The following is a 55976-nucleotide window of genomic DNA, read 5'->3' on the forward strand; positions in this document are numbered from 1 at the left end:
CAATTGCATGGCAGGGCATCTGACCCCCGATGCGGGACAGGTGGTGTTCGACACCCGTACCGACGGCCCGCGCGACACAATTACCATGTCAGAGCCGGAGCGGCGGATGCTCGGTCGAACCGATTGGGCCTTTGTCCACCAACACGCCCGTGACGGGCTGCGCATGGGCGTGAGTGCCGGTGGCAATGTGGGCGAGCGGTTGATGGCAGTGGGCGAGCGCAACTACGGCGACATCCGCGACATGGCCACGGACTGGCTGGGCCGAGTCGAGATTGATGCGTCCCGTGTAGATGATAGACCCACAACCTTCTCTGGCGGGATGCAGCAGCGCTTGCAGATAGCGCGCAACCTCGTGACGGGCCCGCGTCTTGTGTTCATGGATGAACCCACAGGCGGTCTTGATGTGTCGGTTCAAGCGCGACTGCTGGATCTGCTGCGCGGTCTGGTGCGTGACATGGGGCTGTCAGCGATCATCGTAACCCATGACCTGGCTGTGGTGCGCCTGCTGGCGGACCGCCTAATGGTCATGAAATCAGGCCGCGTGGTCGAGTCGGGCCTAACAGATCAGGTACTGGACGATCCGCAGCATGCCTATAGCCAGCTTCTTGTCAGTTCCGTTTTACAGGTATGAGCCATGATTGAACTCAAAGACGTCTCCAAAATCTTTACCCTGCACAATCAGGGAAGTGCCGTGATCGAAGTGATCAGCGATGTGTCCCTCGCGGTTGCTCCCGGTGAATGCGTAGCGCTCACTGGGGCCTCTGGTGCTGGTAAATCCACGCTGATGCGGATGATCTACGGCAATTACCTGACGCAGGCAGGTGAAATTCGCATCGGCGATTTGGACATCGTGCGGTCTGAGCCGCGCGACATCATCAAATTGCGCCGTGATGTGCTGGGCTATGTTAGCCAGTTCCTGCGTGTGGTCCCGCGCGTGCCAACGCTCGATGTGGTTGCAGAGCCTCTGCGCGCTTTGGGAGTGCCGGCAGACGAAGCGCAGGACCGCGCATCGGCGCTTCTGACCCAATTAAACATCCCCGAAAGGCTGTGGTCCTTGTCCCCCACAACCTTCTCGGGCGGCGAGCAACAGCGCGTGAACATTGCCCGTGGTTTTGCCCATTCCTACCCTGCGATGTTGCTTGATGAACCTACCGCGAGCCTGGACGCTGCGAACCGCGAGGTGGTGCTCTCCTTGATCGAGGACGCCAAAGCGCGCGGCGCGGCCATCATCGGTATTTTCCATGATGCGGCAGCCCGTACCCGAGTCTGTGATCGTGAAATTGATGTAGGTCGGTTTACGCCCGGAATGGCCGCATGACACTTGCTTCAAAGTCCGGCGGACGCCTCATCGCGGTGGTTGGTCCATCAGGTGTGGGTAAGGACAGCGTGATGGCAGGGCTATACGGCGCGATACCCGATTTGCATCTGGTGCGCCGTGTCATAACACGGGCGCCTGACTTGGGCGGCGAGGATTACGATGCGGTGTCTGTACCACGATTTGAAGCTATGGTGCAGGATGGGGCGTTTGCCGTGCATTGGCGCGCGCATGGGCTGCACTACGGCATTCCGATCACCGTCAAACACCAACTTGGCAAGGGCACCGATTGCCTTGTCAATTTCTCTCGCAAGGCTTTGACCCAAGCCGCCGGGATTTTTCCACGCCTCGTCGTTCTCAACATTACCGCGAGACCGGAAACGCTTGCGCACCGTCTGGCCGCGCGGGCCCGTGAGACGGAAGAAGAGATCAGCAAACGCCTTGCCCAGGCTGACAAGCCCCTGCCGGCTGGGCTCAAGGTGATCAACCTCGCAAACGATGGTCCGCTGTCCCAGACCATCGCCCGGGGCGCGGCACTGCTTCAGCCGGTGAGTTTATAGCGATGGATCACCTCAAACCGGCCATCTTCCCCCTCACCGCACAAAGCAATCTGATCCAACACAAAAAGGCGAGGCAGGTCCGGCAAATGACGCCGCACAGCAGCCGACCATACGGCGATGTCATCCTGCGGCAGCCGCGCCGTCAGGGTCATGTGGAACCGAAATTCCTCCATCACGTAAGGATAGCCCCATTGCGCGAGCAGCGCCTCTTGCGACGGGCTCAGACCGGCTTTGCAGCGGCGCGCGCGTTCTGCCTCGGAAGCTGGGGCGCGAAACTGATCAAGCTCTCGCACACAGACCCCAGCAACCCGGCGCACAGCGTGCATATCGCCTTGCGGGGTCAGCGCCAGAAAACCGCCCAAGGTCGTCAATTCCAAGCCGTCACATATGGCCGGCGCGAGGTCGACAGCAAGGTCAGATGCGGCAGCTTCCAGAGCCGGCACATTTTGCCCTTCTGCCAGACGAAATGGCGGTTTCAAAGTCGCATGAAACCCGTATTTGCGCGGTGTCATCGTGATGTCATCCAAACCCGGCATATCTGGCTGGGGTGTCTCACGGCCATGCAACACATCCCAACCAAGCCAAGATGCACCGAAATCGGCCAAGGGCCCTACCGGCGGCACATAGTAAATTGCAAATCGAGAGTATGACATGAATTCCCCTTTTCCCACGTCCTCTTTGACAAAGGCTTGTGACAACGATGTGTTAAGCGACCTATGTCTCGCCAATGCGCAGCTTGTGTTGGAAGATCAGGTACTCACTGGTGCGGTGACGATCGAACAAGGCGTCATTTGTGACATTACTGAAGGGGATCATGTCCCAACCGGAGCCCTGGATTGTGCCGGTGACCTTGTTCTTCCCGGTCTTGTCGAACTGCATACAGACAATGTCGAACGCCATATCGAACCGCGCCCAGAGGTGGACTGGCCACATTTGCCTGCCCTGATCGCGCACGATGCAGAGTTGGCGTCCACTGGCATCACGACGGTGTTTGACGCCATGCGGGTGGGGTCCATCCACAGCGGCAAGGGACGCTACATCGACTACGCCCGAAAGCTGGCGGATGAACTCTTGGCAGCGCGCGCACAAGGGTATTTCAAGATCAGTCATTTCCTCCATCTGCGGGCCGAAATCTGTTCAGAGACGCTGCTTGAGGAATTGGCGGCGTTCGGATCGTCAGACAGGGTCGGCATCGTCAGCCTGATGGATCACACCCCGGGCCAGCGCCAGTTCCGTGACCTAACCGCGCTGAAAACCTACGTCGCTAAGAAACGCGGGATGAACGACGCAGAGTTTGCCGAACATGTTGAGACCCTGTTGGGTCTGCAAAAACGCCTCGGGGCAAAGCACGAGGGGGGTGCAGTGAAAGAGGCCCGCCGCCTGGGTGCAGTTCTGGCCAGCCATGATGATACCACGGCGGATCATGTCGGAACCTCTGCGGTGAACGGCGTGGGGTTTGCCGAGTTTCCCACAACGGTTGAGGCCGCAGCCGCCTGTCGCATGCACGGCATTGCCGTGATGATGGGCGCACCCAACCTTATCCGCGGCGGATCCCACTCCGGCAATGTTGCGGCAGAGGCCCTCGCAAAAGCCGATCTTCTCGATATTGTCTCGTCGGACTACGTGCCCTCAGCGCTGCTTTTGTCGGCCTTCCGCCTTGCTGATATCTGGAGTGATTTGCCCCGCGCTATTGCCACCGTGACCAGCACCCCCGCGAGTACCGTGCGGTTGCATGACCGTGGTGCTTTGAAAACAGGATTGCGCGGTGATGTTCTGCGTGTGCGCCAAATCGGCGAAACACCTCTTCTCCGCGGTGTCTGGAGCCAAGGCAATAAAGTTGGCTGAGGCTTTTGGAGTCTCGGCCGCACAGGACCCAAAGATTTCATGAAACTGCCACATCATTGATACGCACACCCATCATTCATCCAGCTGATAGCGGACAGACCATTCTTACTCGCTCAAACGAGCCGCAGTTGAATCAAGTCAATTGTCCGGCCAAACACCCTGCAGGGCGCACCAGAAGGCAATTTCAAGTTGCACATACAGTGCACAAAGCATGAGATCGGTTATTGAATTTCAATTGAAGCCCGCCCAATCCATCACCGGACAGACGCACTAAATCATCCTCGAATGACCGCATCGCACCTGTTTTCAGACCTTGGTGCGAATTGCAGCATGCTGTATTTTTGGGCTCTTCTGGCACCTTCGCCGCGACTGCTCTAACGGCTGCATTCGGAAAATTGCTCCGGTCAAGCTTCACCGTTGACTACTGGTCTCATAAGGCTTTGGATGACGATTTCCGCTGCCTGCTCATGAACTTTACTTCGGTTCACGCTCTTATGATCTGAAAAGATAGCTACTTTTCCAATGAGCGACTTGTCTGATGGAAACTCCAGAAATGTGTAGTGTCCTACATGTCTGCCGAGTTCATGGTGCTGAAACCTGTCGTTGAGCGAAACAAGCCAATCGGCACAATGCTCAGATGGCGCTTCCTCGTCTGCTCCGCCGGAGAGAATTATTACAGGCAGCTGAAGTTCAGCGATTGACCGGGGAACAAAGGAACGGATTGGCGGTGCAGGAGCAATCGCGACAACCGACTTGATCCGAACGTCTGAGTAACCATGCCCGTGGCGCGCCCAAGATGCGCGGAAAGCCTCCGAGGTCTCCATCAGAGTTGGAATGCTGTCCGCTGCATCTGGGAATTCTTTTGGACCACCTGCTGTAATCTCGTTTTCTCTGCGCCAAATTTCAAACTCATCCAAAGAGGTTTGAGCGCCCAACAGGGCCATAACCGTATACCCGCCAAGAGAAAACCCGACCGCAGATACTTTACCAAAATCTAATTTGTTGGCAAAGAAGCCGCGCGTTCCAATTGATGAAAGTAGTACAGATAGGTCCTTTGCCCGTTCCCACCAGCAAAGAAAGCCCTCGGCGAGGTGAGGTTCCAAGCCAGTGTTGCCATGGTGATTTGCGCCCAAGACCACATAGCCTTCACCTGCGAGCGTGCGCGCAAGCCAACCAAGACTCTCGGCTGTTCCGCCAGTGCCATGTGATAGCAATACGACCGGCAACCTCTTCTTGAGGGCCAGTGCCGCATTCCAGATCACTTCTCCGGGCTCAAAGAATTGACCTGAAAACCGTTTGCCTTCGTCAATATCTTCCGTTGGATACCACGCTGACCACGCGATTGGCCGCTCCGCATTGTTTTGCCAGTTAGAGCGCGACGCGTCTTGGATCACGCCGGTTCGATACCCACAAATAGCCATTTTTTCTCCTTCAACCACAAAGGTCCGGAAATTTTTGAGAATTTTCAACACCTTTTCGCGCGATTGGGTATTCAGAAAAAGCCGACACTCATGCAGTGTGCAGCATCATGCACTTTGGGCTCTGACCAGACCTCGGATGCACCGCAGCATCTTACCAGAGTGCTGAAATTTGCTCTACGCGGACGGCCCATTCCTACAATTCATCGGGCCTACCGACGCGGCAGCGCAGCTTTGCGCAGATGTTCGGGAGTTTATAAAGCACCTTTGATCAGCATTCTCTCGCTATCCGCCGTGGTGGCGTAGACGATCAGCGGAACAATCAGAAGGCTGAACGCAATCGTCACAATCACCTTGGTGCCCACTGCGTGCGTCGGGGTGAGTATGCCATCGCCGAACAATGGCAATAATTGCGACAACGGTATTGCGAACACCACCGCGCATAGGATCGCGACAACAGTCGCCCGCATTATGATTGAACGTGGCAGTTTCCGAAAGACTGCTGGCGGCTTGATCCTGGCCTTGCGCAACATGGTCCGATCCGCGAACGCTTTACGAATAAAGTACGTCCCAAGCAATACAGATAGCAGGCCGACCCAGATCGGGGTCATGGCAATATCGACCCCAATTGCGCTAAGCGGCAGCTGCGTCTTGTCGTTCCAAAGGAACCATGTATAGCCCCCGTTGATTGCGGTATTTAACAGCGCGACACCAATGGCGTTCGCGATTACATAGCTGCGGAAAGTCATTTTAAGTCCTTTCTAATTGGATGATTGTGGATTTGGCAGTGGCGGATGGTGTCAGGCCACAACCGGTACGGATGTTTCCGGGGGTTTCGGCAGGCACCCCATGTCGATTAGTGTTCGCTTGATCGCCGCATCAATCGGGGTCCGTGGCTCTTCGTCCAGCAGTGTGATCAATCGTTTATTGTCGAGCCGCATGGGGTGGCGCCAGACAGGTTCAATCTCGATCGCCTCTTTTGGGAAACCGCCAAACGGGGCAAGAATACGCATGAGCCACCATGGAAACGCTTTTTTTGGCACATCTTGGCCGATGACCCTGCGGATCGCATCCAACATCATCCGTCCGTCGGCGTCCCAGGTTCCGTCAAACTGGAGCCTTTCAAAAGGTTGCAAGCGATCGGAGATGTCGAGTAGCTGCGCAAATGTTTCGGCAAGGTCCGGCAAATAGGCGTAGGCATGCGGCACCCCAGGCGCCATGCTGGTGACCTTGCGCACCGGCTTGCCTGCGGTGATCATGCCTTGACCAAACCAGCTTGCCCGCGCACCGGGCCCAAAGAAATCCCCCGCCCGCAGGATCAGGCTGGGAACATCCGGTGCAGCATCGGCCAACCGCTGCTCAAGTGCGATGCGGATCTGCCCTTTGCGGGTGATTGCATTTTGCGGAGTTGTTTCGGTGATGATTGATGTTGTCGCTGGATTGTAATTGTAGACCGTGCCCGGCAGGACAACACGGGCGCCATTGGCGGCGCGTGCCGCGGCGATGGTATTGTGTATCATCGGCAGCACAACCTTGTCCCAGTTGCGGTACCCGGGTGGGTTCACGGCATGGATAATCGCATGGACCGCGTCGCCTTTGGTCGCGGCTTGGATGACGTCGTCCGGGATCATCGCATCGCCAACTACAAAATGTGGAACACGATCTGTCGATGCCCAACGCGCCTTGGCGTGATCAGGATTTCGCACCATTGCGCGAACGGTCCATCCGTGTTGGCCAAGTGCGCGCGCGATTGCGCCGCCGATGCCCCCGGTTGCGCCCAAGACAAGTGCTGTGCGGGACTGGTTTGATATATCGGGCATATCTGTCTCCTTGGTGTGCTCGTTGGGACAAAGATGGCGCGACAAGGGCTGGAAAGGAATTGCCGTAATGTTGTGACCAGCCTATAAAAAAGTTATGAGTACGTCGCCACAACACGAGGCTGAATGGGACGACCAACGCGCCTTTTTAGCAGTCATAGAAGAAGGCAGCCTTTCAGCGGCCGCCCGCAGGCTGTCTTTGTCGCAACCCACGGTCAGGGCACGGATTGCAGCACTTGAGCATGTTCTGGGCTTTGCCCTGTTTGTGCGTTCGGTAAACGGCATGGTCCCGACACATCAGGCTTTGATGCTCGCCGATCATGTGCGTGCGATGCAGCGGGCGTCCGACGCTATGGTACGCGCGGCCTCATCCCAACCAGACCAGATCGCGGGCGTTGTGCGCCTGAGCGTGTCGGAGTTTGTGGGCATCGAAGTGCTGCCGCCAATGCTGACATCCCTACGTCAGCGTCATCCAGCGCTGTGCATCGAACTTGTCCTGTCGAATGTCACCGCGAACTTGCTGGAGCATGAAGTGGATGTGGCGTTGCGCATGACGGACCCCAAGCAGCAGGCACTGGTGGCACGAAAGGTGGCCAAGATCCCGTTGGGCTTGTTCGCGCATCGGGATTATCTTGCACAACGCGGCACGCCCGAAACGACAGCGGATCTTTCCGGTCACGATGTCATCGGCTCAGATCGGGCGCAGGCGGACCTACGGCTCGCGGCGGATGTTATCCCCGATGTGCCGCACGCGCATTTCGTTTTGCGAACGGACAGTCACCCTGCACAATTTGCCGCCGTCCGGGCGGGCGTAGGGATTGGCGTGGTGCAGGTCCCGGTGGCGGTCGGCCACGCCGACCTTGTGCGCGTATTGCCCGACCTGCAGGTTGGCCTGTTGGAAACGTGGATCGTCACGCACGAAGACCTGCGCCACGTCCCCAAAGTGCGTGCCGTGATTGATCATCTGGCAGAGGCGTTTCAGGGTTAAAGTGGCTGCATGCGCCTAGGCACTTAGCCGTGCCACTTCATCTTGCCGCAGTGTCAGGACTTCGACGCCGGTCTTTGTGACCGCGGCCGTATGCTCGAACTGGGCTGATAGCTTGCCATCTTGCGTGACCACGGTCCATCCGTCACTTTTGGTTGCGACTTTGCGCGACCCCTGATTGATCATCGGCTCAATGGTGAAAACCATGCCTTCGCGCAGTTTCAAGCCTTGTCCCGATCGTCCAAAGTTCAGCACCTGTGGCTCTTCGTGCATTTTGCGCCCGATGCCATGCCCACAATATTCGCGTACAACTGAACAGCCGTTTTTCTTGGCATGTCGTTCGATTGCAAAACCGATGTTGCCCAGATGCGCACCGGGTCGGACTTGTTTTATGCCCTGCCACAGCGCACCTTGCGCAATCCCAACCAATCGCTTGGCAGCCGGCGGGGCATTTCCAATCACATAAGTCTTGCTCGAGTCAGCGATGTAGCCGTTCTTTTCCAGCGTAATATCGAAGTTGACGATATCGCCATCCTGAATGATCTCTTCTGGGTTGGGCACGCCATGGCAGACCACATCATTCATTGAACAGTTCAAGACATACTCGAAGCCGTATTGGCCCTTGCTCGCAGGTCGGGCTGCCAAGTCGACGGTGATGAACCTATCAACCAGATCGTTGACCTGGAGTGTCGACATGCCAAGGAAGTTTTGCGCGTCCAACCTCTCGAAGACCGATGCAAGCAGTCTGCCCGATGTCCGCATCAGCTCCAACTCGTCTCGGGTCTTTACTACGTCACGCCGCCACGACATCCACGGACCCGACCTGTGCTGCCTCCAACTGCATTTTTACGATGTCGTTAAAGGACAGGGTCGGGTTGGCCTCAGCAAGCATGCCGATTTTCATCCAGAACTCGGCTTGTGCATTGATGGATCGACACATCACGGTGCTGGCCCGACGGATTTCTTCGTGCAGCTCATCGCCGATTTTGACAATGCCCATGCGAGTCTCCTCAAGTTATGACTATACGATTCGTATATATAACGTATATTATGATTGACCCGCTTTTCAACAACTCATTGTGACCAGGTGCAAGTGTTCTGCATGAGGTGCCCCTAGTTTCCTAGACGCCCGCCTTGTTCATTTTTCTTTGTTCTGTTTCATAGTCAACTGGCGACAGCATGCCGTTGTTGGTGTGCTTGCGGGTCGGGTTGTAGAACATCTCGATGTAGTCGAACACGTCCTGCCTTGCAGCATCGCGTGTGACATATGTCCGCCGCCTGACGCGTTCCCGTTTCAAAAGCTGGAAGAAGCTTTCAGCCACCGCATTGTCATGGCAGTTCCCACGTCTGCTCATGCTGGCATCCAGATTGTGTTTGTCCAGGAACGATTGCCACTCTTTGCCCGTGAACTGCGATCCTTGATCAGAATGGATCATCACCTTGGTCTTTGGTTTGCGCCGCCAAACAGCAGCTAACAGTGCTTGCAAAGCAAGATCAGTTGTCATGCGCGACTGCATTGACCAGCCAACGACACGCCGCGAGAACAGATCAATGACCACAGCGAGATACGACCAGCCCTCATGCGTTCTGATGTAGGTAATGTCTGTCACCCATACCGTATCGGGCGCATCAACTTCGAAATGACGGTCCAAGGTGTTGTCGGCAACAACAGCAGGCTTGCCGCCATAGCGCCCAGAAGGTACAATAGGTATAATATATTGCTAATATCAATAACTTAGGTAAATTTTTGGTATTTGTTCATTTTTTTCATCTAGTGTTTTCAATGGATTGCAAGCTAAGGTTTTTGTTTTCACTATTTCGATAACATAGGTTCAATCGGTTACAAGTAGCCTCCAACAATGAAGATCATTGTCTAACGCTTTTACGCACGCGCTAGGATAGAAGCAGACGCCTTGAGCAGAAATTTCCGTTTGATCAAATCTTGCAGGTTGATATGCCCAAAAGCCGGTAAAGCGGGCAAAAACGGAAGAATGCCGTGACAACCAGAACCACGCCTACGGCCATGCTGACATAGGCCAGCGTTGCACTGGACCACATCGCCGGCACATTTAAAAGCGGCGCAAGGAATAGGGCGAGGCCAAGAAATATCCTCAGCACACGATCAAATTTTCCAAGATTGGCAGTCATGTCGTTGTCCTTTCATTGGTGGTTTCACGCGGTGTTTTGCGTGTTATGAGACCCGAAATCCCTGCGTGCAATTGCAGGTATTCACGGTCCGTCCTTGCCCCCTTTTAGAACAAGTCCGCCAGTTTCGTTTTGATCTAAGTCAACGCAGGATCTGTGGCAGAATTTCGGGGATGTCTTCGGCGATTAACCCGGGGCCGAATTGCTCGGCGCAGCGCAGATGCAGGTCAGCGGCAAGTGCGGCGGCCTCAAAAGCGTCAAAGCCACGCGCCAACATCCCCGTGACAAACCCGGACAAAACGTCCCCCGATCCCGCAGTGGCAAGGGCACTCGCGTTTTTGTAGTGCTTTGAACTGACAATCAGGGGCGCGCGGTCAGGGGCCGCGATAATGGTGTCGGACCCCTTGAACAAAACCACACATCCGGCTTTGGCAGCAGCACTTTGCGCAAGCGATACGCGGCAGGATGTCGTGGCAAAAGCCTGCGGAATGTAGCGGCGCAGCTCGCCTTCATGGGGTGTCAAAACGCTTTGCGGGTGCAAAATCGTGGGCAAAGTGATCGAGGTATCGGCCAAAAGCGTGATGGCATCGGCATCGATGCACATTGGTATCCCAAGCATCAAAGTTTGCGACAGCAACACTTGGCTGGGCAGCGCCAAACCTAAATTCGGGCCAATGCAGACAGCCTGCGGTCTGATCGCGCGGAAACAGGCCAAAATATCGTTTTGGGTGGAATACGGTTTGATCATGATCGCATTCAACTGGGCGGCGTGCTCGGGAACGGCGGCCTTGTTGCAGACCACGCTCACCACCCCTGCCCCGATGCGCAGCGCGCCACGGGCTGCCAATCGTGCAGCGCCGCCTTGGCCCGCGGGGCCAGAAACGATTACAGCGTGACCATAGCAATGTTTGTGCGCATCCCCTGATTTTCTTAGCGAATTCCAGCGCGCATCGGTCATTTCAAAGGGTGTTGTGCCGGTCACGCGAAGATCAGGTTATCCTTTACCATCCCCACCGGTACCATCCCCACCGGCGACAGACGCTTTCGAACTGGTCATTTCAACCAGCTTGCCAGTTTCGACACGATATTGGTCCATCGCTTTTTGAAAGAACTGGGCCTGAACATGCTGAAGGTCAGCGACGTTGCGACATTGCAGAATCTCGTGCTGGGTTTTCACGTCTTCTTTGATGCGTTCCGCGACAAAGCCAACGACTTCTGCACTCATGTCGCCAACGGCTTCCAGCCATGCCGTGCTCATCCCCATCAAATTGCCAAATCCGGCACTCTGCAATTGCGTCAGCTTGTCCTGAGTATCCTTGGATGTTGCGGCGATCGGGTCTTGTGGTTGTGGTTTGTTTGCCATCTGGGGGCCTCCGGTTTGTGACGGTACAGGCGCGATTGTAGTACGATTATGCAGCCCTGATTTGATCTCGCTCAATCGCTTGGCCACATATCCGCCAGATACCGGATCCAACGTCATTGATGATTGAGGTCCCCCTTTGCCCAGAACCACGCGACACACCGGATTGACGGCACCAGAGGTTCTGGCCGCCCGTCAAGTCCATGGCTGGAACGAATTACCAACGGTCACGCAGGCCGGACCACTGCGCGTGTTGTTGCGCCAGTTTTCCGATTTTCTGGTCTTGATCCTGTGCGTTGCGGCGGCTGTCGCAATCACCTTGGGCCAGACGATGGACGCGCTGACCATTGGCCTTGTTTTGTTCTTGAACGCCGGTTTGGGGTTCGTTCAGGAATGGAAGGCCGAAACGGCGCTGGCGTCCCTGCGCAAGATGCTGTCACCGCAAGCGATGGTGCTGCGCGACGGGCGCGAACAGTTGATCCCGGCAAAAGAAATCGTACCCGGCGACATCCTGATCCTTGCGCCCGGTGGCAAAATCGCAGCCGATTGCACAGTGATCCACGCCTCGAACCTTGCCGTCGACGAGAGCGTTCTGACCGGCGAATCCGTGCCCGTCGCAAAGGACGAAACCAACCCGAATGCCTGTTTGTTTGCCGGCACGTCCGTGATGGCCGGGCGCGCAGAGGCACGGGTTAGCGCCACAGGGACCATCACTGAATTTGGCAAGATCGCCCTGCTGACCGGATCGGTCGGGCCAAAAACAACCAACCTGCAAAACAAACTGGGCCTTTTGGCCCGCCAACTGGGAACGGCCGCAATTGTGGTCGCAGGCGGTGTGACCAGTCTTGGGCTCTTTTTTGGGCGCGATCTGACTGAAATGCTGATGACGGGGTTGTCGCTGGCCGTCGCCATGGTGCCCGAAGGATTACCGGCGGTTGTGACGATCACCTTGGCGCTCGGCGCGACAGCGATGGTACGCCAGAACGCTCTGGTCCGTCGCCTGCAAGCGGTTGAAACCCTTGGTGCTGCGTCGGTGATTTGCACGGATAAAACCGGAACACTGACCGAGAACAAAATGACGGCAACGCAGATTTGGACGCTTGATCGCCGCTATGACGTGACCGGAACCGGGTATGACCCAACGGGGCAAATCGAAAGCGGCGGGGCGCTGTGTCTGGCGGCCGATGATCCGGTTCTAACGGCCCTGTTGCAGGTCGGGTTGTATTGCAGCCACGCGCGCCTGCACCGCGATGGCGACGATTGGCAGATGGTCGGCGAACCGACCGAAGGCGCGCTGGTAACCCTTGGTCACAAAGGACAAATCGCGCCGCCGCAACCATCTGACGTGTTGGCAGAAATCCCGTTCAGCAGTGCGCGAAAACGGATGAGCGTTCTGTACCAATCCGGTAAGGACACGGATGTTTTGACCAAAGGCGCGCCCGAACATGTTCTGGAAATTTGTACGCAGATCATGACCGACGATGGCATCCGTGCTCTGACAAACAAGGATCAAAACAGTGTTTTGCAAGCCTACGACGATCTGGCGAAACAGGGGCTACGGGTGATTGCGCTGGCCCGCCGCCCTGCCCCCAATCAACAGATCAGCGAAGACAGTTTGATCTTTCTAGGCTTGGTCGGCTTGATCGACCCCCCGCGGGCAGAGGTGCGCGCCGCAATTGCCCAAGCACGGGGCGCGGGCATTCGGGTGGTCATGATCACCGGTGACAGCCCGATCACCGCCACGGCCATTGCGCAACAACTGGCGCTTAAGGTTACGCAGCGCCTGACGGGCAGCGATCTGGATCGCTTGGACGACGCAGCGCTTAGGGACGTGTTGCAGGACAATGTTTTGTTCGCGCGCACCAAGCCAGAGCAGAAAATGCGCATCGTTTCTGCGCTGCAAACCCAAGGTCAGATCGTCGCGATGACAGGCGACGGCGTTAACGACGCCCCTGCCCTGAAACAGGCAGACATCGGCGTCGCGATGGGCATCCGGGGCACCGATGTTGCCCGTGATGCCGCTGATCTGGTCCTGCTGGACGACAATTTCGCAACCATTGTGCGCGCCATCGCCGAAGGCCGCCGTCAGTTCGCCAACGTCCAGAAATTCGTACGCTACCTGTTGTCCTCAAATGCGGGCGAAGTGATCGCGCTGGTGGTCAACATTGCCGTTGGCGGCCCGCTGGTGTTTCTCGCCACTCAGATTTTGTGGATGAACCTTGTGACGGATGGGGTCACTGCCGTCGCATTGGGATTGGAAAAATCAGAGCCCGACCAAATGAAGCACCGCCCGCGCGGCAAAGACACCGCAATCTTGGGGCTCAGCGGCGTTGTCACGATCATAATGCTTGGCACGTACACCGGATTATCAAGCCTGTGGATTTTCTTTCACATGATAGATCAAGGGGTCGAGTTGGCGCGTACAACCGCGTTCACAGCCATGGTTGTCTTTGAAAAGGCCAGCGTTTTTGCCTTTCGATCCCTGCGCCTGAGCTGCTGGAAAATCGGCTGGTTCAGCAATCCGTTTTTGCTATTGGCGTTGATTGTAACGCTTGGGGCGCAAGTGCTGGCGGTGTACTGGTCACCCTTGCAAAGTCTGTTGCACACGGTGCCGATCGGCGTTGACGAATGGGTTTGGATCGGGGGTTTTGCCCTGCCGATCATAGTCGGTCCGGAGCTCTACAAAGCGATGCGGTCGCGGGTTCAGCGCGCGTAATAATACGCAACCAAGCTGCCTAGAAAGGTCAGTAGCACCAGAATTGAATCCAGCCCGAATACCCCGACTTTTGGTTTGCGCCGTACAATTAGACCCGTCAAAAAGATCGCTGTCACCACCAGGCCAAAGGCCAGTGCCAGGCTGACTGTGCGCGATGTGTTTTGCAAAATCGGGCCTGTACGGAACAGAACGTCAGCCGGAAACACCAACACCAGCATGATCAGATTACTGCCAAAGATGTTGGAAATCGCCATTGTGTAGGCCCCGATCCGCACAGCTGCGATGCTGGTCGTCAATTCCGGCAATGACGTGGCCGCAGCCAGCAAGGTCACCCCGACAAAGCCAGCCCCAAGACCGGATTGATCGGCGATACGCTCGGCAAACAGTACCAGTAACAAACCAAAGACCAGAATGGCGACACAGGCCGCTATCGCCTGCCAAATCAGGCTGCGGTTCGTGGCCTGACTTAGGCCAGTGGGCGCAGGAAAGGGCAGCGGATCCGGATCAGGCAAATCCACCGGCACCCAGTCACTGCTATCGTCGTACCGGCGCAGCAACCAGATCGCGCCGCCATACACAAACGCAATGCAAACGCTGCCCAAACCAACACCCGCGAACACGGCTGTCTCGCCCAGATTGGTCACGACCAAAGCCACCGCGAGCAACAAAACAAGCAACGTCGCCTCAAGCGCGTGATTGGCCTTGCGCGGATAATTGGTAATCGGGCCACGCGCCCAAAAATCAGCCATCGCCAAAATCGCCGTTTGCAATGCGATGCCGCCAAACAGGTTGTTCAACACCAGATCGCGCGCCTGTTGCACAGCCGCTGTTAACGTCGTGGCGACCTCTGGCAACGAGGTGGCCAAGGACAAAACCAACAGGCCCACCAATGATTTGGCAAGCCGGAAGCGATCTGAAAGTGCATCAGCCAAATACGCCAGCCTCGCCCCTGCGATCCAAACGCAAGCGGCGCAAAGGGCAAACACAAAGACGCTCTGGCTTAGGGGTGTTGCGGGGATCTGCATCGCTTTGGCATAACAATCCCCAGCCGCCGTGGTTTTGACATCGCTCAAATTCCGCGCCGCGTTTTTCAATCACTTTGGCGACGTGGCCGCCGTTATGAAAGCATTCGCACGGATTTCAGCGGTGATTGAACTGCCTTGAGGAAAATCAATTCCACTCGTTTCACACGCAGTATGCTGGTCCCAAGGGTGGAGCCGGGGTATGTTCTCGAATGCGGTAAAACTATTTACGTTCAACGGGTTTGACATCAAAGTTGATCCCAGTTGGTTGGTGATTGCATCCCTTGTCACGTGGACATTGTCGCAAGAATATTTCCCGAGCGTTTTGCCCGCCGCCTCTGATGCGACCTACCTGACCATGGCGTTGATTGCGATGTTCGGGTTGTTTGCCTCGCTGTTGCTGCATGAATGGGCACACTCCATCGTGGCACGGAAATCAGGCGTTCCCATCCACAATATCACGCTGTTTTTATTCGGGGGCGTCGCCGAGCTTGAGGCAGAACCGGCATCCGCACAGGTTGAATTCTGGATTGCGCTGGCAGGCCCGCTTATGTCCGTCTTTTTGGCGTTCGGGTTCTGGATAGTTAGCGATATATTCATGCTGGGCGCGATGCACGCAGTGCTGTCGTATCTTGCGTTGATCAATCTGATATTGGCGCTATTCAACCTGATCCCCGCCTTTCCACTGGATGGCGGACGGGTGCTGCGCGCCTATTTGTGGCACACCAGCGGCAATGTTTTGCGAGCCACCCGGATCGCGACCCGTGCGGGGGCGGTCTTTGCATATGTCGTGATGGCCTTGGGCATAATAGCGCTGTTTCAGGGCGCGTTGATTGCGGGACTTTGGCAACTGATGATCGGGGGATTTGTGCTGATCGCAGCGCGCTCCAGCTACCAAATGCAACTGGCAAAAACGGTTTTCGCAGGCAAGACGGTCGATGCGCTGATGACACGCGACCCCGTCACCGTTGGCCCTGACATGACGCTGGCAGAATTCATCAATCACACGATGCTACACCACGGCGTCAGCTTTGTTCCCGTCCTCGAAGGCACGGTGCTGCTGGGTTATATGGATCAGTCGGTTCTCGGCGCGATTGACCGCGAAAACTGGGCGAATACGCGAATTGGCGATGTGTTTGCAGGGCTCGACCACAGCGCTGTTATCAGGCCGGATATGACAGTGATGGACCTGTTCGAACACATCCAGAAAACGCACCGGCGAAAGTTTATGGTGATGCGGGATCACGCCCTGCTTGGGGTCATAACGCTGGCGGATTTGACCCGGTATCTGACCCTCAAGAACCTCGCGCTTCACACCCCGTAAGGTGAGCCGTGTACAGGATCAAAACAGTGATCCGTCGCGGGGGCAGATCCGCCATTCCCGCCTTTGACCCATGTCAATTGGGACTTGCCCCCGTAGTGAGACCTTTGGCAGGCTGGTTATGAAGGGACATCACACATGGGCAAAATCCAACACGACAGCGCTGTTTTGGACGCCATTCTAGACGCGGCGGCGGATGCAATCATTGTGTCTGACCAGCACGGGATGATCTTGCGCGCCAATGCGGCCGCCGCCAGCCTGTTTCTTTATGACGTCCCGGAGATGACCGGCCAAAGCGTCAACATGCTGATGCCCAAGGCGCTGGCCACCTTGCATGATGGTTTCATGCGTCATCACATCGAAACTGGCGAAAAACGGATCATCGGATTAGGCCGCGATGTCGAAGGGCAGCGCAAGGACAAATCGGTTTTCCCACTGCACCTGTCAGTGGGTCATGCCGAGGCTGATGGCCAGCGTATCTTTGTCGGAATCCTGCATGATTTGACCAATCGCAAAGCCACCGAAGACGCGCTGGCCCGATCACAGCGTCTGGATGCGATTGGCCAGATGACGGGTGGAATTGCCCATGATTTCAACAACCTGTTGACCGTGATCATCGGCAATCTGGAATTGATGGACATGCGCGGTGCAACCGATCGCCAAGTGCCATTGATCAAGGACGCGTTGGATGCGGCTGAATTAGGCAGTGACCTGACATCGCGGTTGATGATGTTTGCGCGCCGTGGGAATCTGAAGCCGCAAAAGGCCGACTTGCGCACGGTGTGTGCCGAGACACTGGCGCTACTCAAGCGGACTTTGGGTGTCAGTTACCGCATCAAAACCGATTTTGCCGATGAGGTTGATCTGGTGTTGATCGACCCCACGCAACTGCAATCAGCGCTGATGAATTTGGCGCTGAATGCGCGCGATGCGATGGGCACGGGGGGCGAAATTCTGGTGTCCATCGAGAATGTGACGATCGACGACACGTACATGGCGCAGGAAACCGACATCGAGCCGGGAAATTATGTACGCCTGTCCGTCAGCGACAATGGTGCCGGCATGAGCATCGAGGCCCAGCGCCGTGCGTTCGAACCTTTTTTCACCACCAAATCCGACAGCGGCGGCACCGGTCTGGGGCTGGCAATGGTTTACGGGTTTGTGCGCCAGTCGGGCGGGCATGTGACGCTGTACAGCGAGCAGGACCTTGGGACCAGTTTTGGGTTGTATTTTCCGGCCTTGGCGCGCCCCGCCCCCAAACACAACGACGCCGACTTTGCGGATAAAAAAGCAAACCCGTCAACGCGCGGTCAAGGCGAGACAATTCTGGTTGTTGAAGACAATCCAAAGGTGCGCAAACTGTCGTTAGAACGCATCCGCGACCTTGGGTTTAGGGTATTGCCCGCAGACAGCGGCGATCACGCGTACCGGATGCTAAGGGATGGCGTACAGGTGGACCTCGTGTTTTCTGATCTGGTGATGCCGGGGGCGTTAAACGGATACGATCTGGCTGCAAAAATTACCGCTGAATTCCCTAACCTCAAGGTGCTGCTGACGTCCGGGTATGCCAGTGATGTCATCACCGGTGCGATGGCCCACAACCGGCTGTACGACATTTTGCACAAACCCTACCGCCAATCCGACCTTGCCCGCCGTCTTCAGGCGCTTTTGGCCGAAGACCCTGACGCCGGAACGATCTGAACGTCACAGGCAAACGTGTAGCCGACGCCGCGCACGGTCTTGATCAACTTGGGTTTTGAGGGGTCGCGCTCGATCTTTTTGCGCAGGCGAGCGACCTGATTGTCGATGGCGCGGTCCAGTGGGCTCCACCCGATACCGCCAGTCAAATCCATCAACTGATCGCGCGATAATACGCGTTTGGGTTTGTTCAGAAACACGGTCAGTAATTTGAAATCGCCGCTGGTCAAACCGCACTCTGATCCGTCGCGGTCCAACAGTTCCATCCGGTCGGGGATCGCCGTCATGCTGTCAAAGCAAAACCGCGCACTCGCGATGTCGTTTGCGTGCACAGGTACCGCGTTGCGCCCTTGTGGCACCGGCATGGATTGTGCGGTTCTGCGCAGGACGCTTCTGATGCGGGCCACCACTTCGCGCACGTGAAACGGCTTGGTGATGTAATCATCTGCGCCAACCTCAAGCCCGACCACACGGTCGATAACATCGTCTTTGCCCGTCACCATTATGATCGGCACCAAAGAATCCTGTCTGATTTGACGCGCCAGATCGATACCGTTTTTTGATCCCAAATGAATATCCAGCGTGATCAGATCTATCTGCGCGCTGTTCAAAGCCTGCAACGCCTCAGAGCAGTTTTTCGCCTCGCGCACAGTAAATCCGTCATCCTCAAGCACGTTACGCAAAAGGTTCCTGATTTTTAGATCATCATCGACAACAAGGATCATTTGATCCGACATATCGCACCTTTGCTGCCTTTTCGGGCCAATGAACCGCTACAGAACGAAGTTAAACAAAAAGGTAAAAACGCCAGCGCGGGCAAGCCTGATACAAAACGATACAATTTCCCGCTAATTTAGAATACGCCGGATTACATTCACTATTCAAGGTGGCCTCACATCCCTCAGGAGGTCCCAAAAATGTATGTCACCATCCCGAATGACTTTGCCGAGAAATCCTGCGCCGTTGCGCTGCACAGCACAGGCCCGCTGACGGCCCAAACCCGTTTAAAAACAGGCACGTATCTGTTTTACGAGGGCGACGAAGTTGACTGGCTGTATCAGGTAAACAGTGGTGTTTTGCGCCTGACCCGTCTGCTTGTCGATGGACGCCGGCAGGTTATCGCATTCGGGTATCCCGGTGATATTGTTGGTTTTCCAGCGGATGGCCTGCACCATACCGATTGTGATGCGCTCAGCGACGTTCGCCTGCAACCCATTCGCAGCGCCTGTCTGGAAAACGGTCAATGCGATCCGCAATTGTACCACTCGCTAATGCAGGCGGCCCTGCGCGAAATCAGCGCGATGCAAGATCATTTTATGATGCTCGGGCGGAAATCAGCGGTCGAAAAGCTCGCCTCGTTTCTGTGTGTTCTGACGGAGCGTGTCGGACAGGATTTGGGGGGATTTCGGCAAATCACTCTCCCGATGAGCCGGTCTGACATTGCCGATTTTCTGGGTCTAACCACCGAGACAGTCAGCCGAACGCTAACCCAATTGCGCAAAAGCAAGATCATCGCGATCGACAACATACACTCGATCATCATCCAACGCCCCGAGGCCTTGTTAGGACTGTCACAGGGGGATCGCGACTGACCCTTTTGGATTGCCCCTTCGGATTGCCCCTTTGAATTGACCGGGATCAATCGCGCTTGCGTGCAGCTTGCTAGATATTTTGGGGCAAAAGCATCTGGTCGGGGCACTTGCGCAGGGCATTTGCCGTCCGCCGTATTCAAAGGAGTTATCCCATGGGTCTCAAAACAATTCTAGTCTGCTTGACCACCCCCGAGCACGCCGAAACACTGATGAAAACTGCGGTTCCGATGGCGCGCAAACATGGCGCACATTTGATCTGCCTGCACACCGTCGAGGCGCTGCTAGTCTACCCCGGCATCGCCATGCACATTCCCGAACCCGCCTTTGCGGCCTTTAATGCCAGTCAAAAAAAACAGGCCGAAGACATCAAATCCGTATTCACCACCCACACAACCAACGAGGATTTTGTCAGTGAATTCCGTCTGGTACATGCCGAAGCTGTATCAGCCACAGACCGGATGGTCGAAAGTGCGCGCGCGGCGGACGTGGTGATCATGGCCCAAGAAGACAAAGAGCATGCCCGCTTTGACCAGCGCCGCGCCCAAATCCAAGTGATCAAGGAAAGCGGGCGACCCGTCATTGTCGTGCCACTGGGGTATGACGGTCCTGTTATCGGCGCGAACCTGCTGCTGGGCTGGAGCGACACCAAAGAAGCGACGCGTGCCGCCCACGATCTGCTCGGCCTTGCGGATACCGGGGCCAAGCTGACGCTGCTGCGGGTTGGCAAGTCGCCGCACGATGCGCTGACGGACGCAGATGCCATCGACATGGTCGAAATGTTCGCGCGCCACGATCTGGATGCCACGCTGCTGCACCGCGAAAAGATGGGCGACAGCATCGCCGACGTGCTCAACAAAGTGGCCTTTGAAACCGGTGCCGATCTGATCGCGACAGGTGCTCTTGGTCATTCGCGCACCTACGACTTTGTGCTTGGGGCCACGACACATGCGTTGCTGCGCAATCAAAAACTGCCGGTCATGTTCAGCAAGTAGTGGCCCCATCAGCAAGTAGTGGCCCCAATCGCAATGTCGGACCAAATCGGCAGGTGATCTGATGCCCGCCGCGCCAACGGCCCCTGTTCGACACCGCCGTCACGCAGTTCTAGCCCGCGCGACAGGGCAAACCGGTCAAGTGCTGCGACAGGGCGTCTGGCATGAAACGACAGGCCCGGACTGTGGATTTCAAAATGCGGGGTCAATGGTTCCAGCCCCGAGCAAGAGGACCATTCATTGAAATCCCCTGCAATCACGGTATGCGGATCGGCGGTGGCGGTTTCGATCAAGCTGGCAAGCTGGGCACGCCGATCACGACGACGCAAACCCAAGTGCGCAGCAAGCACCGTCAGTCCGGTGCGCGCGCCATTATCCCCCGCCCCGATGTCCAAAGTCAGGCGCACGGCACCGCGTGGTTCAAGCCCCGGCAGATCCAGTCGCTGGCGGTCGCGCACATGCAGCCCTTTGCGCACCAAAACGGCGTTGCCGTGCCATCCGATGCTGATGCCATTGGCGCTGATCTCGACCAGATCGAAATCGGTGTGCGTCTCGATCAATGCCCGTGGCAGCGCGGGTTTCCGCCGCCCCATCCGCATATCCGCTTCTTGCAACACTACAATATCAGCGCACAAATCGTTGATAACATGTAATATTCTCTCGGGTCGGCGTTGTTGGTCCAACCCACGGGCTTTGCGAATATTATAGCTGGCGATGCGTATTTTCGGGCTTTGCATTTCTGTTATATAGGCTGCGTTGCACCAAAATTTAACAGCTAAGGGGTTAAACATTGATGGGTTGGATTAGAAAAAGCAGCCGACCTGTCCTTGTTATTTGGGCACTGTTGTTGGTGGCCGCGATGATTGCGCTGGGGTTGGGGCGATGGTCGCTGGCCTTTGTCAGCATCGCAACCTTGACGCTGTCGTTGGTTCCGCCCTTGTTGGCTGCGCGGTGGTCATTGACCCTGCCCTTGCCCTTTTTGGTTGCAACGACGTTGTTCTTTTTTGCCTCGATTTTTCTGGGGGAAGCCTTTGATTTTTACGAGCGGCTTTGGTGGTGGGATCTGGGTTTGCACGGATCATCCGCCTTGGGTTTCGGACTGACCGGATTTCTGTTTGTGTTCATGCTGTTTGACGGGGATCGGCTGGCGGCACCACCTTCGGCCATTGCATTCATCACGTTTTGCGTGGCCATGACTGTCGGTGCAATCTGGGAGATTTTTGAATTCACGATGGATTTGTTTTTTGGCCTAAACATGCAAAAATCAGGGCTGGATGACACGATGGGCGATCTGATTATCAATGCGGTGGGCGGGCTGATCGCCAGCCTGACAGGATACTTTTATCTGGTGCGCAATTCAGCGGGTCTGTTGGGCAGAGCCTTGGGGCAATTCATTCAGATGAACCAGCGGCTGTATCAAAAGTACAAACATCGCCTGACAAAATAGGGTCGTTTCACCCCGATTGAGCAATCTCAATCCATGCCTGTCGCCCTGCCCCATACTCCTGCTCAGACTTCACCTACAGGGGCGTTTGATATGGGTACGGCACCGAACAAGGGCGCAACGACGCAACCACCGCAGGGACGGTTTCCCACGGCTTACACGATCTTGTTCGCGCTTATTATCGCGATGGCTGCCCTGACGTGGATCATTCCGGCAGGCACCTACCAGCGCGTGCCCAATGCGGCCTTGGGCAGGGATGTCCCTGTTGCAGGCACCTATGCGCAGATCGAGGCCGCGCCCCAAGGGCTGTTTGACGTGCTGATGGCCCCCATCGCCGGGTTCTACGATCCTGCTAATTACACCGCCAACGCCATCGATGTGTCGTTGTTTGTTCTTATCGCGGGCGGGTTTCTGGGCGTTGTGACCGCCACAGGTGCGATCAACACGGGCGTGACCCAAGCCATGCGCCGTCTGAAAGGGCGCGAGAAATGGATGATTCCGATCATGATGGCGCTGTTCGCCGCGGGTGGCACCACCTACGGCATGGCCGAAGAAACGCTGGCGTTTTATGTGCTGCTGATCCCGATTATGATTGCCGCTGGCTATGACGCGCTGACAGGTGTCGCGATCATCATGCTGGGTGCGGGTGTGGGGGTGATCGGATCGACTATCAACCCGTTTTCCACCGCCATTGCCTCCAACGCGGCCGGCATCGCCTTTACTGACGGAATGACGTTGCGCCTGATCATTCTTGGGCTGTCTTGGTTGGCCGCCGTCATGTTTGTGATGCGCTATGCAGAACGGGTGCGCCGCGATCCCGAGCAGTCTTTGGTTGCCCATTTGAAAGACGCAAACGAAGCGCATTTTCTGCAAAACCATAGCGCGCATGAGGGCACGCATCTGAGCGCAATGCAGATCGTGATCCTGATCCTGTTTGCCGCCACATTTGTTGCCATGGTCTGGGGCGTGTCCTCGCAAGGGTGGTGGATGGCCGAAATGTCAGCGCTGTTTCTGGGGGCATCGATTGTGATCGGCATTCTGGGGTGGCTGGGTGAAAAGGCATTCACGGATGCGTTTGTGACCGGCGCACGGGATCTGTTGGGCGTCGCACTGGTGATTGGTCTGGCGCGCGGCATTGTCATCATCATGGATCAAGGCCGGATCACCGATACGTTTTTGCACACCTTTGAAGGCTGGATCTCGGGCATGTCGCAGGTGGCCTTTGTCAACGCCCTGTTCGGGATCGAAGCATTAATGAGCTTTCTGGTGCCCTCGACCTCGGGCCTTGCGGTTTTGTCGATGCCGATCATGGCACCGCTGTCGGATTTTGCAGGGGTCAGTCGCGAACTAGCGGTGACCGCATTTCAAAGCGCCATTGGCATCACCAACCTGGTCGCTCCGACCTACGCGGTTGTCGTCGGTGGGCTGGCCATCGGACGCGTACCCTACAACACGTGGCTGCGATTTGTCTGGCCGCTGTTGGTGATCTTGTCCCTGATGTCGATGGCCCTGCTGAGCGCGGCGGTGATGCTATGACCCCCAAACCCGGTGTGTTTTCCGAGGTCGGTCAATTGCGCACGGTGATGGTGTCGCGCCCTGGTCTTGCCCACGAACGGCTGACGCCCAGCAACTGCAAGGCCTTGCTGTTTGACGACGTGTTTTGGGTCGACGAGGCCCGCAAGGATCACTTTGCCTTTTGCGACAAAATGCGGGATCGCGGCGTCGAGGTGCTGGACCAGCATGATTTGCTGACGGATGTGCTTGAGATACCGCAGGCCCGCCAATGGCTGTTGGATCGCAAGATCACCGAGGACCACATCGGCGTCGGCATGCTGCATGAATTGCGCAGCTGGTTGGATGCAATGCCAGCCTTGGCCTTGACCCGCTTCCTGACCGGCGGGATCACGGTGCACGATCTGCCGTTTGCCCCGACCAGCATGTTCGGGCGGTTTCTGGGGCACGACGGGTTCGTGCTGCCGCCACTGCCAAACCTGATGTTCACACGCGATACCAGCAGTTGGATTTACGGTGGTGTCACCTTGAACCCGATGCACATGCCTGCGCGGCACCAAGAAACACTGATCGCTGCGGCAATTTACAAATTCCACCCGCGTTTTTTGGCTGACACCACTGTTTGGTGGGGCAATCCGGATCAGGATTTTGGGCCAGCGACGCTAGAGGGGGGTGATGTCATGCCCATCGGCAATGGCTGCGTTTTGATCGGTATGGGCGAACGCACGACCCCTCAAGCGGTTGGGCAATTGGCCATCGCGCTTTTTCAACAGGGCGCTGCAGACCGGGTCATTGCCTGTCAATTGCCCCCGTCTCGCGCTGCTATGCATCTGGATACGGTGTTTTCGTTTTGTGACCGCGATGTGGTGACCAGCTTTACCCAAATCGCTGACAAAATCCGCTGTTTCAAGCTGTATCCGGATGACAAAAACGGGCTGCGTGTCAGCGAGGACCCCGGGACTATTTTTGACGCGGTCCAAGAGGTGCTTGGCATCAAATCTTTGCGCATCATTGCCACCGGCGGTGATCGCTTTGAGCGCGCACGCGAACAATGGGACGACGGCAACAACGTGGTGGCTTTGGAACCCGGCGTCGTGCTGGCCTATGACCGCAACGTCCACACCAACACGCAACTGCGCAAAGCCGGTGTCGAAGTCATCACCATTCGCGGCGCCGAATTGGGCCGTGGGCGTGGTGGTGGGCATTGCATGACCTGCCCGATTTCCCGTGATCCGTTGGAGTAACCCCATGGCCTACAACCTGAAAAACCGCTCGTTCCTGAGCCTGCGTGATTTTACCGGTTCTGAAATCCGGTTTCTGCTGAAATTGGCCGCTGATCTGAAAGCAGCGAAATACGCAGGCACCGAACAGCCGACCCTCAAAGGGCGCGACATCGCCTTGATATTCGAGAAAAATTCGACCCGCACCCGCGTCGGTTTTGAGGTCGCAGCCCACGATCAAGGCGCGCATGTCACCTATCTGGGGCCCTCCGGCAGCCACATCGGCAAAAAAGAAAGCATCAAGGACACAGCCCGCGTTTTGGGCCGCGTGTACGATGCCATCGAATACCGCGGCTTTGGCCAGAACGTGGTCGAGACGTTGGCAAAATGGTCCGGCGTGCCGGTCTACAACGGGCTGACGGACGAATTTCACCCGACCCAGATCCTGGCCGATGTTTTGACCATGACGGAACATGTGGACAAACCGCTGGGCCAGATTGCCTTTTGTTTTTTGGGGGATGTGGGCAACAACATGGGTGACAGCCTGCTGATTGGCGCGGCCAAGCTGGGCATGGATGTGCGCCTGTGTGGTCCAAAATCGCTCTGGCCTGACGAGGCTATCGTGAACGCCGCACTGTCAGAGGCCGAAATCAGCGGCGCGCGCATTTTGCTGACCGAGGACGTGCAGCAAGGCGTCAGCGAATGTGACGTGATTTACACGGACGTCTGGGTGTCGATGGGCGAACCCGACGCCGTCTGGGCCGAACGGATCAAGCTGCTGATGCCCTATCAGGTCACCGCAGAGGCCATGCTCATGACCGGGAATCCTCATGCCAAATTCATGCACTGCCTGCCGGCATTTCATAATACCGAAACCGAAATCGGCAAACACATCCGCGACACCTTTGGGTTAGACGCGATGGAAGTGACAGATGAGGTGTTCGAAAGCCCGGCCTCCATCATTTTTGATCAAGCTGAAAACCGGATGCACACCATCAAGGCCGTGCTGGTCGCAACGTTGGGGGCCTAGATGCGTATCGTCGTAGCCTTGGGTGGAAATGCCCTATCCAAACGTGGTGAAACGCTGACGGCGCGTTCTCAGCGCGCCAGTATTCGTATCGCTGCAAAATCACTCGCGACCCTGCTAGAGACCGGTCACGAGCTGATCATCACCCATGGCAACGGGCCACAAGTCGGCTATCTAGCCTTGCAAGGCGGGCCCTTTCCACTGGATGTTTTGGGCGCTGAAACCGACGGCATGATCGGCTACGTGTTGCAACAAGAGTTGGACAATGCCTATGCGTCGGATGCGCGGTTTGCGACCCTGTTAACCCAGATCGAAGTTGACCCGAACGACCCCGCATTCCAGACGCCAAGCAAATTCATCGGGGCGGTGTATTCCGAAAATGATGCGGCCAAGCTGAGTGTAGACCGTGGCTGGACCATCGGCGCGGATGGCACCGGTTTCCGGCGCACTGTCCCGTCCCCGCGCCCAAAACGGATTCTCGAACTTGAGGTCATTCAGCTGCTTTTAGATCAGAAGGTGATTGTGATTTGTGCGGGCGGCGGCGGTATTCCGGTTGTGCAAAAGCCCGACGGCACGATGATCGGGATCGAGGCGGTGATCGACAAGGATCATGCCAGCGGACTATTGGCGCGTGCCTTAAATGCCGATGCGTTTTTGATGCTCACGGACGTCAAGGGGGTCTTTGATCACTGGGGCACGCCTGATCAAACCTTGATCCGCCAGACCTCGCCCGATGCACTGTCCAAGAAGTCGTTTCCGGCGGGGTCCATGGGACCAAAGGTCGAGGCGGCTTGTGACTTTGTCCGTGGCACCGGCGGGTTTTCAGCCATCGGAAAGCTGGCGGATTGCGCGGATTTGGTGTCAGGAACCAGCGGCACGCGGATCAGATCGCCTCATAGCGCGAAAGGCGGCGCCTGACGGCGTCACGTTCCTCCAACAGTTCCAGAACCAGCGCAACGCCTTGAACATTGATGCCAAGATCACGGTTCAAACGATGCGCTTTTTTGGCCCGCGCGATGTTTGTGCCGACAAATCGCCAGTTCTCGATTGTGCTGCCTTTGGGGTCCAGCACGCCATAATCGACCAATTCGATGACCCATGCTGCTTCTGCGTGACAAAAGCGACAGAGGTCCTGCAATGACAGTGCTTCAACGATGTCGCTGTGTGATTTTGCCTTTTTCATAGTGCTATCCTCCGAGGTGGGCGCGGGGATCAAATGGCAGATCCTTGGCCATCTGTTCGAAAAACGCGCGCGCTTGTTTTGTTTCGATTTTCGGATTTACGATGACCAAAGTGGCATAGATATTGCCTGCGGGACTGCCGGGCAGGCCTTTGCCCTTAAGCCGCAATTTCTGACCTGTGCGGGCATTCTTGGGGATGCGCAGATCAACCTTGCCTGCTGGGGTCGGCATCACAACATGTCCACCCAGTGCGGCCTCCCATGGTGTGACCGGCAGATCCAGATACAAATCTTTGCCATCGGGGCGATAGACCGGGTGCGGGGCAAAGACGACCTCGAGAAACAAATCCCCGGCCGCATTGCCCCCCATCGCAAGCCCCCCCTGTCCGGCAAGACGAATGTGCTGTCCTTCGGAAATGCCCTTTGGGACACGCACGGAAATCGCACGCTCTTGCATGCGAACCGCCCCGTCAGGCCCAACCACTGGCACTGTCAATGTCAGCGCCCGTTGCGCGCCGCGATAGGCGTCCTCAATGGCGATTTCGATGCGGCCATGACTGTCGCCACCTTGCCCCATGTGCGAACCAGCCCGCTGGCGAAACAACGTTTCAAAGAAGTCACCGAAGGCCGCGTCACCTTGGGGCCCCTCCGAGAATGAAAAATCACCGTTCCAGTCGGGCGGTGGTTCGGAACGGCCCCGCCCCGTTGACGGGCCTTGGCCCAATTGGTCATACACAGCGCGGCGTTCGGGATCTTTCAAAACCTCGTAGGCTTCGTTCACATCCTTGAATTCCGCCTCGGCCTCGGCACCTGAATTGATATCCGGGTGATACTTGCGTGCAGCCTTGCGAAAGGCCTTTTTGATCTCGTCCCCGGTGGCATCCCGGGTGATACCAAGCACGTTGTAGTAGTCTTTGAAATCCATCTGCTGCGCACCTGATGATAAGTCTGGCACCAGTTTGGCATCCAAATCGGCGCGTGGGTTGATCTGTGTCAGTTTGCCCGCGCTGCGCCTGTGGCAACCTGTATGCAACGCGCGCTTATGAAATGGAGAACGATATGAACCGCAGAACGCTTTTGTTTGTGATGGACGTGAATACGCCGGACGATCAAATCATCGGCGCTGCCAACCGGGCGCAACTGTCTCTGGATCACCTGAGTTGCCTCATTTTAGGGGCGGCCCCGACCTTGCCGATGTACGCCTATGGCGTCACCCCGTACGGATCCCTGAACATTCCAGACAATTGGCCCGACTTGCTGCAAGACGCCAAACATGCGCTCGAAACCAGAGTACAAGAGGTCGAAACGCTGCTGGCCCAAAGTGGCGCGTCCGGCGATGTTCAATCGATGTTGGGGGCGACGGTTGACTTCAAACATCATGTCGCCCGCCGCGCTCGTGTATGTGACGAAGTCTATATCGCCGCCAGTCTGCGCGACACGCCACAAATAATGCGCGAGGCTGCCTTTGGTGTGCTGTTCCATTCGCCTGTCGGTTTGCGCCTGAACGGGGACGCCGCGTTGGACGCGCCCCGAGTTTTGGTCGCCTGGGACAGCAGCGAGGCCGCGGCACGCTCTGTTCACGCAGCCCTGCCCTATCTGAAAACCGCCAAAGACGTGATCATCATGTGTATCGACCCGATTGTAACTGACGAACGCGACGGTCAAGACCCCGGGGCAGACCTTGCGACCTGGCTATCGCATCACGGCTGTCACGTGACTGTTTCGCAGTTGCCAAGTGGCGGGCTAGACATAGCTGAATGCCTTCAAATTCGCGCCAAAGAGATCGGCTCCGACCTGATCGTCATGGGGGCGTACGGGCATGCGCGCATGATTGAAATTGTGTTCGGGGGCACCACGCGGACGATGTCTGACCAGACTGAACTGCCGGTGTTTTTGGCGCATTAAGCGGGAAAAATTCGCATCAACTGCGTCTTGGACAACTGCAATTGCTAGGGGGCAATTTGCAGATGTTCGGCAAGGTGTCGCCAGATCTTGTCGTTGTTGTCCGTTCGTGCCCCACGCAATCGCACCATTTTGATGTTTAGAACTTGCGCGGGCAACACATCGTCAACACGGATCAGATCGCCATGGTCTAGCGCATCGGCGACCAACGACAAAGGCAACCATGCGATCCCGATTCCACTCAGCGCCAATTGCACCATCGCCAGCGTCAGGGCGGTCTCGGCGATCGGCAGTGTCGTCGCAGCGCCCGGCAATCGTGGTCGGATCATCCGCGCAAAAACCTGTCCCAGAAACACGTCGGCGGGATAGGCAATCGTCGGGATGACCGCGTTGGACGCGTCGGCGCGCAAACTTGGGGCGCAGACCGGAACCAGCAGATCATCCCCAAGATTAACCGTTTCAAACGCACTGCTGATGTCCGATGTCGCGTCTTTGGGCAGCGCGTACATGATCGCAAGGTCGACCTCTTTGGACAGCAGTTGCAGTATGCATTCGTCCTGATTGCCAGAGCGCACCCGCACCGACGTCTCGCCGTCTTGTGTCGCGGCGCGAACAATCCGCGGCGAAATAGTGGTCGTCAAAGCGTGTTGGCACACAAACGTCAGTGGTTTGCCTGACGTGTTGCTGGCGGTTCTAAGCGTATGGCGCAGCTTGTGCATTCGTGTGCTTAGCTCGCGCAGCTCTGGTTCCAGCATTTGCACAGCAGGCATCAACGTCACTGGCTTGCGACGGCGATCAAACAAGGTCGTGCCGATGCTGTCCTCGATGGTGCGGGCGCGACGGGTAAAGGCGGACTGCGTCAGCATCCGCTTTTCTGCAGCCTGCGCCAAGGATCCGCAGTCAAGAACTGCCAGAATATCATCTATCCATTCCAGTCGCATCGTATCCCGATCTGTTTTTAACGCGCCGTCTCGCATTGCCATAACTTATAGTTTTCGCATTTTACAACACCTAATTCGCATTAGTCTCGGCGTAAATATGCAGATAAGTTGATCAAAACACATACAGGAGACTAATCATGCACCTCGCACGTTTTCCCCGCGTCCATCTGGCCCATCTGTCCACACCACTGGAACCCATGGAGCGATTGTCGAAAGAGTTGGGTGTCGAGATCTGGATCAAACGTGATGATTGCACCGGCATGTCGACCGGTGGCAACAAAACCCGCAAGCTGGAATTCCTGATGGCCGAAGCCATTGAACAGGGTGCGGACATGGTCATGACCCAAGGCGCGACCCAAACAAACCACGGGCGCCAAACAGCCGCTTTTGCCGCCAAGCTGGGCCTGAAATGCCATATCCTGCTCGAGGATCGCACCGGTTATCAGGACGGAAATTACAACACCAACGGCAACGTTTTGCTGGATCATTTGCATGGTGCCACCACAGAGAAATTCCCCAATGGCCACGACATGCCCGGTGAAATGGAAAGTGCTGCGAATAAGATGCGGACCAAGGGCCACAACGTCTATATCATTCCCGGTGGTGGTTCGAACCCGACGGGCGCGCTGGGCTACGTGAATGCCGCATTCGAACTGGTGTCACAGGTCAACGACATGGGGCTGAAGATCGACAGGTTGGTCCACGCAACAGGATCGTCGGGCACGCAGGCGGGTCTGGTGACGGGCATGTGCGCGATGAATGCACAGATCCCGGTGCTGGGCATCGGCACACGTGCCCCACAGCCCAAACAAGAACAGATGGTCTACGATCTGGCCTGTAAAACCGCAGAAAAACTAGGCTGTGCCGGCATTGTAAAACGTGAAGACGTGATGGCCAACACGGACTACGTGGGCGACGGATACGGCCTGCCAACACAAAGCGGCATCGAGGCCATCAAAATGTTCGCCGAGTTAGAAGGCATCCTGCTGGACCCGTGTTATTCGGCAAAAGGTGCTGCCGGTCTGATCGATCTGGCCCGCAAAGGCGCGTTCAAAAACGAGCGCGTGGTCTTTTTGCACACCGGCGGGGCAGCGGCCCTCGGCGGCTATGATTTTGCGTTTGATAACGCGGCGCGCTGGGTGAACATTTAAAACAATCGGGGCCTGTAGCGTCAATTTCCTTGGCAAAACGGGCCCCGCTGCCGTCACAATTGTTGCCAGACCTCTTGTGCAACCGGATCGAATGTCGTCGGATTGGCCAGCGCTGCAATCGTAAGCCGCGCAGTCCACGTGTCATCTGCAATCTGTACCAAAGACCCGTTGGCCAGTTCCTGTGACACCGCAGTTTCCGGCATCCACGCAAATCCGCTGCCTTTTAAAACCCTTCGTTTAATCGTCTCGACCAACCCGTCGACGTAGATCGTTTCGATGTGCAGCGACGAGGTATCCATGGCGCTGTCCACGACCATGCCCAGAAACGACGAGGGCTCGTATGCCAAGTACGGGATCGCAGGGCCGGACGTGCGACCCAGATCCCAGCCCTGCCCGTGGGCGGCAGCAACCGCGGCAACCGGGATCAAACGATCCGTCAGCAGATCCTTGCGCGAAAACGCGGTCTCGTCGATACGGGGCGACACCGACTGATGATAGTAACACAGCATGATGTCGACCGCGCCCTCGACCAACAATTCGCAACACGTACTTAGAGAGTCGGAGACGACGCGGGTGTGCAGATCAGGGATTTTTTTTTGCAAATCGTCTATGCGTTGTGCCAAAAAATTAACCGAAATTGTGTGCAAAACGGAAAATCGCAGAAATCGACTGCCGCCCCTGTCAGCATCGCGAAGATCTTGGCGCGTTTCAGTCAGCTGAGAAACAGCGCCCAGCGCTATGGGCAAAAACTGCGCGCCAGCTTGAGTGAGCTGCACAGGATACTGGGCGCGGTTCACCAAAGGCAAACCAACCCAGTTCTCTAACGCTTTGATTCGCCTGCTAAATGCAGACTGTGTGATGTTACGCTCAGCCGCAGCCCGGGTAAAATTCAAGGTTCGGGCAAGACATTCAAAATCGCGCAGCCAGTTTAAATCCAAGGGTTTTCCCATGCTGAAGTTCGGTGCTTGAAGGCAGCTTAGATCAAACTATGCAAAATGCGAATGATTTGATGAAATGTTAGAATTGGCTCTTCAGAATTCTTCTGCACTAGTCTGATTCCAGTATTCGGTGGTCTGTGCATCTGTGCAGTGCCCGACGGCTGCGGCCACATTGCCGCGCCAGCGGAACAGCAAGCGCCGGAGTACGGACAACGATCCAAGCACGTAAATGACGCCAAATATCCGGCGCGATCCAACTGGGGAAATAAAATGAAAACCAAATTGAAAACACTTGGCTTTGCAGCCGCAGCCAGCTTTCTTGCGATGCCCGTCTTGGCAGCAGAAGAAGTCAAAATCGGCCTGCCATCATGGACCGGCGCACAAGCAATCGGACACGTGTTGGGCGAAATCGTCACGTCGCGCATTGGCGGTCAGGTCGAATATGTACCGGGCAACAACGCCACGATCTTTCAGGCGATGGACCAAGGCAAGGGCGACATCGACGTGCATCCCGATGTCTGGCTGCCCAATCAACAAAGCTTTACCCAAAAATATGTGGATGGGGCGGGCACCGTCACACTGTCTTCCAATTCTTACGAAGGCAATCAGGGTTTCTGCGTGACCAAAGGGTTTGGTGAGGCCAACAACATCACTGACATTGCCGATTTGGGCCGCCCCGATGTGGCCGCGTTGATGGACAGCGATGGCAATGGCAAAGGCGAGATGTGGATTGGCGCACCGGGTTGGGCCTCTGCCAACGTCAACGAGGTCAAAACCCGTGACTATGGTTTGCTCGACTTTATTGAACCGGTCCGCACCGAAGAGGCCGTGAAAACGGCACGCATCAAGGACAGCATCGCCAAAGGCGAAGGCTATGCGTTTTACTGCTACAAACCGCACGCCGTGTGGTTCATGTTCGACGTCGAAATGCTGACCGAGCCGACATACGACGAAGCGAAATACACAATGATCCAGCCTTCGGACGACGCGGATTGGTACGAAAAATCTTCGGTTGCGACCAAAGACGCACTGAAAGACGTGCAAATCGCTTGGTCCAACTCTCTCGAAGGTCGCTCGCCTGCGATTGCTGAATTTTTCGCCAACTTCGAACTGACGGCGGATGACGTCTCTGGTCTGGCGTTTGAAATCAGCGCCAATGGCATGGACCCGGCGGATGCAGCCAAAGCCTGGATTGCAGCCAATTCCGACCGTGTTGACGCGATGCTTGGCCTGTAGGGCACGTTCGATTGAACACCTGCGGCACCATGGCAACGTGGTGCCGCAAGATGATCCGACCTAAGACAATTCCCCATTTTAGCAAAAGAGACGTGTCATGAAAAACGAGACCGTCGTTGAAATCTCCAATGTCTGGAAGATTTTCGGCAGCAGAGCCAAGGAGGCTCTTGAAGCGGTGCGCGAGCGCGGGCTGACCAAGTCCGAAGTGCTGGCGGAGTTTAACGCCGTTGTGGGCGTCGCAGACGTCAGCCTGTCGGTGAACCGCGGCGAGATTTTCTGCATCATGGGGCTGTCGGGCAGCGGTAAATCCACGCTGGTGCGCCATTTCAATCGTCTGCTAGAGCCCACGGCCGGCAAAATCGAAATCGAAGGCACGGATGTGATGGCGCTTGGCCCGCGCGAGTTGCAGAAGTTTCGCAATCAAAAGATCGGGATGGTCTTTCAGAATTTCGCGCTGATGCCGCACCGTTCGGTGCTCGACAATGTCGCGATGCCCTTGGAAATCCGTCAGGTGCCCAAGAACGAGCGGATGCGTCAGGCGGCCGCCATTCTGGACATCGTGGAACTGGGTGCTTGGGGGGCCAAATTTGCCCATGAATTGTCCGGTGGCATGCAGCAGCGCGTCGGGCTTGCCCGTGCCCTTGCCGCTAATCCTGATGTGTTGCTGATGGACGAGCCATTTTCGGCGCTCGATCCGCTTATTCGTCGTCAGTTGCAGGATGAATTTATCCGGCTCAGTAAAATCCTGAAGAAAACCACGATTTTCATCACCCATGATCTGGACGAAGCGGTGCGCATTGGCGACCGGATCGCCATCATGCGGGACGGCAAGATGGTGCAAATGGGAACTGCCGAAGAAATCGTGATGGAACCCGCCGACGACTATGTTGCTGATTTTGTTGCAGGTATTTCCCGTCTCAAGGTCGTTCATGCCCACGCGGTCATGCAACCTATCGCGGGCCACATCCAATCGCATGGGCCTATCGCCGCCGCGGCACCGCGCGTTGACGCACGCGAAAATCTCAGCACGCTCATCACCCTCGCGATCGAGAACGACAACCCCATTATCGTCCAGCGAGATGGCAGTGATGCCGGCGTCATTACCCGCGCTGATCTGTTGCGCACTGTGATTGAAGGAACCGAAGTCTCATGAGCGATGCAGCACAAGATCTGGGCGTTAACCCGCTCGAGGACACCGAAAGCGACGCGGCAAAAGCCTATGCCGAGGAAAGATGCGACAACATTCGCTCCTTCGTGCACACGAGCCCTGAGTACTACATTCGGATGTTCGACAAAATTGGCGCGTCTTCCGCCTTTACCCCAACGCTGAATGTCATGGCGGGTCTGTTTGGGCCCGTTTGGTTTGGCGCACGCGGGCTTTGGAAATGGGCATTGCCGTTTTTGATCATCGAAACACTGGCGCTGGTGCAAATTGCACGTGGCTTGTTCGGGGATCTGGGGGCCGAGGCGATGGCGCGCATTGCCTCGATCGAGGGCACGCTGGAACTGCGTCGCCGCCAACTTGCCGCCGCCATCGACAGCAATTCCGACAGGATCGATGCGTTTCAACGCGCCGTTGATAGCCTTGAGGCCAATATCGGCGGCATCCGGACAGAAGCCGAAGCGTTGGCAGCGACCGGTCCTGCCATCGCACTGACGGGCCTTGCCATCTTGATCCTTGCCAAATGTGCGCAGGCCGTTGTTGCGAACTCTGCCTTGGAAGCGCGTTTTTCCGACTGGATGAGCGACCGCACCGTGCGTTCAGGCCTGCCGGTCGGACAAATCGTGTTCAGCGCGATTTTCATGGGCTTAATCGCATTTGCCGCAATGATGCATTACTCGTTTCCCGGCCGCTTTACGTTGCTTTCCGAATTCCCGACCGACCCTGACATTCGGCTGGTTAGCATTGACAGTGTCGAAGCGTTTTTCAACTGGGCGGTTCTAAACGGTGAAGTGCTGTTTGATGCCATTACGTATTTTATCCGCTTGGTTCTGGATGCGCTCGAGATCGTGTTTGTCAGCACCCCCTGGATCGTGATTGCAGCGCTGATTATCCTGCTCACTTGGCTGACGGCTGGCGTGCGTATGGCGATCTATTCGGGTGCGTTTCTGGCCTACATGGGGCTGTTGGGGTTTTGGGAAAAAGCCATGACGACCTTGGCGCTTTTGGGGACTGCGGCGTGTCTGTCGATCCTTATCGGTATTCCGCTGGGTATGTTTGCAGCGCGCCGCCCTCGGTTTTACAAGGCGATCCAGCCGATCATGGATTTCATGCAAACCATGCCCGCCTTTGTTTTCATGATCCCTGTCATTGCGTTTTTCGGCACGGGTAAACCTGCCGCCGTTGTGACCACAATGATCTTTGGCGGCACACCCGTGGTCCGCCTGACGGTGCTGGGTCTGCGCGGTGTTCCCGAAAGCGTGCGCGAGGCGGCGATCAGCTTTGGTGCGAACAAGTGGTATTTGCTGACAAAGGTCGATCTGCCTCTGGCGGGGCCGTCCATTCGGGCCGGCATCAACCAGACGATTATGTTGTCGCTGGCGATGGTCGTGGTTGCGTCATTGATCGGCGCAAAAGGTCTGGGCGAGGACGTGCTGGAAGCCTTGCAATACGCCAACGTCGGCCAAGGAATTCTGGCGGGCTTTGCCATCCTGTTCTGCGCGATGATCCTTGACCGTATCGTACAAGGCAACCGCAAGTGACCCCTGTGGTTTTTGTCCATGGATTGATGGGCGGCAGTGCGCAGTGGCAAGAACAGGCGCGCGCATTTTGCGACCGCAACGTCATTGCCTTGGACCTGCCGGGGTTTGGTCAAAACGCAAAGACATCCGCGTTGGCCAGCATCGCTGATCTGGCGCGTTGGGCCCTGAACGAACTGACCGCGCGTGGCGTGCACAGGTTTCACCTTGTTGGTCACTCGATGGGTGGAATGGTTGCACAAGAAATGGTTGCATGCGCGCCGGACCGCGTCGATCGACTGGTGCTTTATGGCACAGGTCCGACGGGTGTTTTGCCCGGCCGGTTCGAGACAATCGCCACCTCGAAAGACCGCGCGCGTGCTGACGGAGCGAATGCAACGGCCAGACGAATTGCAGCAACATGGTTTCTAGAACGACACGACGCGGCCCCCTACGAAGATTGCGCCGCGATCGCTGAGATGAGCAGTCTTGATGCGATCCTCGCGGGGCTGGATGCCATGCATGATTGGAATGGCACCAGCTATCTCTCACGTATCGAGATTAAAACGCTGGTGGTTTGGGGGGACCACGACCGAACCTATCCGTGGCGTCAAACAGAAGAGCTTTGGCAGTCCATTGCGGGTGCAAGTCTGGCCGTCATCCCGGGATGTGCCCACGCGCCACACCTGGAAAAACCCAGCCTGTTCAACGCTGTATTACAAGACTTTCTTAAGGATTGAGACGGGGAAAACCTCAACTCACCCGCGCTCGGACCGTGCCAATATCATCAAAGTAACAGACAACACACCTGCCGCGATTGCGAACACGGCAAAGATGCCATGCAAGGACACAAACAGGTTCGCCACGCCGGCAAACAACGGTCCGGCGAATTGGCCAGCAAACACAAATGTGGTCAAAACGCCCGCGGCCCGTCCCCGTGCTTGCGGGTGCACAGAACCCATCAACCAGTTGTTTTGGTTGGGCATAATCGCCCCCAACGCGACGCCGGACACCATCGAACCGATGATCACTTGGGGCAGCCCACCCGCTGTGGCAATCAACCCGTACCCAACCGCAAAACAGCCAAACCCCAAGGCGTAAATACCAACAGGCGACAGCATTTGACCGATACGCTGATAGTTGATGGACGCCAGCATTCCGGCAAATGTCACCGATGCCAATGCCAGACCGGAAACTGTCGTCGAAGTGACACCAACCTGTTGTACGATGAACGGCAAACGCACGGGGATCACGTAAAACAGCCCCATTGTCAGGAATGCCAGCGTGCCGACTTTGAGGCAAATCGCCCAATCAAGAGGGGCTTTGTCGGGACTGGCATTCGTGTTCTTGGCCGGTTCGGCCCCAAGACCCAGCATTGCAAAGACCGCAATCGGCAGGGACAAAAGATACAGGCCGAACGCGCCGCGCCAAGACGCTTCGGCCAGAAACCCGCCCAGCGCGATAAAGATGATCCCGCCAAGGCTCATGAATGCGGCCTGCTTGCCCATGAATTTCATCCGCGCCTGTCCGGTCCACAGATCACCAGCCAACATGGTGGCGACCGTCATGGTGCCCGCAACCCCAAGTCCAAGCACAACGCGCCCCGCCAACAGACCTGACATGGTGTCGACAGTCAGGCCCGATGCACCACCGATGGCGTATAAAACCAAGGCGACAAGCAAGACCGGCTTGCGCCCGAACCGTTCTGCCGCGATGCCGAACAGGGCCGCGGTCAAGATGATCGTAAGCGACGGCAGGCTGAGCATCAGACCCAGAAGTGATTCAATTTCTGGCGTGTCGGCGAACTGCTTTGCCAACCCCGGAAGAGACGGCGAAATCGTCGCATTCGCCATGATGGTAAGGCTGGAAATCGCCAGAACGGCGATGGTTGCAGCGCGGCCTGGCGATGTGCCGGGGTCAGTGTTGGGATTGCCTTGCATTTGATCAATATCCTTGGGTCAACGGTATGAAAATGGGGTGGGGTTTCAGGACGGCTTGCCGGGCCGCCCACCGATTTGGTCAAAGAATTCTTGGCCGTTGTGTTCATCCCAATGTTCCGCAAACTTGCCCTCTTTGATACGCCAGATATCGATGCTGGTCATGGTGATGTCCTTGCCTGTGGGCGGCACGCCAATGAATGTGCCGGTATGTTTGGCCTGGAATGTGAACCGCCCGACGACACGGTCACCACTGACAATGACGTCCTCAACGGTGACTTTTGTCTCCGAAAACCCGGCGTTCCAAGCGTCCACAAAGAATGCGACGCCAGGGATCCCTTGGGGGACAAACGGATTGTGTTGAACGTAATCTTCGTGAACCCACTCACCGATTGTTGCGACATCGTGGGTTTCCATTGCACGGGCGAAACGGTGCGGGAGGTCTTTGAGCTCAATCATTTTAATGTCCTGTTTCGGGGTTTGGTTTGATGCGTGAATTTGGATCAGCCGTGCAGTTGATATGTTGTAGGCACGAACCGGAACCCGTCTTGGCGAGGTTCAACAAAGCCGACGCCGGGAAAAGGCATGTGGTAGCCGACCATCGGGATTTTGTCGGCAGCAAGCATGCCTAGAACCCGCCTGCGTGACACGGCACCTGCATCAGGATCGCCATCAAACCCAAACGCCCAATCCGGTTTTGCAAACGACCAGACGTAGTGATTGGCAAGGTCGGCCGTCAGCACCATTTGCTGGTTATTGCTGTCCAGCATAAAGCAAAGGTGGCCCGGCGAATGGCCGAAGGATTCAATCGCCGTGATCCCCGAAACCGCCGCGTCGCCACCGCCAATGAATGTGGTTTTTTCCGCCAGCGGCGTGAACAACATCGAGACCAGCTTGGCCGGGAAATTGTCCGCAGGCATGCTCTTCCAAAAGTCGTATTCCTTGGCACCCGCCACGTAGCGCGCATTCGGGAATGTCGGTTTGCCATCTGTCATCAACCCACCGATGTGGTCGGGATGCATGTGCGTGATAACAACGACGTCGACCGATGCAGGATCAACACGAGCTTGGGCCAGTGACTTGGTCAACCCGCCCTTCCCCATTCCCGCATCCATCAAAACGCGTTCTCGGCCTGTGTCGATCAACGTGGGCGTTATGAAAAATTGGTGCTCTTGATCGGACAAAAAGTTGTCGCGTGACACTTGGCTGAACTCGGCTTGTGGCACGTCCCTTGCGTATTCGTCTTTCGGGTTTTGTTGCAGGCCTGTCACGTCCAGCAGCGACGTGATTTTGAAATCACCCAACTGGAAATTGCGCGACACGCGATCAATCGGAACACCCGTCGCCGGAGTGTTTGGATTGATGGCATCCGCCAGATGCGCCGGCAATCCCGGAGGGGACATACGTTTGTTCGGGTCAAATGCTGGTTTTGTCATTGTTGGGTCCTCAGGGTTTGTGATTTTGAAATCTTTTATTATGACTGGATGGTCAGTCATGTAGTTTTAACATGACTGGACGTCCAGTAAAAAATCGAATATTCTTAAAGAAAGCTGGAAATACGACCAAGGAACAGCGTCAAATGCCCAAGATTGTTGACCGCGAAGAAATGCAACTCGGCATCCTGAATGCGGCCCAGCGCGTGTATCTGGAAAAGGGATATCACAGCGCAACAATCGCCGATGTTGCACACGCTGCCGGCGTCGCGAAAGGCACGATTTACCTATATTACAAGAACAAAGAGGCCCTCGCCCTATCGATGATGCACACCCATTTTGATGGTATGCAGGACCGCTTTTTCGGGGGCAAAAAACCTGCGACGCTTGATGCCTTTGCCAAGTCGTTAACCAAAACGATGACGGTGCCAGACGACGATGCGCGCTACATCAGGCTGTTTTTTGAAGTCTTTGGTGAAAAATTCACATCCGACACATTTATGGAAGAGTTTGGCGGATTTTTCGACCGCTTGGGTGGTCACTACGCCGACCACATCACCTATCTGCAAGCCATTGGTGAAATTCGCCAAGACGCTGATCCGCGTAATTTGGGCCGTTTATTGGCCGCGATGGTTGACGGGATCATCTTGCATCGCGGCTTTTTTTCCATCCCCGAGCGCAAACACGCGAAGCTTCGAATAGAACTTGCCGCGATGTTTGTGAGGGGGCTTGCGGCCTGATCAAACAGGCCGGTTCGCTGTGTTTCTTGTGATCAAAACTCGCGGCTGACAGAAACGCCGATCCGGCGTCCCTCACCTTTCACACACCCGTAATTGTCGTAGCAATTCCCGTAGTAGTCGCGATCCAGCAGGTTGGTCACACTCAGATTGACGTCAAAATTGGTCGCCTCGTAATGCGCGGAAAGGTCTGCGACAGTGTAGCTGGGCGTGACCCGCAGGTTGTCTTGCGTCGAAAATGACTCGGATGTGTAGCGCAATCCAGCCCCCACAGACAGTCCCTTCAAGATCGACGAGGCGTCGTAGTCCAGCCAAAGTGATGCTTGATGTGTCGGCGACATCGCGTTGGAATTGCCCAGTTTTGAGGCATCCGAGGATTCAGTGATTTCAGAGTCCAGATAGCTGTAGCCGAACACGCCTTGCAGCTTGCTGGTGATGCGGCCGCGCGCCTCAAATTCAAATCCTCTGGAGCGAACCTCGCCCACTTGGGTAAAGCTCGAGAAGGTTGGGTCGTCCAGATCGTAGTCTTTGACATTGCTTTTTGTGAGGTCAAACAACGCACCGCTCAGCATAAAGTTATCGCCCGGCTGATAGCGCAGGCCGACTTCCCATTGTTGGCTTTTTGACGGGTCCAGAGTGTCGCCCGCAATCGTGGTACCGATGTTCTGGATAAAGCCCTCGGCGTAGCCCAAATACGGCGTTAGCCCGTTGTCGAATTCGTGGGTTAGCCCGAACATGCCGGTTGCAGCACTATCACTTTGCGCGGATGCACCGCCGTTCAACAGATCGACTGTGTCGCTTTCAAACCAGCTATAGCGCAGGCCTGCAGTAAGCGCGGTGCCGTTGTCAAATTTGATGTGATCCTGAACATACAGCCCGGTTTCCGTGTATGTCGTTTCAGAACTGGACGACAGCGCCGGGTCAGCAACGTCAAAGTCAAACGTCGGATCGCTGTAGGACAACGTGTAGGTTGTACCATCGTAATATTGCGTCACCTCGTAGCGGCTGTTCTGGTAATCGGCACCAACGGTGACACTGTTATCAGCCCCAAAAAGCTGACCCTTCCATTCGACATTGTTGTCAAATCCGATGGTTGTGGCGTCTTCGTCGTTGCGGAATGCATAATAGGACAGCCCGGATGCATCCGCAGAACTGTAATCAAGCTGCGCGTAATCCGTGGTTTGATGCGCATAACGGAATTTTTGATTAAAGGTCACGCCTTCGGCAAAAACGTGCGTTGCTTCCCAGCCAAATGTTTCTTGTTTGGTTTCAAAATAGTTATAATCGGATTGACGATAGGCAAAATCAGCAGGCAATGATCCATAGCTCGCGTCAAAGTCCTCGCCGGCAATCGGCGCAAAGATGATCGGCGTTTTCGCGTCGCTCTGCACATGGCCCAACAACGTAATCGTCGTGTCCTCGGTCGGGGCCCACGTAAAGCCACCCGACAAAAATGCGCGGTCATTTTCTGAACTTTGCACTTCGGTTTCGCCGTCGCGGATCAAACCGGTGATGCGGGCGGCCATCCTGCCATCCTCGCTGATCACATCCGACCAATCGAACCCGATTTCAGCCGTCCCGTTGCTGCCATACCCGACATAGGTGTTGGCCAACCGATCAAACACCGGTCGTTTGGTCACCAGATTAACCATTCCGCCCGCATCATTTGATCCGTACAAAACACCCGCCGGTCCCCGCAGAATATCCACGCGATCAATCATGTAAGGGTCGGTGGAAAAGGCGGAAAAGCTCAGCACTTTTTGCGGCAACCCATCGCGGTACAACGCGCTAGACCCCATATCAAAACCGCGGATCGAGAATTGGTCAAACCGGTCATCCGTCCCCCAGGTCGACGCATTGACGCCCGGCACATAGGCGATTGCGTCTTCGACTTCGTCAGGTCGGCGGGTTTCAAGTTCGGTTGATGTGACGACGGAAATCGACTGCGGCACTTCGCTCAGCGGCACGCCGGATTTCACACCAGTTTCGGTGGCGCGCGCCAGATATCCATCGACGCGGCCGGAATAATCAAGCTTGTAGCGCAGGATAATTGTCGGCAGTTCATAGGCGTCTTCGTCTTGCGCGTACGCGGGCTGCGCAAGCGCAATACCAGAGATGAGTGCGGTGCATCCCATCAAAATACACGTCATCGAACGGGTCGACATTAGGCGGGGTGTTTGGGGTATCATTCCAGGCTCCAATCAGGGAGCGCGCCTAAAATAGCGCGCGTTGTGCTGATGAAGAGAGTTCAGCATCTCGCCTAAGAATCTGCCTGGGTTGGCGCAAATTCGCTGAACAGCCAAAGCTTGTCAATCGGGTTCGGACGGCAATGATCCATGTTTTTGAATTGCCGAATCCAGGCGGGGGGCAAGGCGTTGTACTGCCCAAATAATAGACAACGGGCTTTGGAAACTCATCGCGCCCATTTCGTTTTGATCAGCCCAGACTGATCGCCCCTGCCCGGCCAATCGACTGTTTTGATATGTCGGCAATGCCTCGATGAAATCACGCCCGGCGCTGTCCGTCAGCCACAGGGCCACGTCGCGGTCAAACAGATCAATACGCTCGGCGCTGACCGAAAAACTACCAGCTTTGGACGCAAGTTTCGTAAATTCGTCAGGGATCGTCAGGCCCAAAGACGCCAAAAACCGGTTGGCCCCGTCCTGGGGCCCGTACCCTACCAATTTGGTGCCCGTCACGTGAACCACCGCAGCGCTTTGGCCGGTTAAGGCGGGGTATTTGGCGCGTGTTTCGGCCAGTACGTTTTGGACGTCTTTGATCACCTCTTTGGCCTTGTTCTGACGGCCAGTGGCTTGGGCGATCAGTCGCAGTTCGTCTTGCCACGGCGCGCCCCAATCCGCGTAGCCTGCGGGCGGTCCAACCACCGGTGCAATGCGCGACAGCCGTGCGTAGGTTGCCGCGTCCATTGGCGCAAAACTGGCCACGATCAGGTCCGGTTGCAAATTCCAGACCCATTCCAGGTCAATCTCGAAACCGCGTTGAACCTCCGGCTCTGCCCCTAGGGCGCGGCGCGCTGGCTCGGCCCACTCCCACGTCGCAAATGGCTGCCCGCCGAACCAGTCGTGAACGCCCACAGGGGCGATGCCCAGCGCGTACAAAAAGTCCTGTTCGTGATAGCCCACGGACACGATCCGCTGTGGCGACCCGTCAATCTGCGTCACGCCAAAACGATGCGTAACCTCAACCTCTTGCGCAGACAGCGACGTTGAAAAAAAAGCCAGACAGATCAGGAACACAGCGCGCATGGGTTTTTTCCTTGGGGTAGATAGGGAAAGCACCGAGCGTTTGCTGGGTGGCGCAAACGTCGCTTGGTGCGCGCGCGCTGTCAAGTGAGTGATCGCGCAGGTGGGCTTGCATCATCGCAGTGATCGGCGTTATCTGCGCGCAGCCAGCGCACTGCCCGCCAGACATTCCAGAAAATGCGGATACCAATGGCCTCGCTGCGCTTCCTGTTCCTTTTGATTTTGTGTCTGCTCACGCTGGCGGCTTCCTTGCGTCTTGGCGGCGCAGAAGTGTCGTTTGACGCATTGCTGAACGACGGAGCTGGCCTGCTGTCCGGTCGCGCCTTTCGCAGCTTATGCGCCATGGCCGTTGGTGCAGCACTGGCCGTTTCGGGGCTGATGTTACAAAGCCTGACGGCCAACCCACTGGCGGACCCCGGGATCACGGGCATCAACGCAGGCGCCGCTTTGCTGGTCGTGGCCACTGCACAATTCGTACCCGATGCCAGCATGAGCACGCTATTGATAGCCGCCATCTGCGGGGCTGGATTGGCCGGATTGACCCTATGGGCGCTTGCAGATGGCGAGACCGGATTGGGCCGCGACGGCATCGCACTGCGCCTGCCCCTCGCGGGTTTGGCAATCGAGGCATTTTGTCTGTCGCTGGCCATGATGTTGATCCTGAGCGATGCCGAAACGCAGGCCCGTTATGTGCAGTGGATCGTTGGTGCCATCCCGCCAGTTGCACGATCCGAGAGCATTCCGCTCGTGGTAATCGCCGTCGCTTTGGTGTGCGGCGCGTCCCTGACCGGACGGTTGTCTTTGTTCACGTTGGGCGCGGATCAAAGCAAAAGTCTGGGGCGAGATCCGCGTGTCACCGTGTCGTTGACGCTTGGCTTGGTCACAGTGCTCAGCGGGGCGTCGGTGGCCATTGCCGGTCCCATCGCTTTTGTCGGATTGCTCGTGCCGTTTGTGGTGCGACGCATGGCACAAACGAGCCTGATGGCGGCCTACGGACATTGCGTTGTTCTGGGGGCCAGCACGTTGATGGCCTGCGATGTTTTGGGCCGGGTGATCGCGCGCCCCGGAGAAGTCGACGCTGGCATCATCATGGCCTTGGCGGGCGGCATCGGCCTGATCATCATGATCAGCAGGCTGCTGCCCCGCGATCCGAAAACCCGCGTATGAAACGCCTGTATTTGCCCCTGACTTTGTTGTTGGTTCTGATCTATTTTTCGCTGGCGGGTGGGCGCAACTGGCTTGGGCCTCTGGACGTTTTCACCGGTCTGTTCGACCCACAAGATTTCATTATCCATGAGCTGAGGCTGCCGCGCGTGCTGATTGCAGTCGGGTCCGGTGCTGCCCTTGGAATGGCAGGTGCGTTGATGCAAGGGTTAACCCGTAACCCTCTGGCAACACCAGACATTATCGGCGTGACGCAAGGGGCCGGATTGGGTTTCTCAATCGCATTGCTCAGCGATCTTGCGCTATTACCGGGTGCAGCACTGGGTGCGGGCGGTGCCATGTTGGCCGTCGCGACATTGTCACGCGGACGCACGCCCTTGGCCTTTGTGTTGTTTGGTATCGGCGTCGGTGCGACCTGCGCAGCAGCCACCGCAGTGATCATCACCAGCGTGCCCGATGCCGAGGCCAGCACAGCGCTGATTTGGCTGTCTGGCAGTTTGTCGCACGCAAATATTGCGACCGCCATGTGGCTTTGGGTCGTGCTGATCGCAGGGCTGGTTTGGGTCGCATTTTACCAGCACACGCTGGCGCTTTTGTGGTTGGGGGATGACGTGATGACAGCCCTTGGGACCAATGTGGTCAACACAAGAACGATGATTTTGGGCGTTGTGACGGGGTTGACTGCGGCCAGCACCCTTGCCGTTGGGCCGATTGGTTTTCTCGCCTTTGTGTCGGCCCCGTTGGCGCAGGCGATTACCCGATCTGAACCACCGGCCCTGTGGCCTGCGGCCGCAACAGGCGCGTGTCTGCTGACAGCGGCAGACTTGTGCGCACGTTTGTTGGCGCCCATCGTCGTGTTCCCAACCGGTCTGATCATGAGCCTTATCGGTGCCCCCTACCTGATATTCTTTTTATGGCGCGAACGAAGGCAGGCACGCTCATGACACAACCGCTTTTCACAGTGTCCAATCTGTCCCTGAGGTTCGGACATGCACAGGTCTACGACCGGTTTTCTGTGACCGTGCCAATCGGTGGGCTGACCGGAATTATCGGGCCGAACGGGTGTGGGAAATCAACACTTTTGCGCTGCCTCGCTGGCATACAAAAACCGGATCGCGGGCGTATTGCGCTGAATGGTCGACCACTTGCGCAACTGGCGGACTCAGCGCGCGCACGCCAGATTGCTTACCTGCCACAAGAGCCACCAAACCTGCCTGAAATGACCGTCGCGGGGTTGATCGGCAAAGGGCGCGCGCCGTGGCGACGGGCCTTTGCCCCTTTTTCGCGGGCCGACAAAACTGCAATCGACACGGCGCTTCAGTCGACAGGACTGGCAGAATTACGCAACCGTCGTCTGGCGACACTGTCAGGTGGGCAACGTCAACGCGCATGGCTGGCCATGGCTTTGGCCCAAAACACACCGGTAATTTTGCTAGATGAACCAACGTCTTATCTGGATATTCAGCATCAGTTGTCGTTGTTGAAATTGCTTCGCACTTTGGCAGATGACCAGCACCGCAGCATCATTATGGTGCTGCATGACCTGACGCTGGCAGGGCGGTTTTGTGATCATGTGCTGGGGCTGCGCGCGGGTCAATTGATCTGCGCCGGCCCGCCTGAGCACGCAATCACCCAAGACACGGTCGCGGCTTTGTATGACATTCACGCACAGGTCGCCCCGGACCCGGTTTTTGGCAAGCCGGTGGTCTATCCGTCTCGTTAGCCCCCTGTTTTCAGTGACGTTCCGGTCGGCCCGGACGCGCAGGGCGTTCTGGCACATTCGAGGCATCACAAGTGCCGGCGGGATCATCTAGCGTGCAGCCGATCTCGGATTTGAAGCACCCGGTGATTTGGTTCTCGCCCGGGGCATTGACGTGGTAATGATAGCCTAGCCCTTCGATTTCATGGCCGCGACACCCGTCAAGATCATCTGGTTCCTGATCATTGGCGTCAGTGCGAGCGTGCATCGTGTAGCCGTCCATCGCCACACCGATAATCGGGGCATGATCTTGAACGTCGGCGTCAACCTGTGGACCGCAACCTACGACACCGTGATAATGATAGCCACTGCGTGGATTGACGTGACCACCGCAATCGTCGAATGGCCCCAGCGTATGCCCGCCCAAAATCAGATCAAGCGGTGCAGGTGCGTCGAATTTGGCCCCGTTTAGCGCCAGACCGATGCCTGAAAAATGCCCGATGGGTTCGCCATCCGCTGACGCATCCGAAGGGTGCAGCGGAATGACGTAGGTTTGCGTGACCTCGGCCGCCATGTTCTGCAATTCGCATTCCACACAGTAGTTTTTGTACCTGTCCGCGCTGGTTGGATCGCCTGCGACCTCGCAACCTAGCGTCCCTTCGGCGACCGTGACCTTGCCCGTTTCAGGGTCATACATTTGCCACTGATCATCGTCGTAAATCTCGGCAAGGCGTTGGATAAAACTGCCGTCGACGTCATAGACTTCGCCGTCTTTGAACCACGTCCCGGCCTGCGATGCAGTGTCTGTGATCCTGCGCGGACAAAACGGCCCCGTGGTGTGATCCGCGGGTGCCGCAACAGTCGTGATGCTAAAACAGGTGGTCTTGGTGCCGCCGGACAACGTGCAGGGCACAATCGCCGGTTTGCCGACAATATCCGCAGTTTCGAACAACGCGACCAGCGTCTCAAATCGTGCCTGTGCACTGTCTTCATGGGTTCCATCACCATGCGCAAGCGCCGGGAATGCCTGGCTCAACCCATAAGCCAAAAGGGCGCACATCAATGAAAACTGTTTCATGTTTTCTCCTTTTCCAAATGCAATTTGGGGTGTCCTGTGCTGCGCCCTGTTACGGTTCAATTCACTTGACCAAAGCCAAGACAGCCAGCGTCGCGGCAGCCACCAGATAGGCTTTGCCGTCGATCATGACGTATTTCTGACCACGCCCCGGCTTTTTCCACCCGCGTTCTTGCCAGTTGTTAACGTTCGAGAATTTCTGGCTTTTCACGCGTTCACCCACGACATAGTCTCGCCGTGGCGTCACCACCCGTTTGCTCTGCACCTGAACCGGTTGGTGATACAACTTGTGGTGTCTGTCTTGATGGACCGGAGCGGCCTGAGCCGGAAGCGCCATGGGAACGGCGATCGCCGTCATCAGAGTAAGAGCGATAAGATTTTTCATTGTGACTGCCTTTGCTTATTTGCCTATGGTTTTGGTACGTGCCTCGATCGCTTTTCTGTCGTGCTTGCCGTTCGCCACGGCCCTAATCCGCCGGTTGCAGCAACATGCGTTTCGGCAATTGACCGCGTAGTGGCGACGCCCAAACTGGCTGATTAAAGCGCAATGACGCCGCCGCAACCGCCCATCTGTTGCGAGGTGAGGGTGTCCTTCTTAGGTCTCATTACGTTGACCCAAACCCGGAGAAGGACATCCGATGACGCGCAAACTCGTGGAGCTTATGCGACCAAAACGAACCGGCGGAAGTGTCGTTTTGTTCAGACCCGAAGTCGATCTGGCAACCTGCGAAAGCGTACTGGCAAACATGGTCGGTCAGGATGTCATGTCGTTTGACGCAAAATCAGGGCCCCTGCCCGCTGAGGCCTTGGGAATGGCCGGTTTTTTGCTGCAAAACACTCGCATCGGGTTTTTGTCTGACCAATTCAGCACTGGTGAATCCGAACGCATCAGGGGCCTGATGGGCCAAGACGAACACTTTTCATCCGTGCGGCCCGAATACTACTACCGCACGATCCAATCCTATGAAGATGACGACGACAAAACCTGGGGCGTTGACGCAGTTGGCGCTTGGGCCAGCGGTTCTACCGGTGCCGGGATCAAAATCGCAATTCTGGACACCGGACTGGATTTACAGCACCCCGATTTTGTCGATCGCACGATCGTATCCCAAAGCTTTGTGGACGGCGAAGATGTGCAGGACGAACAAGGCCACGGCACCCATTGTAGCGGCATCGCTGCGGGCAACGTAACCTCGCAAGACGGGGTGCGTTACGGTGTTGCAACCGGCGCTGATCTTTACGTGGGCAAAGTGCTGAACAACCGCGGATCAGGTCGCGAGCGGGACATTCTAACCGGCATGATGTGGGCCATCGAACAGGGCTGCGACGTCATTTCGATGTCACTGGGCGGCGCGGTCCAGATCGGCGAGGCCTACAACCCCGAATACGAAGAACTGGGGTTGCTGGCGCTTGATCGCGGATCGCTGATTGTTGCTGCCGCAGGCAACGAAAGCACCCGCGCGAACGGCTATGTGGCCCCGGTGGGAAGCCCCGCAAACTGCCCGTCCATCATGGCCGTGGCCGCCGTTGACCAATCGCTAAGCGTCGCTGAGTTTTCCAGCGGCGGCATCAACAGCAACGGCGGCGAGGTCGATATTGCCGGACCCGGCGTGGGCGTGTTTTCGTCAGTCCCGGAACCGCAGCGCTACGATATTTTCTCAGGTACAAGCATGGCTTGCCCGCATGTCGCAGGTGTCGCGGCCTTGCGCGCGCAGGGCGATACAACCCTACGAGGGCAAGCACTCTGGGATGAACTTGTCTCGACGGCAAGCGCTCTTGACGGATCCCAACAAGATGTCGGCGCGGGGTTGGTCACGGCCCCAACGGGCGGGGCATCTGGAATAGCATGACCAAAATGTGTATGTTTCACAGGTGGTTTGGCCCCGTGCGGGACTGACACGTTGATGCAAAGGGAGAGCAGCCATTTCAAGGGTCGAGGTCAAAATCGTTGTCGATTGTAAGGATGACGTCGGGATCGAAAACGTCCGCCAGCGGCTCGCCGCGGCAGGTGTCGAAGTCGACCGTGTGATGCCTGCAATCGGCACCATCTTTGGCTCTTGTGAAGATACTGAAATGGAACGGCTAAACGGGATTGAGGGCGTCACGCGCGTCCAGCCCGAAGGGACGATTAAACTGCCCCCGTTCTCTCCTGATGTGCCCCAATAACTTGGGACCTGTTTTTGCCACCAGCTGGCTGAAATGATTGCGTGGCACTGTCCCCCGCATTCTTGAATGGCCATGCACCACTCCTGTCACAAAAAAACGGTGCATGGTCATTTTCAGGTCAAACTGCGGCGCAACGCTGGCAGGCGCGACAGGATTAGCCCGTCTACGGCAAGGACGCTCAGCAACGCCAGCCCCGCCATCGGGAACGCCAGTGAGACGCCCAAACCGACCAAAACAGCGCCTTGCCACAGCGGCATGTCCTTGGGCATTGGTGGCGCTGACAAACGGCCTGATTTGGCCGGACGACGCTTCCACCACAAGACAATGGAACTGGCGCATAAGAACAGAACCGCCAAGCAGACCAGCGAATTTGCAAGGACGCTCCAGATCCCCAGTGTGCCCATGTGCAGTGCGATGCCGACGGCCATTGCTTTGCCCGCTAGCGAATAATCCGCATAGCGCACATCCGCCAAAATCTTGCCGGTGTATTGATCAACATGCACGGTTCGATCCGACATCGGATCCGTGCTGTCGGTGCTCATCGAATCACGACTAAGCGTCCAGACCCCGAATTCGGATTGCGGCACATTCAGTTGGTAGCGGGCGTCAAAACCGATCTTGCGCGCCAGTGCATCCACAGTGTCTAGCGTGACGTGCCCAGCCGTCACACCAACCGTTCCCACGTCGCTGCCAGAGGCCGGCATCAGGGTCTGCTCTAGCGCCCAAGGCACTTCGCGCCGATCATGGTTCATGCTGGCGTGGATGTTATCGGACAGCGGCACGTTGTCCCATTTCTCGGCTGGAAACTGGCTCCAGGCTTGCACCATTTTGCCGCCCCAAACACCAGCCCACGACAGGCCAGAGACAAGGAACAACACCAGAAACAAGGACAGCCAGATGCCAACGACACCGTGCAGCGATTTCCACATTGCACGCCCGCGACCAAAGCTGGGAACAAGCGCTCTGCGCCAACCCGCCTTGCGCGGCCACCACATGTACAGGCCGGTTGCGATCAAAACCAACGCCAAGGATGCGGCCGTTTCAATCATCCGGTCCCCCGTGACACCCAGCATCAATTCGCCGTGGATGTTGTCGGCAAAGTCATACCAGCCGCTGCGGCGTGGAAAGGTTTCGATGACATTTGCCGTGTAGGGATCGACAGCGACCATCGTCGCATCCCCTTGAACATCAACGCGAAACAGCGCGGCCACGTCATTGGTGCGCGGGGCTACGTATTGCACCAAAGCGCCATCCGGGATCGCGGCGATCGCGGCGTCGGCCTGAACTGAAACCGGTGCGGTAAATTCGTTGGGAAAGACGCGCGTGCGTTCGCCGTCGCGCCCGTCGATCCACGCGATCCACAGCATCGCAGCGCCGCTGATCGCTAGAATGGCAAGAAAAGGAATGACAAAAAGTCCGGCATAAAAATGCCAGCGCCACGCCGCAAAATATAGTTTGCTCACGCCGCCGTCAGGCTGCACGGTGTTGTCTGTAGGTGTCATGTTTTGGCTCCAAGCCTGTTGGCCCGCATCAAAGGCAGGCAAAATTTGAACTCTTGAGGATTGAGATCAGGCTTGGGGTGGCGCGCGCGCCAGACAGGTCGGATCAAGCGGACGCGTGTAAAGAATGCGTTTGGCAACAAAAGACAAGCGGCGCGTTTGATCGGACAGGATCACGGGTGCGCTGTGGCAGGTGTGCGGCAAAACAGCTGCGCCAAATCGTAGGCAGGCATCGCATTTTACCCCCCGCGCTCCGTCTTGTTCGCCAGAGCCGCCGCAGATGTCAGCAAGCGATCCACCGGCCGCGACATAAGCCGCCAGTTCCGGCGAAATATCCGGACGTGCCCCCGTATGCACAAAGCCGGACACCGTCATTGCAATCATCAACGCAAACGGCGTGATCAGGCGATAAACGATGGATAGGATCATGGGCATGGGTCGAGTGTTAGATGAATTCGATGAACGGCGCGAGAGCACATTTTGTCCCAAACGCGCGAAAGATCCGAATGCGACGCACTGCCGGATTGTTAGGCATTATTCACAACAATCCTTACGGCTTTTGGCGGGCGCGTGTCGTCCAAACCTGCTTTTTCACAACCACCTTTAACGTCGCGAGCAACAGCAGCAGGCACAGCACAGCTTTTGAAACCGGCTCCATCGTTCCGTCGATCCGCAGGGCATGAACAACGCTGCCGATGACAATCGTAACCGCGAGGGCTGTGTGCGCGCGCCGCCAAACACGCAAGCGCAACCGCCGCCGCATCATGGCCAACCCTGCTGAGGCAAAGACGGCCCACATCGCGATGACGCCCCAGACTGAAAACGGCGTTGGGGACACAAATAGCAACGCATCAATCACGTCTGGCGGGCTTGTCACCCACAAGGCCGCGACGTGGATCACCACCGCGGCGACCAGCGTGCCGCCGACCCAACGGTGCACATATCGCGCACGGTTTGCAGGCAGACCCGGCACGTAACCTGCGACCAGCAATGGCTGAAACAGCATCAAGGCCATCGCGATGACGCCCGCAAGCCCAGCCGCGATGTAAACCGGGGATCGCCACGCAAGCAATGGGCTTGTCGCAGCGGCAAAGACCGGCACACCAACAGCCACCGCAAGAGCCGTCCAAATCAGGAACGTTCTAGTGCTGTTCACGTCTTTTAGGCCGGTTTCAGGACAAAATCCGCGCTCAGGCTCGTGTCACGCGCATCTCGCATGACGGGACGCAGAAACACGGTTTCAAAATCATCGTCGTCATAGGCGAGATGACCGTGGGCTTGGCCAAATGCAGGAACAATTTGCGGCATTTCGAGGCGGAAAACGCCGTTCGCATCCGTCAGCGTCGCACCGTGGCTTTGTGGATCGCGCTCGTGCCCTTCGGTGGTGTGCGCCCAAATCTGGATGCGCTGGTTTGCAAGCGGGGCACCGTCGCCAGCGCGCAAAACCGTGCCCGTCATCCAAAAACCGCCGCTGCCAATCCGGTCTACAATCGGGGCACCGGCGATGTAATTGTTGGATCCACCCCGCATCGTTTTCGTCGGCGCAATGCCTTGTGCGCGCGCCGGAATGCGCAGCCCCGATGCACCGGTCATGATCATTGCACCAGCAGCGGCTAGAAACGTTCGGCGGGTTGTTGGGCAGTCAATCATGTCGCTTTCTCTTGTCACAATGCCAATGCGCAGGCGGTGCGATGACCCCTGCGTGATTTTGTCGAAAATCAAATCGCACTGCCGATACTATAGGTCCGGCAATGCGTTTTCCAACTATTTAGCGAAGCAGTAGAACAGGCCGTTGCCGCCCGTGCCTTGCAGGTCTTCTTGCGAGCAACCGCGCGATTCATGTGATGCCACCCAAGAGGTCGGATCAGCGCCGCCGCCCGTGCGATCATGGTGCCCGACGGTTGCCGATCCTTCGTCATTGGATGTCCAATTCGAACAGCTTGCGCCTGTGGACATGCCCGCCGCGTCAGAGCCGGTCAGGATGTCGTGCATGTTAGGCGAGTCGCCACGACCATTGATCAGCACGCCCATTTCCGAGATCGAATTTTCTTTGTTCAGCGCGTTGGCTTCGGCGTCATGGAGGTTGTCCAGATCGCTCGCTACGGTGACGCCGTTGTAGTTGACCCACGGCCCCTCTCCGATCCGTTCACGCGCGTTCACACCGTCAGCCGACAGATAGGCGGCCCATGTTTTGCCCGTGACACCAGCGGCTTCGGCAAGGGCCGCACAATGCGCATCAGCACCGTCCAACCCACCAAGGTTCGCGCCGTCACCAGGACCCGCAGATGTGATGAAAAACGACATATCTGCGTGTCCGTCAGCCTGAGCCGCAAACGGGCTAAGCGCGAACGCAGCGATGAGAGCGATACGTTTCATTTGATGTCTCCAATGCATGTATAATCGCAGTATGCTAGACCAAAGCGTCGGCAATCAAGAAGTCACATTGCTGTGTCGGCATCGATCGGCGGCATGATGCCGAACCGCCGTTTTAACGGTCAATCCTGCGCTGTTAGCAGTCGTTTCTCGCAATTAAGGACATTTTCCATGACTTCCATGACAAAAACAGCCCTAATCACCGGTGGCACGCGCGGGATCGGATTGGCAATTGCGCTGAACCTCGCCAAAGATCACAATGTCGTTGTGGTCTGGAATTCTACCGCGCCCAAGGGGTTGCCCGACGACATTTTAGCGATCCAAAGTGATCTGACCCAAGACCAGAGTTGCGCATCAGTTGTTCGCAAAACCATCGAACACTTTGGGCGCTTGGACGTTGTTGTCAACAATGCAGGCTTGGCGCACAGCACACCAAAAGACAGTTTTGATGGCGCTGCACAAAGGGCGATTTTGGACGTAAATGTGCTGGTCCCAAGTGACCTTTTGGCAGCGTCCTTGCCCTATCTAAAACCGGGATCATCGGTCGTGAATATTTCGTCGATAAATGCGGTTCTACCGCCTCGAACGGCCGCAATTTTCGGAGCAAGCAAGGCCGCGCTGAACCTTTGGACACGCGCGATGGCAAAGGAATTGGGCCCGCAAGGTATTCGCGTCAATGCGGTGGCACCGGGTGCCATAACCGTTGCGGACAATCCGCGCCCAGATGAATTGAACGCGCTGTTCCTGAAGGACACCGCACTCGGGCGATTGGGCGAACCCGAAGACATCGCGCGTGTTGTTCGTTTCCTAGCCAGCGAAGATGCCGGATTTATCACTGGTGAAATCCTCAGCGTGGCTGGTGGCTATCGCCTTTGAAGTGATCTGGTCTGCACACCGCGCATTTGATTTTGCCAAAAGCCTGGCCATTGACCGCCTGTCCTTGCAATGCATGCCGCCAAACCCTAGGATTTAAACACAGGTGCCCCCCGCGCCTCCCCCCTCCGATGGGAAAGCAAACGACATGTCGGGTGAGCATCTTTTGAACCTACTGTTCGAGCACGCGCATAAGGAGGGATTGTGATCACCGCTCGTAATAGGAGGTTTTTCACGTGAAACTATCTGTTCCGATCTACCACTTGAAACGCCAAGCAAAACTGCACGCGCGTCAAAGCGGCGTTCCGCTGAACGAAGCCTTGAACGCAATCGCCAAACACAAAGGTTACACAAGCTGGAGCGGGCTTGCCGCCGCTTTTGCTGATCGCAACCCTGCGGCAAAAATCCTTGACGCCTTAGGTGCTTCGGACTTGGTGCTGCTTGGGGCGCGGCCCGGTCATGGCAAAACAATGCTCGGTATTGAACTGGTGGTCGAGGCCATCAAAGCCGGACGTCAGGCCGCATTTTTCTCATTAGAATTCACGCAAAAGGAAATGCTGGAAAAGTTCGCTAATTTGGGCGTCATCGCAACGGATGATCGGCTGATTTTGGACACGTCAGACGACATTTGCGCCGATTACATCATCAAACAACTGGCCCATGCGCCGCGCGGCTGCCTTGTGGTCATAGACTATCTGCAACTCTTGGATCAAAACCGGGCAAACCCCGTTCTTGCAACCCAAGTCACGGCGTTGAAATCCTTTGCCAAGGCGGCGGGCACAAGTGTTGTCATGATATCCCAGATCGACAGATCCTATGATCCGACGACAAAACCAATGCCCGATATTGACGATGTTCGCCTGCCCAATTCGCTTGATTTGACCCTGTTCACAAAGGCGGTTTTCCTCAACGGCGGCTCTGTGAAATTGCAAGACACACGTTAAGAACGGCGGGAAGGCATCAAGGTTTCCAAAGGCCTGCAGGGCCTTTGGCGTTCCATGCATCGTTGCGGCCCGATTGTCATTTTGGGTTAAAATGTGCTGGCTGACTTGCATGGAACGGATTACCTGATTATAATAGTCAGGAATTAAAATACACCCGTAACAAATACACCCGTAACCATGCAAAATCAGGCCACCCTGACAGCTGTCAAAAAGATCAGAAAATAGGAATACCGCCTTGAAGCCACCAAAAAAACCGCCACGCATGTTGCACGTCACAAGTGCGCGCCACCTCACCCCGAACATGATCCGCGTGACGTTGCACAGTGATGAAATCAAAGAAATGGATGGGGGATGTGCGGGTGCAAATTGCAAACTTTTCCTGCCCCAACCGGATCAATCACAAGACGATTTTGCCGCGCAACTGATCGACGGTCCACGTCCGGACGTGCGCACCTATACTGTGCGCCATATTCGCCCCGAACGTGGTGAAATGGACATTGATTTTGTCGATCATGGCGACACTGGTCCGGCCTCTGCTTGGGCGCGTGGTGCAACGGTCGGGTCCTTCTGTGGCTTTGCCGGTCCGGGTCTGGTCAAGCTGACCGAATTTTACGCCGATCACTATCTGGTTGTGGCTGACATGTCCGCCTTGCCGGTCGCGGCCGCCACCCTTGAGGCACTGCCAAAGGATGCCGTTGGCGATGCGTTTTTCGAAATCATCCATCCCGATGACGCCCAATTCATTGCCGCACCGATTGGAATTCGTCAGCATTGGTTGGTTCATCCGAATGCTCAGGTGT

General features: G+C 56.6%; 57 protein-coding genes and 1 pseudogene (2 of these 58 only partly in view). 29 read left to right on the top strand and 29 right to left on the bottom strand.

Annotation, left to right across the window (positions count from 1 at the left end):
* The 3 genes in view from phnK to phnN are tightly spaced (at most 3 nt apart) and all read left to right on the top strand, a layout consistent with a single transcriptional unit that may run on beyond the window.
* Positions 1 to 631, top strand: partial view of a phosphonate C-P lyase system protein PhnK gene (gene phnK, locus ACFIO0_RS10735; protein WP_390910394.1) — the 3' portion only. It extends 140 nt beyond the left edge of the window; only the last 631 of its 771 coding nucleotides appear in the window; the start codon falls outside the window, past its left edge; it ends in the stop codon at positions 629 to 631.
* Between the two features lie 3 nt (positions 632 to 634).
* Positions 635 to 1318, top strand: a complete 684-nt coding sequence (gene phnL / locus ACFIO0_RS10740) for a phosphonate C-P lyase system protein PhnL (RefSeq protein ID WP_390910395.1) — start codon at positions 635 to 637, stop codon at positions 1316 to 1318.
* Positions 1315 to 1875 carry a phosphonate metabolism protein/1,5-bisphosphokinase (PRPP-forming) PhnN gene (phnN, locus tag ACFIO0_RS10745; RefSeq protein WP_390910396.1) on the top strand — a complete coding sequence of 187 codons (561 nt, stop codon included), beginning with the start codon at positions 1315 to 1317 and terminating at the stop codon, positions 1873 to 1875. The genes phnL and phnN overlap by 4 nt, the downstream gene beginning before the upstream one ends.
* On the opposite strand, the gene ACFIO0_RS10750 is transcribed toward phnN, so the two are convergent.
* Complete coding sequence (locus ACFIO0_RS10750; protein WP_390910397.1) at positions 1857 to 2528, bottom strand: DUF1045 domain-containing protein; 672 nt, start codon at positions 2526 to 2528, stop codon at positions 1857 to 1859. The two genes, phnN and ACFIO0_RS10750, sit on opposite strands and share 19 nt — an antisense overlap.
* Between ACFIO0_RS10750 and ACFIO0_RS10755 the strand changes: the two genes are divergently transcribed.
* Complete coding sequence (locus ACFIO0_RS10755) at positions 2527 to 3720, top strand: alpha-D-ribose 1-methylphosphonate 5-triphosphate diphosphatase (RefSeq protein WP_390910398.1); 1194 nt, start codon at positions 2527 to 2529, stop codon at positions 3718 to 3720. The genes ACFIO0_RS10750 and ACFIO0_RS10755 overlap by 2 nt on opposite strands.
* A 404-nt stretch (positions 3721 to 4124) precedes the next feature.
* Here the strand turns inward: ACFIO0_RS10755 and ACFIO0_RS10760 are convergent, their stop codons facing one another.
* The 3 genes from ACFIO0_RS10760 to ACFIO0_RS10770 form a co-directional block, all read right to left on the bottom strand.
* Positions 4125 to 5189, bottom strand: a complete 1065-nt coding sequence (locus tag ACFIO0_RS10760) for an alpha/beta hydrolase family protein (protein WP_390910399.1) — start codon at positions 5187 to 5189, stop codon at positions 4125 to 4127.
* 203 nt (positions 5190 to 5392) lie between these two features.
* Complete coding sequence (locus ACFIO0_RS10765; RefSeq protein WP_390910400.1) at positions 5393 to 5887, bottom strand: hypothetical protein; 495 nt, start codon at positions 5885 to 5887, stop codon at positions 5393 to 5395.
* 51 nt (positions 5888 to 5938) lie between these two features.
* The gene (locus tag ACFIO0_RS10770) at positions 5939 to 6958 is read right to left on the bottom strand and encodes an NAD(P)H-binding protein (RefSeq protein ID WP_390910401.1); all 1020 of its coding nucleotides are present in this window, start codon (positions 6956 to 6958) and stop codon (positions 5939 to 5941) included.
* A gap of 94 nt (positions 6959 to 7052) precedes the next feature.
* Here ACFIO0_RS10770 and ACFIO0_RS10775 point away from each other — a divergent pair, with 94 nt between their 5' ends.
* Positions 7053 to 7943, top strand: coding sequence for a LysR substrate-binding domain-containing protein (locus tag ACFIO0_RS10775; RefSeq protein ID WP_390910402.1), 891 nt, complete (start codon positions 7053 to 7055; stop codon positions 7941 to 7943).
* Positions 7944 to 7958: 15 nt separating this feature from the next.
* Here the strand turns inward: ACFIO0_RS10775 and map are convergent, their stop codons facing one another.
* The 6 genes and pseudogenes from map to ACFIO0_RS10805 form a co-directional block, all read right to left on the bottom strand.
* Positions 7959 to 8750 (bottom strand): type I methionyl aminopeptidase, encoded by a 792-nt coding sequence (map, locus tag ACFIO0_RS10780; protein WP_390910403.1) that lies wholly within the window; start codon positions 8748 to 8750, stop codon positions 7959 to 7961.
* Positions 8734 to 8940 (bottom strand): ParD-like family protein, encoded by a 207-nt coding sequence (locus tag ACFIO0_RS10785; RefSeq protein WP_390910404.1) that lies wholly within the window; start codon positions 8938 to 8940, stop codon positions 8734 to 8736. Before ACFIO0_RS10785 ends, map begins: the two co-directional genes overlap by 17 nt.
* Before the next feature lie 121 nt (positions 8941 to 9061).
* Positions 9062 to 9634 (bottom strand): annotated as a pseudogene (locus ACFIO0_RS10790) (IS3 family transposase); the annotation flags it as partial.
* A gap of 241 nt (positions 9635 to 9875) precedes the next feature.
* Positions 9876 to 10088, bottom strand: coding sequence for a YgaP-like transmembrane domain (locus ACFIO0_RS10795; RefSeq protein WP_390910405.1), 213 nt, complete (start codon positions 10086 to 10088; stop codon positions 9876 to 9878).
* A 139-nt stretch (positions 10089 to 10227) separates the two neighbouring features.
* Entirely contained in the window at positions 10228 to 11067 is an 840-nt protein-coding gene (locus ACFIO0_RS10800) for an NAD(P)H-hydrate dehydratase (RefSeq protein WP_390910406.1), read from the bottom strand.
* 12 nt (positions 11068 to 11079) lie between these two features.
* A complete protein-coding gene (locus tag ACFIO0_RS10805) occupies positions 11080 to 11448 on the bottom strand; it encodes a phasin family protein (protein WP_390910407.1) in 369 nt (122 codons plus the stop codon).
* Between the two features lie 136 nt (positions 11449 to 11584).
* On the opposite strand from ACFIO0_RS10805, the gene ACFIO0_RS10810 reads away from it, so the two are divergent.
* Entirely contained in the window at positions 11585 to 14161 is a 2577-nt protein-coding gene (locus tag ACFIO0_RS10810) for an HAD-IC family P-type ATPase (RefSeq protein WP_390910408.1), read from the top strand.
* On the opposite strand, the gene ACFIO0_RS10815 is transcribed toward ACFIO0_RS10810, so the two are convergent.
* Positions 14149 to 15234: a sodium:calcium antiporter gene (locus ACFIO0_RS10815; RefSeq protein ID WP_390910409.1), complete on the bottom strand. Its 1086-nt coding sequence runs from the start codon at positions 15232 to 15234 to the stop codon at positions 14149 to 14151. The two genes, ACFIO0_RS10810 and ACFIO0_RS10815, sit on opposite strands and share 13 nt — an antisense overlap.
* 151 nt (positions 15235 to 15385) lie before the next feature.
* On the opposite strand from ACFIO0_RS10815, the gene ACFIO0_RS10820 reads away from it, so the two are divergent.
* Both ACFIO0_RS10820 and ACFIO0_RS10825 read left to right on the top strand, forming a co-directional pair.
* Positions 15386 to 16507 carry a site-2 protease family protein gene (locus tag ACFIO0_RS10820; protein WP_390910410.1) on the top strand — a complete coding sequence of 374 codons (1122 nt, stop codon included), beginning with the start codon at positions 15386 to 15388 and terminating at the stop codon, positions 16505 to 16507.
* A gap of 135 nt (positions 16508 to 16642) precedes the next feature.
* Positions 16643 to 18205, top strand: a complete 1563-nt coding sequence (locus ACFIO0_RS10825; protein WP_390910411.1) for an ATP-binding protein — start codon at positions 16643 to 16645, stop codon at positions 18203 to 18205.
* On the opposite strand, the gene ACFIO0_RS10830 is transcribed toward ACFIO0_RS10825, so the two are convergent.
* The gene (locus tag ACFIO0_RS10830) at positions 18163 to 18939 is read right to left on the bottom strand and encodes a response regulator (RefSeq protein WP_390910412.1); all 777 of its coding nucleotides are present in this window, start codon (positions 18937 to 18939) and stop codon (positions 18163 to 18165) included. The two genes, ACFIO0_RS10825 and ACFIO0_RS10830, sit on opposite strands and share 43 nt — an antisense overlap.
* 180 nt (positions 18940 to 19119) lie before the next feature.
* On the opposite strand from ACFIO0_RS10830, the gene ACFIO0_RS10835 reads away from it, so the two are divergent.
* Positions 19120 to 19794: a helix-turn-helix domain-containing protein gene (locus tag ACFIO0_RS10835; RefSeq protein ID WP_390910413.1), complete on the top strand. Its 675-nt coding sequence runs from the start codon at positions 19120 to 19122 to the stop codon at positions 19792 to 19794.
* A 152-nt stretch (positions 19795 to 19946) separates the two neighbouring features.
* Positions 19947 to 20786, top strand: coding sequence for a universal stress protein (locus tag ACFIO0_RS10840; RefSeq protein WP_390910414.1), 840 nt, complete (start codon positions 19947 to 19949; stop codon positions 20784 to 20786).
* An 8-nt stretch (positions 20787 to 20794) separates the two neighbouring features.
* Here the strand turns inward: ACFIO0_RS10840 and ACFIO0_RS10845 are convergent, their stop codons facing one another.
* Complete coding sequence (locus tag ACFIO0_RS10845; protein WP_390910415.1) at positions 20795 to 21520, bottom strand: endonuclease/exonuclease/phosphatase family protein; 726 nt, start codon at positions 21518 to 21520, stop codon at positions 20795 to 20797.
* 56 nt (positions 21521 to 21576) lie between these two features.
* On the opposite strand from ACFIO0_RS10845, the gene ACFIO0_RS10850 reads away from it, so the two are divergent.
* The 5 genes from ACFIO0_RS10850 (at position 21577) to ACFIO0_RS10870 (ending at position 26904) form a co-directional block, all read left to right on the top strand.
* Complete coding sequence (locus tag ACFIO0_RS10850) at positions 21577 to 22230, top strand: hypothetical protein (RefSeq protein WP_390910416.1); 654 nt, start codon at positions 21577 to 21579, stop codon at positions 22228 to 22230.
* Positions 22231 to 22320: 90 nt separating this feature from the next.
* Positions 22321 to 23763: a YfcC family protein gene (locus ACFIO0_RS10855; RefSeq protein ID WP_390910417.1), complete on the top strand. Its 1443-nt coding sequence runs from the start codon at positions 22321 to 22323 to the stop codon at positions 23761 to 23763.
* Entirely contained in the window at positions 23682 to 24983 is a 1302-nt protein-coding gene (locus tag ACFIO0_RS10860) for an arginine deiminase (protein WP_390910418.1), read from the top strand. Before ACFIO0_RS10855 ends, ACFIO0_RS10860 begins: the two co-directional genes overlap by 82 nt.
* A 4-nt stretch (positions 24984 to 24987) precedes the next feature.
* Positions 24988 to 25989, top strand: coding sequence for an ornithine carbamoyltransferase (gene argF / locus ACFIO0_RS10865; RefSeq protein ID WP_390910419.1), 1002 nt, complete (start codon positions 24988 to 24990; stop codon positions 25987 to 25989).
* Complete coding sequence (locus ACFIO0_RS10870; protein WP_390910420.1) at positions 25990 to 26904, top strand: carbamate kinase; 915 nt, start codon at positions 25990 to 25992, stop codon at positions 26902 to 26904.
* Here the strand turns inward: ACFIO0_RS10870 and ACFIO0_RS10875 are convergent.
* Both ACFIO0_RS10875 and ACFIO0_RS10880 read right to left on the bottom strand, forming a co-directional pair.
* On the bottom strand, positions 26870 to 27169 hold the full coding sequence (locus ACFIO0_RS10875; protein WP_390910421.1) for a chaperone modulator CbpM: 300 nt from the start codon (positions 27167 to 27169) through the stop codon (positions 26870 to 26872). The two genes, ACFIO0_RS10870 and ACFIO0_RS10875, sit on opposite strands and share 35 nt — an antisense overlap.
* Positions 27170 to 27173: 4 nt before the next feature.
* Positions 27174 to 28121 carry a DnaJ C-terminal domain-containing protein gene (locus tag ACFIO0_RS10880; protein WP_390910422.1) on the bottom strand — a complete coding sequence of 316 codons (948 nt, stop codon included), beginning with the start codon at positions 28119 to 28121 and terminating at the stop codon, positions 27174 to 27176.
* A gap of 104 nt (positions 28122 to 28225) precedes the next feature.
* Here ACFIO0_RS10880 and ACFIO0_RS10885 point away from each other — a divergent pair, with 104 nt between their 5' ends.
* Complete coding sequence (locus ACFIO0_RS10885; protein WP_390910423.1) at positions 28226 to 29071, top strand: universal stress protein; 846 nt, start codon at positions 28226 to 28228, stop codon at positions 29069 to 29071.
* 44 nt (positions 29072 to 29115) lie between these two features.
* Here the strand turns inward: ACFIO0_RS10885 and ACFIO0_RS10890 are convergent, their stop codons facing one another.
* The gene (locus ACFIO0_RS10890) at positions 29116 to 30051 is read right to left on the bottom strand and encodes a LysR substrate-binding domain-containing protein (protein ID WP_390910424.1); all 936 of its coding nucleotides are present in this window, start codon (positions 30049 to 30051) and stop codon (positions 29116 to 29118) included.
* 95 nt (positions 30052 to 30146) lie between these two features.
* Here ACFIO0_RS10890 and ACFIO0_RS10895 point away from each other — a divergent pair, with 95 nt between their 5' ends.
* The gene (locus tag ACFIO0_RS10895; RefSeq protein ID WP_390910425.1) at positions 30147 to 31160 is read left to right on the top strand and encodes a D-cysteine desulfhydrase; all 1014 of its coding nucleotides are present in this window, start codon (positions 30147 to 30149) and stop codon (positions 31158 to 31160) included.
* 53 nt (positions 31161 to 31213) lie between these two features.
* On the opposite strand, the gene ACFIO0_RS10900 is transcribed toward ACFIO0_RS10895, so the two are convergent.
* Complete coding sequence (locus ACFIO0_RS10900; protein ID WP_390910426.1) at positions 31214 to 32110, bottom strand: LysR substrate-binding domain-containing protein; 897 nt, start codon at positions 32108 to 32110, stop codon at positions 31214 to 31216.
* Between the two features lie 258 nt (positions 32111 to 32368).
* Between ACFIO0_RS10900 and ACFIO0_RS10905 the strand changes: the two genes are divergently transcribed.
* From ACFIO0_RS10905 to ACFIO0_RS10920, 4 genes are all read left to right on the top strand, one after another.
* A complete protein-coding gene (locus ACFIO0_RS10905; protein WP_390910427.1) occupies positions 32369 to 33334 on the top strand; it encodes a glycine betaine ABC transporter substrate-binding protein in 966 nt (321 codons plus the stop codon).
* 97 nt (positions 33335 to 33431) lie between these two features.
* Entirely contained in the window at positions 33432 to 34487 is a 1056-nt protein-coding gene (locus ACFIO0_RS10910) for a betaine/proline/choline family ABC transporter ATP-binding protein (RefSeq protein ID WP_390910428.1), read from the top strand.
* Positions 34484 to 36037, top strand: a complete 1554-nt coding sequence (locus tag ACFIO0_RS10915) for an ABC transporter permease subunit (RefSeq protein ID WP_390910429.1) — start codon at positions 34484 to 34486, stop codon at positions 36035 to 36037. Before ACFIO0_RS10910 ends, ACFIO0_RS10915 begins: the two co-directional genes overlap by 4 nt.
* Entirely contained in the window at positions 36034 to 36753 is a 720-nt protein-coding gene (locus ACFIO0_RS10920; protein WP_390910430.1) for an alpha/beta fold hydrolase, read from the top strand. Before ACFIO0_RS10915 ends, ACFIO0_RS10920 begins: the two co-directional genes overlap by 4 nt.
* An 18-nt stretch (positions 36754 to 36771) precedes the next feature.
* Here ACFIO0_RS10920 and ACFIO0_RS10925 read toward each other — a convergent pair whose 3' ends face one another.
* The 3 genes from ACFIO0_RS10925 to ACFIO0_RS10935 are packed head-to-tail and all read right to left on the bottom strand — an operon-like array spanning position 36772 to position 39386.
* The gene (locus ACFIO0_RS10925) at positions 36772 to 37953 is read right to left on the bottom strand and encodes an MFS transporter (protein WP_390910431.1); all 1182 of its coding nucleotides are present in this window, start codon (positions 37951 to 37953) and stop codon (positions 36772 to 36774) included.
* Between the two features lie 45 nt (positions 37954 to 37998).
* Positions 37999 to 38409 (bottom strand): ester cyclase, encoded by a 411-nt coding sequence (locus ACFIO0_RS10930; protein ID WP_390910432.1) that lies wholly within the window; start codon positions 38407 to 38409, stop codon positions 37999 to 38001.
* 44 nt (positions 38410 to 38453) lie between these two features.
* Positions 38454 to 39386, bottom strand: coding sequence for an MBL fold metallo-hydrolase (locus tag ACFIO0_RS10935; protein WP_390910433.1), 933 nt, complete (start codon positions 39384 to 39386; stop codon positions 38454 to 38456).
* 143 nt (positions 39387 to 39529) lie between these two features.
* On the opposite strand from ACFIO0_RS10935, the gene ACFIO0_RS10940 reads away from it, so the two are divergent.
* Positions 39530 to 40123, top strand: coding sequence for a TetR family transcriptional regulator (locus ACFIO0_RS10940; RefSeq protein WP_390910434.1), 594 nt, complete (start codon positions 39530 to 39532; stop codon positions 40121 to 40123).
* Between the two features lie 32 nt (positions 40124 to 40155).
* Here the strand turns inward: ACFIO0_RS10940 and ACFIO0_RS10945 are convergent, their stop codons facing one another.
* Both ACFIO0_RS10945 and ACFIO0_RS10950 read right to left on the bottom strand, forming a co-directional pair.
* On the bottom strand, positions 40156 to 42309 hold the full coding sequence (locus tag ACFIO0_RS10945) for a TonB-dependent siderophore receptor (RefSeq protein ID WP_390910435.1): 2154 nt from the start codon (positions 42307 to 42309) through the stop codon (positions 40156 to 40158).
* A gap of 120 nt (positions 42310 to 42429) precedes the next feature.
* Positions 42430 to 43386 (bottom strand): ABC transporter substrate-binding protein, encoded by a 957-nt coding sequence (locus ACFIO0_RS10950; RefSeq protein ID WP_390910436.1) that lies wholly within the window; start codon positions 43384 to 43386, stop codon positions 42430 to 42432.
* 186 nt (positions 43387 to 43572) lie between these two features.
* On the opposite strand from ACFIO0_RS10950, the gene ACFIO0_RS10955 reads away from it, so the two are divergent.
* Genes ACFIO0_RS10955 through ACFIO0_RS10965 form a run of 3 tightly spaced genes read left to right on the top strand, consistent with a single transcriptional unit; the run spans position 43573 to position 46270 of the window.
* On the top strand, positions 43573 to 44550 hold the full coding sequence (locus ACFIO0_RS10955; protein WP_390910437.1) for an iron chelate uptake ABC transporter family permease subunit: 978 nt from the start codon (positions 43573 to 43575) through the stop codon (positions 44548 to 44550).
* Positions 44547 to 45491, top strand: a complete 945-nt coding sequence (locus tag ACFIO0_RS10960; protein ID WP_390910438.1) for an iron chelate uptake ABC transporter family permease subunit — start codon at positions 44547 to 44549, stop codon at positions 45489 to 45491. The genes ACFIO0_RS10955 and ACFIO0_RS10960 overlap by 4 nt, the downstream gene beginning before the upstream one ends.
* Positions 45488 to 46270, top strand: coding sequence for an ATP-binding cassette domain-containing protein (locus tag ACFIO0_RS10965; RefSeq protein WP_390910439.1), 783 nt, complete (start codon positions 45488 to 45490; stop codon positions 46268 to 46270). Before ACFIO0_RS10960 ends, ACFIO0_RS10965 begins: the two co-directional genes overlap by 4 nt.
* A 10-nt stretch (positions 46271 to 46280) precedes the next feature.
* On the opposite strand, the gene ACFIO0_RS10970 is transcribed toward ACFIO0_RS10965, so the two are convergent.
* The gene (locus tag ACFIO0_RS10970; RefSeq protein WP_390910440.1) at positions 46281 to 47324 is read right to left on the bottom strand and encodes a YHYH protein; all 1044 of its coding nucleotides are present in this window, start codon (positions 47322 to 47324) and stop codon (positions 46281 to 46283) included.
* A gap of 61 nt (positions 47325 to 47385) precedes the next feature.
* Positions 47386 to 47706 (bottom strand): RcnB family protein, encoded by a 321-nt coding sequence (locus ACFIO0_RS10975; protein ID WP_390910441.1) that lies wholly within the window; start codon positions 47704 to 47706, stop codon positions 47386 to 47388.
* Between the two features lie 253 nt (positions 47707 to 47959).
* Here ACFIO0_RS10975 and ACFIO0_RS10980 point away from each other — a divergent pair, with 253 nt between their 5' ends.
* Complete coding sequence (locus tag ACFIO0_RS10980; RefSeq protein ID WP_390910442.1) at positions 47960 to 49171, top strand: S8 family serine peptidase; 1212 nt, start codon at positions 47960 to 47962, stop codon at positions 49169 to 49171.
* A gap of 429 nt (positions 49172 to 49600) precedes the next feature.
* Here the strand turns inward: ACFIO0_RS10980 and ACFIO0_RS10985 are convergent, their stop codons facing one another.
* From ACFIO0_RS10985 to ACFIO0_RS11005, 5 genes are all read right to left on the bottom strand, one after another.
* Entirely contained in the window at positions 49601 to 50989 is a 1389-nt protein-coding gene (locus tag ACFIO0_RS10985) for a PepSY domain-containing protein (protein WP_390910443.1), read from the bottom strand.
* 66 nt (positions 50990 to 51055) lie between these two features.
* Positions 51056 to 51415: a hypothetical protein gene (locus tag ACFIO0_RS10990; protein WP_390910444.1), complete on the bottom strand. Its 360-nt coding sequence runs from the start codon at positions 51413 to 51415 to the stop codon at positions 51056 to 51058.
* A gap of 121 nt (positions 51416 to 51536) precedes the next feature.
* The gene (locus ACFIO0_RS10995; protein WP_390910445.1) at positions 51537 to 52142 is read right to left on the bottom strand and encodes a ferric reductase-like transmembrane domain-containing protein; all 606 of its coding nucleotides are present in this window, start codon (positions 52140 to 52142) and stop codon (positions 51537 to 51539) included.
* A gap of 5 nt (positions 52143 to 52147) precedes the next feature.
* Positions 52148 to 52636 (bottom strand): twin-arginine translocation pathway signal, encoded by a 489-nt coding sequence (locus ACFIO0_RS11000; protein ID WP_390910446.1) that lies wholly within the window; start codon positions 52634 to 52636, stop codon positions 52148 to 52150.
* A 114-nt stretch (positions 52637 to 52750) separates the two neighbouring features.
* The gene (locus tag ACFIO0_RS11005; RefSeq protein ID WP_390910447.1) at positions 52751 to 53362 is read right to left on the bottom strand and encodes a hypothetical protein; all 612 of its coding nucleotides are present in this window, start codon (positions 53360 to 53362) and stop codon (positions 52751 to 52753) included.
* Positions 53363 to 53530: 168 nt separating this feature from the next.
* Here ACFIO0_RS11005 and ACFIO0_RS11010 point away from each other — a divergent pair, with 168 nt between their 5' ends.
* The 3 genes from ACFIO0_RS11010 to ACFIO0_RS11020 all read left to right on the top strand — a co-directional run.
* Positions 53531 to 54235 (top strand): SDR family oxidoreductase, encoded by a 705-nt coding sequence (locus ACFIO0_RS11010; protein WP_390910448.1) that lies wholly within the window; start codon positions 53531 to 53533, stop codon positions 54233 to 54235.
* Between the two features lie 233 nt (positions 54236 to 54468).
* Positions 54469 to 55176 carry a DNA helicase gene (locus tag ACFIO0_RS11015; RefSeq protein ID WP_390910449.1) on the top strand — a complete coding sequence of 236 codons (708 nt, stop codon included), beginning with the start codon at positions 54469 to 54471 and terminating at the stop codon, positions 55174 to 55176.
* A gap of 235 nt (positions 55177 to 55411) precedes the next feature.
* Positions 55412 to 55976, top strand: partial view of an SIP domain-containing protein gene (locus tag ACFIO0_RS11020; protein WP_390910450.1) — the 5' portion only. Its footprint extends 215 nt past the window's final position; 565 of the gene's 780 nt are visible here — the first part of the coding sequence; it begins with the start codon at positions 55412 to 55414; its stop codon lies off the right edge, out of view.

The sequence above is a fragment of the Pseudosulfitobacter sp. SM2401 genome (genome assembly GCF_042932805.1).
Classification (GTDB): Bacteria; Pseudomonadota; Alphaproteobacteria; order Rhodobacterales; family Rhodobacteraceae; genus Ascidiaceihabitans.

What these genes read in the sequence shown, in the direction of transcription:
- phnL (WP_390910395.1), top strand. Translation starts at nt 635, where the DNA reads ATGATTGAACTCAAAGACGTCTCCAAAATCTTTACCCTGCACAATCAG.
- phnN (WP_390910396.1), top strand. Translation starts at nt 1,315, where the DNA reads ATGACACTTGCTTCAAAGTCCGGCGGACGCCTCATCGCGGTGGTTGGT.
- ACFIO0_RS10755 (WP_390910398.1), top strand. Translation starts at nt 2,527, where the DNA reads ATGAATTCCCCTTTTCCCACGTCCTCTTTGACAAAGGCTTGTGACAAC.
- ACFIO0_RS10750 (WP_390910397.1), bottom strand. Translation starts at nt 2,528, where the DNA reads ATGTCATACTCTCGATTTGCAATTTACTATGTGCCGCCGGTAGGGCCC.
- ACFIO0_RS10765 (WP_390910400.1), bottom strand. Translation starts at nt 5,887, where the DNA reads ATGACTTTCCGCAGCTATGTAATCGCGAACGCCATTGGTGTCGCGCTG.
- ACFIO0_RS10770 (WP_390910401.1), bottom strand. Translation starts at nt 6,958, where the DNA reads ATGCCCGATATATCAAACCAGTCCCGCACAGCACTTGTCTTGGGCGCA.
- ACFIO0_RS10775 (WP_390910402.1), top strand. Translation starts at nt 7,053, where the DNA reads ATGAGTACGTCGCCACAACACGAGGCTGAATGGGACGACCAACGCGCC.
- map (WP_390910403.1), bottom strand. Translation starts at nt 8,750, where the DNA reads ATGTCGTGGCGGCGTGACGTAGTAAAGACCCGAGACGAGTTGGAGCTG.
- ACFIO0_RS10785 (WP_390910404.1), bottom strand. Translation starts at nt 8,940, where the DNA reads ATGGGCATTGTCAAAATCGGCGATGAGCTGCACGAAGAAATCCGTCGG.
- ACFIO0_RS10795 (WP_390910405.1), bottom strand. Translation starts at nt 10,088, where the DNA reads ATGACTGCCAATCTTGGAAAATTTGATCGTGTGCTGAGGATATTTCTT.
- ACFIO0_RS10805 (WP_390910407.1), bottom strand. Translation starts at nt 11,448, where the DNA reads ATGGCAAACAAACCACAACCACAAGACCCGATCGCCGCAACATCCAAG.
- ACFIO0_RS10820 (WP_390910410.1), top strand. Translation starts at nt 15,386, where the DNA reads ATGTTCTCGAATGCGGTAAAACTATTTACGTTCAACGGGTTTGACATC.
- ACFIO0_RS10825 (WP_390910411.1), top strand. Translation starts at nt 16,643, where the DNA reads ATGGGCAAAATCCAACACGACAGCGCTGTTTTGGACGCCATTCTAGAC.
- ACFIO0_RS10830 (WP_390910412.1), bottom strand. Translation starts at nt 18,939, where the DNA reads ATGTCGGATCAAATGATCCTTGTTGTCGATGATGATCTAAAAATCAGG.
- ACFIO0_RS10835 (WP_390910413.1), top strand. Translation starts at nt 19,120, where the DNA reads ATGTATGTCACCATCCCGAATGACTTTGCCGAGAAATCCTGCGCCGTT.
- ACFIO0_RS10840 (WP_390910414.1), top strand. Translation starts at nt 19,947, where the DNA reads ATGGGTCTCAAAACAATTCTAGTCTGCTTGACCACCCCCGAGCACGCC.
- ACFIO0_RS10845 (WP_390910415.1), bottom strand. Translation starts at nt 21,520, where the DNA reads ATGCAAAGCCCGAAAATACGCATCGCCAGCTATAATATTCGCAAAGCC.
- ACFIO0_RS10850 (WP_390910416.1), top strand. Translation starts at nt 21,577, where the DNA reads ATGGGTTGGATTAGAAAAAGCAGCCGACCTGTCCTTGTTATTTGGGCA.
- ACFIO0_RS10855 (WP_390910417.1), top strand. Translation starts at nt 22,321, where the DNA reads ATGGGTACGGCACCGAACAAGGGCGCAACGACGCAACCACCGCAGGGA.
- argF (WP_390910419.1), top strand. Translation starts at nt 24,988, where the DNA reads ATGGCCTACAACCTGAAAAACCGCTCGTTCCTGAGCCTGCGTGATTTT.
- ACFIO0_RS10870 (WP_390910420.1), top strand. Translation starts at nt 25,990, where the DNA reads ATGCGTATCGTCGTAGCCTTGGGTGGAAATGCCCTATCCAAACGTGGT.
- ACFIO0_RS10875 (WP_390910421.1), bottom strand. Translation starts at nt 27,169, where the DNA reads ATGAAAAAGGCAAAATCACACAGCGACATCGTTGAAGCACTGTCATTG.
- ACFIO0_RS10885 (WP_390910423.1), top strand. Translation starts at nt 28,226, where the DNA reads ATGAACCGCAGAACGCTTTTGTTTGTGATGGACGTGAATACGCCGGAC.
- ACFIO0_RS10890 (WP_390910424.1), bottom strand. Translation starts at nt 30,051, where the DNA reads ATGGCAATGCGAGACGGCGCGTTAAAAACAGATCGGGATACGATGCGA.
- ACFIO0_RS10895 (WP_390910425.1), top strand. Translation starts at nt 30,147, where the DNA reads ATGCACCTCGCACGTTTTCCCCGCGTCCATCTGGCCCATCTGTCCACA.
- ACFIO0_RS10900 (WP_390910426.1), bottom strand. Translation starts at nt 32,110, where the DNA reads ATGGGAAAACCCTTGGATTTAAACTGGCTGCGCGATTTTGAATGTCTT.
- ACFIO0_RS10905 (WP_390910427.1), top strand. Translation starts at nt 32,369, where the DNA reads ATGAAAACCAAATTGAAAACACTTGGCTTTGCAGCCGCAGCCAGCTTT.
- ACFIO0_RS10910 (WP_390910428.1), top strand. Translation starts at nt 33,432, where the DNA reads ATGAAAAACGAGACCGTCGTTGAAATCTCCAATGTCTGGAAGATTTTC.
- ACFIO0_RS10915 (WP_390910429.1), top strand. Translation starts at nt 34,484, where the DNA reads ATGAGCGATGCAGCACAAGATCTGGGCGTTAACCCGCTCGAGGACACC.
- ACFIO0_RS10925 (WP_390910431.1), bottom strand. Translation starts at nt 37,953, where the DNA reads ATGCAAGGCAATCCCAACACTGACCCCGGCACATCGCCAGGCCGCGCT.
- ACFIO0_RS10930 (WP_390910432.1), bottom strand. Translation starts at nt 38,409, where the DNA reads ATGATTGAGCTCAAAGACCTCCCGCACCGTTTCGCCCGTGCAATGGAA.
- ACFIO0_RS10935 (WP_390910433.1), bottom strand. Translation starts at nt 39,386, where the DNA reads ATGACAAAACCAGCATTTGACCCGAACAAACGTATGTCCCCTCCGGGA.
- ACFIO0_RS10940 (WP_390910434.1), top strand. Translation starts at nt 39,530, where the DNA reads ATGCCCAAGATTGTTGACCGCGAAGAAATGCAACTCGGCATCCTGAAT.
- ACFIO0_RS10945 (WP_390910435.1), bottom strand. Translation starts at nt 42,309, where the DNA reads ATGATACCCCAAACACCCCGCCTAATGTCGACCCGTTCGATGACGTGT.
- ACFIO0_RS10950 (WP_390910436.1), bottom strand. Translation starts at nt 43,386, where the DNA reads ATGCGCGCTGTGTTCCTGATCTGTCTGGCTTTTTTTTCAACGTCGCTG.
- ACFIO0_RS10955 (WP_390910437.1), top strand. Translation starts at nt 43,573, where the DNA reads ATGGCCTCGCTGCGCTTCCTGTTCCTTTTGATTTTGTGTCTGCTCACG.
- ACFIO0_RS10960 (WP_390910438.1), top strand. Translation starts at nt 44,547, where the DNA reads ATGAAACGCCTGTATTTGCCCCTGACTTTGTTGTTGGTTCTGATCTAT.
- ACFIO0_RS10965 (WP_390910439.1), top strand. Translation starts at nt 45,488, where the DNA reads ATGACACAACCGCTTTTCACAGTGTCCAATCTGTCCCTGAGGTTCGGA.
- ACFIO0_RS10970 (WP_390910440.1), bottom strand. Translation starts at nt 47,324, where the DNA reads ATGAAACAGTTTTCATTGATGTGCGCCCTTTTGGCTTATGGGTTGAGC.
- ACFIO0_RS10975 (WP_390910441.1), bottom strand. Translation starts at nt 47,706, where the DNA reads ATGAAAAATCTTATCGCTCTTACTCTGATGACGGCGATCGCCGTTCCC.
- ACFIO0_RS10980 (WP_390910442.1), top strand. Translation starts at nt 47,960, where the DNA reads ATGACGCGCAAACTCGTGGAGCTTATGCGACCAAAACGAACCGGCGGA.
- ACFIO0_RS10985 (WP_390910443.1), bottom strand. Translation starts at nt 50,989, where the DNA reads ATGACACCTACAGACAACACCGTGCAGCCTGACGGCGGCGTGAGCAAA.
- ACFIO0_RS10990 (WP_390910444.1), bottom strand. Translation starts at nt 51,415, where the DNA reads ATGATCCTATCCATCGTTTATCGCCTGATCACGCCGTTTGCGTTGATG.
- ACFIO0_RS11000 (WP_390910446.1), bottom strand. Translation starts at nt 52,636, where the DNA reads ATGATTGACTGCCCAACAACCCGCCGAACGTTTCTAGCCGCTGCTGGT.
- ACFIO0_RS11005 (WP_390910447.1), bottom strand. Translation starts at nt 53,362, where the DNA reads ATGAAACGTATCGCTCTCATCGCTGCGTTCGCGCTTAGCCCGTTTGCG.
- ACFIO0_RS11010 (WP_390910448.1), top strand. Translation starts at nt 53,531, where the DNA reads ATGACTTCCATGACAAAAACAGCCCTAATCACCGGTGGCACGCGCGGG.